This is a genomic window from Spirillospora sp. NPDC052269, assembly GCF_040679435.1.
GTDB lineage: Bacteria > Actinomycetota > Actinomycetes > Streptosporangiales > Streptosporangiaceae > Spirillospora.
Map to the genome: position 1 here is coordinate 1 of NZ_JBFAUU010000031.1, position 57,036 is coordinate 57,036.

General features: G+C 72.9%; 49 protein-coding genes and 1 pseudogene (1 of these 50 only partly in view). 22 read left to right on the forward strand and 28 right to left on the reverse strand.

Features of this window, described 5'->3' with window-relative positions; all coding sequences use genetic code 11:
• Positions 1-699 precede the first annotated feature (699 nt).
• The 5 genes and pseudogenes from AB0L06_RS40990 to AB0L06_RS41010 all read right to left on the reverse strand — a co-directional run bounded on the left by AB0L06_RS40990 (position 700) and on the right by AB0L06_RS41010 (position 3,813).
• Positions 700-1,221 (reverse strand): GNAT family N-acetyltransferase, encoded by a 522-nt coding sequence (locus AB0L06_RS40990; RefSeq protein WP_500236887.1) that lies wholly within the window; start codon positions 1,219-1,221, stop codon positions 700-702.
• A 71-nt stretch (positions 1,222-1,292) separates the two neighbouring features.
• Entirely contained in the window at positions 1,293-1,544 is a 252-nt protein-coding gene (locus AB0L06_RS40995) for a hypothetical protein (RefSeq protein ID WP_500237007.1), read from the reverse strand.
• Positions 1,545-1,662: 118 nt separating this feature from the next.
• Positions 1,663-2,082, reverse strand: a pseudogene (locus AB0L06_RS41000) (RraA family protein); the annotation flags it as partial.
• 28 nt (positions 2,083-2,110) lie between these two features.
• Entirely contained in the window at positions 2,111-2,773 is a 663-nt protein-coding gene (locus AB0L06_RS41005; protein WP_500236889.1) for a response regulator transcription factor, read from the reverse strand.
• A complete protein-coding gene (locus tag AB0L06_RS41010) occupies positions 2,770-3,813 on the reverse strand; it encodes a sensor histidine kinase (protein ID WP_500236891.1) in 1,044 nt (347 codons plus the stop codon). Before AB0L06_RS41010 ends, AB0L06_RS41005 begins: the two co-directional genes overlap by 4 nt.
• 101 nt (positions 3,814-3,914) lie before the next feature.
• Here AB0L06_RS41010 and AB0L06_RS41015 point away from each other — a divergent pair, with 101 nt between their 5' ends.
• Positions 3,915-4,433 (forward strand): hypothetical protein, encoded by a 519-nt coding sequence (locus tag AB0L06_RS41015; protein WP_500236893.1) that lies wholly within the window; start codon positions 3,915-3,917, stop codon positions 4,431-4,433.
• A gap of 123 nt (positions 4,434-4,556) precedes the next feature.
• Here AB0L06_RS41015 and AB0L06_RS41020 read toward each other — a convergent pair whose 3' ends face one another.
• Entirely contained in the window at positions 4,557-5,942 is a 1,386-nt protein-coding gene (locus tag AB0L06_RS41020; RefSeq protein WP_500236895.1) for an outer membrane protein assembly factor BamB family protein, read from the reverse strand.
• A gap of 40 nt (positions 5,943-5,982) precedes the next feature.
• Positions 5,983-7,374, reverse strand: a complete 1,392-nt coding sequence (locus tag AB0L06_RS41025; RefSeq protein WP_500236896.1) for an outer membrane protein assembly factor BamB family protein — start codon at positions 7,372-7,374, stop codon at positions 5,983-5,985.
• 176 nt (positions 7,375-7,550) lie between these two features.
• Between AB0L06_RS41025 and AB0L06_RS41030 the strand changes: the two genes are divergently transcribed.
• Entirely contained in the window at positions 7,551-8,567 is a 1,017-nt protein-coding gene (locus AB0L06_RS41030; RefSeq protein WP_500236897.1) for a hypothetical protein, read from the forward strand.
• A 62-nt stretch (positions 8,568-8,629) separates the two neighbouring features.
• Positions 8,630-10,177: an FAD-dependent oxidoreductase gene (locus AB0L06_RS41035; protein WP_500236898.1), complete on the forward strand. Its 1,548-nt coding sequence runs from the start codon at positions 8,630-8,632 to the stop codon at positions 10,175-10,177.
• A gap of 30 nt (positions 10,178-10,207) precedes the next feature.
• Here the strand turns inward: AB0L06_RS41035 and AB0L06_RS41040 are convergent, their stop codons facing one another.
• The gene (locus tag AB0L06_RS41040; RefSeq protein ID WP_500236899.1) at positions 10,208-10,534 is read right to left on the reverse strand and encodes a hypothetical protein; all 327 of its coding nucleotides are present in this window, start codon (positions 10,532-10,534) and stop codon (positions 10,208-10,210) included.
• Entirely contained in the window at positions 10,494-13,859 is a 3,366-nt protein-coding gene (locus tag AB0L06_RS41045; protein ID WP_500236901.1) for an ATP-binding protein, read from the reverse strand. The genes AB0L06_RS41040 and AB0L06_RS41045 overlap by 41 nt, the downstream gene beginning before the upstream one ends.
• 120 nt (positions 13,860-13,979) lie before the next feature.
• Between AB0L06_RS41045 and AB0L06_RS41050 the strand changes: the two genes are divergently transcribed.
• From AB0L06_RS41050 to AB0L06_RS41060, 3 genes are all read left to right on the forward strand, one after another.
• Positions 13,980-14,621 carry a hemerythrin domain-containing protein gene (locus AB0L06_RS41050; RefSeq protein ID WP_500236903.1) on the forward strand — a complete coding sequence of 214 codons (642 nt, stop codon included), beginning with the start codon at positions 13,980-13,982 and terminating at the stop codon, positions 14,619-14,621.
• Between the two features lie 66 nt (positions 14,622-14,687).
• A complete protein-coding gene (locus tag AB0L06_RS41055) occupies positions 14,688-15,065 on the forward strand; it encodes a DUF4267 domain-containing protein (protein WP_500236904.1) in 378 nt (125 codons plus the stop codon).
• A gap of 65 nt (positions 15,066-15,130) precedes the next feature.
• Positions 15,131-15,373 (forward strand): hypothetical protein, encoded by a 243-nt coding sequence (locus AB0L06_RS41060; protein ID WP_500236906.1) that lies wholly within the window; start codon positions 15,131-15,133, stop codon positions 15,371-15,373.
• A gap of 18 nt (positions 15,374-15,391) precedes the next feature.
• Here AB0L06_RS41060 and AB0L06_RS41065 read toward each other — a convergent pair whose 3' ends face one another.
• From AB0L06_RS41065 to AB0L06_RS41080, 4 genes are read right to left on the reverse strand one after another with little or no spacing between them, the layout of a single operon-like run.
• Complete coding sequence (locus AB0L06_RS41065) at positions 15,392-16,042, reverse strand: class I SAM-dependent methyltransferase (RefSeq protein ID WP_500236908.1); 651 nt, start codon at positions 16,040-16,042, stop codon at positions 15,392-15,394.
• Positions 16,039-16,524 carry a hypothetical protein gene (locus AB0L06_RS41070; protein WP_500236910.1) on the reverse strand — a complete coding sequence of 162 codons (486 nt, stop codon included), beginning with the start codon at positions 16,522-16,524 and terminating at the stop codon, positions 16,039-16,041. The genes AB0L06_RS41065 and AB0L06_RS41070 overlap by 4 nt, the downstream gene beginning before the upstream one ends.
• Positions 16,521-16,937: a hypothetical protein gene (locus AB0L06_RS41075; protein ID WP_500236912.1), complete on the reverse strand. Its 417-nt coding sequence runs from the start codon at positions 16,935-16,937 to the stop codon at positions 16,521-16,523. The genes AB0L06_RS41070 and AB0L06_RS41075 overlap by 4 nt, the downstream gene beginning before the upstream one ends.
• The gene (locus tag AB0L06_RS41080; protein WP_500237003.1) at positions 16,934-17,215 is read right to left on the reverse strand and encodes an ATP-binding cassette domain-containing protein; all 282 of its coding nucleotides are present in this window, start codon (positions 17,213-17,215) and stop codon (positions 16,934-16,936) included. The genes AB0L06_RS41075 and AB0L06_RS41080 overlap by 4 nt, the downstream gene beginning before the upstream one ends.
• A gap of 591 nt (positions 17,216-17,806) precedes the next feature.
• On the opposite strand from AB0L06_RS41080, the gene lon reads away from it, so the two are divergent.
• Positions 17,807-20,200: an endopeptidase La gene (gene lon / locus AB0L06_RS41085; RefSeq protein ID WP_500236913.1), complete on the forward strand. Its 2,394-nt coding sequence runs from the start codon at positions 17,807-17,809 to the stop codon at positions 20,198-20,200.
• Between the two features lie 60 nt (positions 20,201-20,260).
• Here lon and AB0L06_RS41090 read toward each other — a convergent pair whose 3' ends face one another.
• Positions 20,261-21,541: a hypothetical protein gene (locus tag AB0L06_RS41090; protein ID WP_500236914.1), complete on the reverse strand. Its 1,281-nt coding sequence runs from the start codon at positions 21,539-21,541 to the stop codon at positions 20,261-20,263.
• Between the two features lie 192 nt (positions 21,542-21,733).
• Complete coding sequence (locus tag AB0L06_RS41095) at positions 21,734-22,483, reverse strand: alpha/beta fold hydrolase (protein ID WP_500236917.1); 750 nt, start codon at positions 22,481-22,483, stop codon at positions 21,734-21,736.
• A 55-nt stretch (positions 22,484-22,538) separates the two neighbouring features.
• On the opposite strand from AB0L06_RS41095, the gene AB0L06_RS41100 reads away from it, so the two are divergent.
• Positions 22,539-23,423 carry a phosphotransferase family protein gene (locus AB0L06_RS41100; protein WP_500236919.1) on the forward strand — a complete coding sequence of 295 codons (885 nt, stop codon included), beginning with the start codon at positions 22,539-22,541 and terminating at the stop codon, positions 23,421-23,423.
• On the opposite strand, the gene AB0L06_RS41105 is transcribed toward AB0L06_RS41100, so the two are convergent.
• Positions 23,420-23,803, reverse strand: coding sequence for an ATP-binding protein (locus AB0L06_RS41105; RefSeq protein ID WP_500236920.1), 384 nt, complete (start codon positions 23,801-23,803; stop codon positions 23,420-23,422). The two genes, AB0L06_RS41100 and AB0L06_RS41105, sit on opposite strands and share 4 nt — an antisense overlap.
• Positions 23,804-24,360: 557 nt before the next feature.
• Here AB0L06_RS41105 and AB0L06_RS41110 point away from each other — a divergent pair.
• From AB0L06_RS41110 to AB0L06_RS41125, 4 genes are all read left to right on the forward strand, one after another.
• A complete protein-coding gene (locus AB0L06_RS41110; RefSeq protein WP_500236922.1) occupies positions 24,361-25,794 on the forward strand; it encodes a helix-turn-helix domain-containing protein in 1,434 nt (477 codons plus the stop codon).
• Positions 25,795-25,807: 13 nt separating this feature from the next.
• Complete coding sequence (locus AB0L06_RS41115) at positions 25,808-26,371, forward strand: GNAT family N-acetyltransferase (protein WP_500236924.1); 564 nt, start codon at positions 25,808-25,810, stop codon at positions 26,369-26,371.
• A 34-nt stretch (positions 26,372-26,405) separates the two neighbouring features.
• A complete protein-coding gene (locus AB0L06_RS41120) occupies positions 26,406-26,837 on the forward strand; it encodes an NUDIX hydrolase (RefSeq protein ID WP_500236925.1) in 432 nt (143 codons plus the stop codon).
• 122 nt (positions 26,838-26,959) lie between these two features.
• Positions 26,960-28,243 (forward strand): hypothetical protein, encoded by a 1,284-nt coding sequence (locus AB0L06_RS41125; protein WP_500236926.1) that lies wholly within the window; start codon positions 26,960-26,962, stop codon positions 28,241-28,243.
• Here AB0L06_RS41125 and AB0L06_RS41130 read toward each other — a convergent pair.
• The gene (locus tag AB0L06_RS41130) at positions 28,240-29,214 is read right to left on the reverse strand and encodes a helix-turn-helix domain-containing protein (RefSeq protein WP_500236927.1); all 975 of its coding nucleotides are present in this window, start codon (positions 29,212-29,214) and stop codon (positions 28,240-28,242) included. The two genes, AB0L06_RS41125 and AB0L06_RS41130, sit on opposite strands and share 4 nt — an antisense overlap.
• Before the next feature lie 52 nt (positions 29,215-29,266).
• Between AB0L06_RS41130 and AB0L06_RS41135 the strand changes: the two genes are divergently transcribed.
• Positions 29,267-29,677 carry a cupin domain-containing protein gene (locus AB0L06_RS41135; protein WP_500236929.1) on the forward strand — a complete coding sequence of 137 codons (411 nt, stop codon included), beginning with the start codon at positions 29,267-29,269 and terminating at the stop codon, positions 29,675-29,677.
• Here the strand turns inward: AB0L06_RS41135 and AB0L06_RS41140 are convergent.
• Positions 29,674-31,203, reverse strand: a complete 1,530-nt coding sequence (locus AB0L06_RS41140) for a nitroreductase family deazaflavin-dependent oxidoreductase (protein WP_500236930.1) — start codon at positions 31,201-31,203, stop codon at positions 29,674-29,676. The two genes, AB0L06_RS41135 and AB0L06_RS41140, sit on opposite strands and share 4 nt — an antisense overlap.
• 182 nt (positions 31,204-31,385) lie before the next feature.
• Here AB0L06_RS41140 and AB0L06_RS41145 point away from each other — a divergent pair, with 182 nt between their 5' ends.
• The 4 genes from AB0L06_RS41145 (at position 31,386) to AB0L06_RS41160 (ending at position 35,451) form a co-directional block, all read left to right on the forward strand.
• Positions 31,386-32,408: a Gfo/Idh/MocA family protein gene (locus AB0L06_RS41145; protein ID WP_500236931.1), complete on the forward strand. Its 1,023-nt coding sequence runs from the start codon at positions 31,386-31,388 to the stop codon at positions 32,406-32,408.
• Between the two features lie 159 nt (positions 32,409-32,567).
• Positions 32,568-33,566 carry a sugar ABC transporter substrate-binding protein gene (locus tag AB0L06_RS41150; RefSeq protein WP_500236932.1) on the forward strand — a complete coding sequence of 333 codons (999 nt, stop codon included), beginning with the start codon at positions 32,568-32,570 and terminating at the stop codon, positions 33,564-33,566.
• The gene (locus tag AB0L06_RS41155; protein ID WP_500236933.1) at positions 33,563-34,600 is read left to right on the forward strand and encodes an ABC transporter permease; all 1,038 of its coding nucleotides are present in this window, start codon (positions 33,563-33,565) and stop codon (positions 34,598-34,600) included. The genes AB0L06_RS41150 and AB0L06_RS41155 overlap by 4 nt, the downstream gene beginning before the upstream one ends.
• Positions 34,597-35,451 (forward strand): ATP-binding cassette domain-containing protein, encoded by an 855-nt coding sequence (locus tag AB0L06_RS41160; protein WP_500236936.1) that lies wholly within the window; start codon positions 34,597-34,599, stop codon positions 35,449-35,451. Before AB0L06_RS41155 ends, AB0L06_RS41160 begins: the two co-directional genes overlap by 4 nt.
• Positions 35,452-35,535: 84 nt before the next feature.
• Here the strand turns inward: AB0L06_RS41160 and AB0L06_RS41165 are convergent, their stop codons facing one another.
• From AB0L06_RS41165 to AB0L06_RS41195, 7 genes are all read right to left on the reverse strand, one after another.
• Positions 35,536-35,934 carry a hypothetical protein gene (locus AB0L06_RS41165; RefSeq protein WP_500236938.1) on the reverse strand — a complete coding sequence of 133 codons (399 nt, stop codon included), beginning with the start codon at positions 35,932-35,934 and terminating at the stop codon, positions 35,536-35,538.
• Between the two features lie 83 nt (positions 35,935-36,017).
• A complete protein-coding gene (locus AB0L06_RS41170; protein ID WP_500236940.1) occupies positions 36,018-37,610 on the reverse strand; it encodes a serine/threonine protein kinase in 1,593 nt (530 codons plus the stop codon).
• A gap of 10 nt (positions 37,611-37,620) precedes the next feature.
• A complete protein-coding gene (locus AB0L06_RS41175) occupies positions 37,621-39,111 on the reverse strand; it encodes a hypothetical protein (protein ID WP_500236941.1) in 1,491 nt (496 codons plus the stop codon).
• Positions 39,112-39,300: 189 nt separating this feature from the next.
• Positions 39,301-42,489, reverse strand: a complete 3,189-nt coding sequence (locus AB0L06_RS41180) for a coiled-coil domain-containing protein (protein ID WP_500236944.1) — start codon at positions 42,487-42,489, stop codon at positions 39,301-39,303.
• Positions 42,486-43,196: a hypothetical protein gene (locus tag AB0L06_RS41185; protein ID WP_500236945.1), complete on the reverse strand. Its 711-nt coding sequence runs from the start codon at positions 43,194-43,196 to the stop codon at positions 42,486-42,488. The genes AB0L06_RS41180 and AB0L06_RS41185 overlap by 4 nt, the downstream gene beginning before the upstream one ends.
• On the reverse strand, positions 43,189-43,731 hold the full coding sequence (locus AB0L06_RS41190) for a hypothetical protein (protein ID WP_500236946.1): 543 nt from the start codon (positions 43,729-43,731) through the stop codon (positions 43,189-43,191). Before AB0L06_RS41190 ends, AB0L06_RS41185 begins: the two co-directional genes overlap by 8 nt.
• Complete coding sequence (locus tag AB0L06_RS41195; protein ID WP_500236949.1) at positions 43,728-44,966, reverse strand: hypothetical protein; 1,239 nt, start codon at positions 44,964-44,966, stop codon at positions 43,728-43,730. Before AB0L06_RS41195 ends, AB0L06_RS41190 begins: the two co-directional genes overlap by 4 nt.
• A gap of 289 nt (positions 44,967-45,255) precedes the next feature.
• Between AB0L06_RS41195 and AB0L06_RS41200 the strand changes: the two genes are divergently transcribed.
• The 3 genes from AB0L06_RS41200 to AB0L06_RS41210 all read left to right on the forward strand — a co-directional run bounded on the left by AB0L06_RS41200 (position 45,256) and on the right by AB0L06_RS41210 (position 50,840).
• Positions 45,256-48,135, forward strand: a complete 2,880-nt coding sequence (locus AB0L06_RS41200; protein WP_500236952.1) for a LuxR C-terminal-related transcriptional regulator — start codon at positions 45,256-45,258, stop codon at positions 48,133-48,135.
• A gap of 66 nt (positions 48,136-48,201) precedes the next feature.
• Positions 48,202-49,734 carry a class I adenylate-forming enzyme family protein gene (locus tag AB0L06_RS41205; protein ID WP_500236954.1) on the forward strand — a complete coding sequence of 511 codons (1,533 nt, stop codon included), beginning with the start codon at positions 48,202-48,204 and terminating at the stop codon, positions 49,732-49,734.
• 68 nt (positions 49,735-49,802) lie between these two features.
• Positions 49,803-50,840 carry an AMP-binding protein gene (locus AB0L06_RS41210; RefSeq protein WP_500236955.1) on the forward strand — a complete coding sequence of 346 codons (1,038 nt, stop codon included), beginning with the start codon at positions 49,803-49,805 and terminating at the stop codon, positions 50,838-50,840.
• Positions 50,841-51,042: 202 nt separating this feature from the next.
• Here the strand turns inward: AB0L06_RS41210 and AB0L06_RS41215 are convergent, their stop codons facing one another.
• From AB0L06_RS41215 to AB0L06_RS41225, 3 genes are all read right to left on the reverse strand, one after another.
• On the reverse strand, positions 51,043-52,476 hold the full coding sequence (locus AB0L06_RS41215) for an aldehyde dehydrogenase (RefSeq protein WP_500236956.1): 1,434 nt from the start codon (positions 52,474-52,476) through the stop codon (positions 51,043-51,045).
• A gap of 101 nt (positions 52,477-52,577) precedes the next feature.
• Positions 52,578-53,087 carry a cytidine/deoxycytidylate deaminase family protein gene (locus AB0L06_RS41220; RefSeq protein WP_500236958.1) on the reverse strand — a complete coding sequence of 170 codons (510 nt, stop codon included), beginning with the start codon at positions 53,085-53,087 and terminating at the stop codon, positions 52,578-52,580.
• On the reverse strand, positions 53,080-53,766 hold the full coding sequence (locus tag AB0L06_RS41225) for a RibD family protein (protein ID WP_500236959.1): 687 nt from the start codon (positions 53,764-53,766) through the stop codon (positions 53,080-53,082). Before AB0L06_RS41225 ends, AB0L06_RS41220 begins: the two co-directional genes overlap by 8 nt.
• A gap of 141 nt (positions 53,767-53,907) precedes the next feature.
• Between AB0L06_RS41225 and AB0L06_RS41230 the strand changes: the two genes are divergently transcribed.
• Both AB0L06_RS41230 and AB0L06_RS41235 read left to right on the forward strand, forming a co-directional pair.
• A complete protein-coding gene (locus AB0L06_RS41230) occupies positions 53,908-55,044 on the forward strand; it encodes an exonuclease SbcCD subunit D (protein ID WP_500236960.1) in 1,137 nt (378 codons plus the stop codon).
• Positions 55,044-57,036, forward strand: the 5' portion of a protein-coding gene (locus AB0L06_RS41235; RefSeq protein WP_500236962.1) for an AAA family ATPase. The gene runs 1,052 nt beyond the window's last position; 1,993 of the gene's 3,045 nt are visible here — the first part of the coding sequence; it begins with the start codon at positions 55,044-55,046; its stop codon lies off the right edge, out of view. The genes AB0L06_RS41230 and AB0L06_RS41235 overlap by 1 nt, the downstream gene beginning before the upstream one ends.

The following is a 57,036-nucleotide window of genomic DNA, read 5'->3' on the forward strand; positions in this document are numbered from 1 at the left end:
CCGCGGCGGTCCTGGCCGGCCTGGCGGTCGTGTCGTGGCCCCCGGCCGCCGGAGGCGGGGCCGCCGAGGCCGCGCGTGACCGCGAGGCCCTCCGGACGGGGCGGTGTGCACGCCCGCGGACACCGTGGGGGAGGTCGGCGCCGCGGGCGAGTCGGGGCCTGCCGCCGCACCGCGCTCCCGCGACGGCAGGCCGTTGTTCCCCTGCTGGTCTCCGGCGGCTCGCGCCGTCCTTGAGACCGGTCCCGATCCGGTACGGCCGAGGACCCGAGGTGTGTCGCCGGAGGTCACCGGGACCGCGCGCGCCGTGCCCCTGGGGGGACGGCGCCGCGCGTGGACCGGCGCTTCGGGAACGCCCTCGGCCGTACCGACCGGGCCGTGCAGGGAGTCCTTCGCGAGTTCGGACGGCGTCCGGCCGGGGAGGCGCGGGAACGGCGGGACGGGGGTGGCCCTCCCCGTCCGCGTCGTGCCCCGCATCCTGGCCCCTCCCCGGTCGGCGGACGGGACGTCCGGCCTTGGCGGGCCGTTGACCTTCACCGTCACTCACTGTCACGAACTCGATGCGAGAGGTACCCCCCGATCATGCGGCCGTAAACCAAGGTCAAGAAACTTCCTCGCGCTGGCCTGCGGTTTTGACCGGCCACGCCCGAAACGGCGGGAAGGTTCGGCCGAAAGGGGCCTCCACGACCGCGCCGAGCCGCCCTAGTCGAGGCCGCCGAGTTCCTCGGCGAGGAGGTCCATGAGCAGGCTGTCGTGCCAGGTGCCGTCGCTGCCGCGTTCGGCCTTGCGCATGATCCCGACCGGCCGGAACCCGACCTTGGTGTAGGAGCGGATCGCGGCCGCGTTGTCCGCCGCCGGGTCGATCGTGATCCGGTGGTGGCCGTGGTCGCGGACGATATGCCGGGCGAGCGTGCGGACCGCGTCCGTTCCCAGGCCGCGTCCATGCAGGTCGGCGGCCAGGTAGAGGTCGATGGAGGCGTGCCGGTAGTCGGGGTCCTCCTCGGCCTGCCACTGGATCCACCCGGCGGTCCGGCCGTCGTGGACGATCACGTAGTGGTGCCCGCCGTCCTCCGCGAGGTCCTCGGCGACGGCCTTCTCCATGTCGTCGCCGCCCCGCCACCACCGGAACACCTCCGGTGCGCGCCGGATCGCCGCCAGCGCCGGAACGTCACCTTCGTTCGCCGGGCGCAGGACGATCCGCTCGCCGCGCAGAGTCTGGTCCATGGCCGAACGCTACGGCCGTCCGCCTCGGGAGGCGAAGCCATTTCGTCCGGTGGCGGCGCGGGCGGACATCGTCACTCCTCGATCGCGCCGCCGAGCCCGCGCAGGTGGCGGCGGAAGGTGAGGGCCGGGTCGTCCTGCCTGGCCTTGAGGAAGTCCGCGAAGGCGAGCTGGTCGCGCAGGGTCTCGCCCGTCCGGACGCGGTCGGCTTGGCCGCGTTCGGTGTCGCGGATGCCCCGGGCCAGCGCCGCCAGTTCGTCCACCCGGGCGGACGGCACGAACAGGACGCCGTCGTCGTCCGCGAACACGGTGTCGTCGCCGGTCACCGTCCAATCGCCGACGCGCGGACATCAGGGCCTCCGGCGGACGCTCCGTCGTGTCCAGCGGCCCCGTCGGGATCGAGCCGAGGCTGAACACCGGCAGCCCGATCGCGCGGATGTCGGCGGTGTCGCGATGCAGGCCCCAGATCACGACCCCGGCCAGCCCGGCGGCCCGCGCCTCCAGGACGACCAGGTCGCCCACGCACGCCTCGTCCAGCCGCCCGCCGTTGTCGACGACGAGGACGTCACCCGGCCGGGCCTGCTCGAACGCCTCCAGGAAGACGTCCACACTGCCCGCGTGCCGGGCCGGGAGGACGCGTCCGGCGACACGTCCGCCGGACGTCGCGGACCGGGTTCCGGCGGGGCCGCAGCGCACCGGGACGTCCGCTCTGACGCAGGCGTCGGCCACGTGCGCGGTCGTCAGCCCGGCGAAGGCGTCGTCGGGCGGGTGGGCCGTGAGTTCCATGCTGTTCCTCTCCGTTGAGGTGTCCGGTGCATCCGCCTCGTGCGCAGGCGTGTGACGGACACTACAGACAAACCGCATGGCCCCGGCCTGTTCCCGTCCGCCGAGGCTAGGGACGGTCCGGGAACAGGCCGTGCCGCCGGGCGTACGCGGCGGCCTCGTCCCGCCCGGACGCGCCGATCTTGGCGAAGACGCGGTTGACGTGCGTCTTCACCGTCGCGAGCTCGATGCCCAGCCGGGACGCGATGGCGCGGTTGCCCAGCCCGGCCGCGAGCAGCGCCAGGACCTCGGCCTCGCGCCGGGTCAGGCCGTCCGGCGGGACGGCCGGGACGACACCGACCCGCGCCGCGCTCACCAGCCGCGCCTGCACGGAGGTGTCGAGCGGCGCGAGCCCCGCGGCGGCTGCCGCGACCGCCTGCCCGATCTCCGCGCGGCCCGCGTTCTTGGTCAGGAAGCCGCGCGCGCCCGCGGCGAGCGCGTCCAGGACCGAGGCGTCGTCGGTGTGCCCGGTCAGGACGACCACCGCGAGGCCCGGACGGTCGGCCACCAGCCGCGCGGTCACCTCGATGCCGTCCATGCCGGGCATGCGCAGGTCGAGCAGCACGACGTCCGGCACGCTGCGCGCCACCTCCGCCAGCGCCGCCGGTCCGTCCGCCGCCTCGCCCACGACCTCGATCCCCGGCAGCAGCCCGAGCAATGCGACGAGGCCGTCCCGTACCGCGGTCTGGTCGTCGACGACGACCACGCGCACCGTGCCGCCCTCGTCCGTCATGACGGGATCTCGGCGTGGACGCGCCACAGGTCGGCGTGCGGGCCCGCCGTCAGCGTGCCGCCCACGCCCTCGATCCGCTCGCGCATGAGCCGCAGCCCCTGACCGCCACTCACGGCCTTGGCGTCCGCGCCGACCGGGCTGTCCATCGTCACCGTGAGCCTGCGCGGCAGGTACGCCAGGACGACCGACGCGTCCGCGCCGGGCGCGTGCTTGCCCGCGTTGGTCAGCGACTCCTGGAGCATCCGGTAGACGGCCATGCCCTTCGACGCGGTCAGCGGACGCGGCGTGCCCTCGACCGTCAGCGTCGCGGGCACCCCGGACGCGTCGATGAGCCCGCGCGCGAGGCTCTCGACCGCGAGCGCGCCGTCCCGCAGCGTCCGGACGGCGGCGATGGTCTCCTCCTGGCCCGCGTGCGCGAGCCGTCCGGCCCGTTCGAGGTGGGTCAACGCGAGGTTCCGGTCGCCGACCGTCTCGAGCGCCACCGTGGCCGTCTCGACCTGCAGGGTCAGCGCGGTCAACGAATGGCCGAGGATGTCGTGGAGCTCCGCCGCGATGCGCCCGCGCTCGGCCAGCGTCGCCGCCTGCGCGTGCCCGCGACGCTCACGTCCGATCACGTACGCGACGAACATGACCGCCGCGAGCGTCGCCAGGGAGCCGCCCCGGTGCGTCAGGTACCCGGCGAGCAGGATCCCGACGCACACCATGGTCAGCGGGAACCCGATCCGGGTCGGACGCGCCGCGCCCGCGAACACGCACGCCCACAGCGTGAACCAGCAGACCGCCGGCGCCGGATGGACGAACAGGAGCGCACTGCCCGCCACGGCCGTCCAGCACACCGACACCGTGACCGTTGCCGAGTCGCCGAGCGGGCCGAGCAGGATCCAGGCGAGCCATCCCGCCGACGCCGCCGTGAACGCGACCGCGGTCGCCAGGGGCGTCCCGCGCGTCCCGAGGATCCCCGGATGCGCCGTCTCACCCCACACCATGAAGGCCAGCCCCGCGAGCGCCGCGAGCCGCAGACGCCCTCGCACACCCAGCATCCGCACCATCCTGTGAATCGGGCGCTCATCGTCGCCTACAACCGAAGACCCGTCCAGCGGTTGGATGATCTCCACCCTCACGCAGTCCTAGCGTCCGGGGCATGTCCACCGCGCTCACCCTGGTCAATCTGGCCGTTGTCGGTCTCGTCCTGATGCGCGACTTCGGCCACCGCCGGGTGCCGAAGATCGTCACGCTGCTGCGGCCGCTCGTCCTGTTCGTCCTGATAGTGCCGTTCGTGATGCCCGGCTGGGACTTCACCGGCAACGGCCTGCTCCTCCAGCTCGCCGCGATCGTCGCCGGCGCCGGAATCGGCGTCCTGACCTGCGCGTTCATGAAGATCAGCCGGGACGACAAGGGGCAGGAGTGGTCGGACGCGGGCGTGGCCTACGCCGTGGTCTGGGCCGTGGTCGTCCTGCTCCGGCAGGGTCTCATCTACGGCAGCCAGCACTGGTTCACCCACGACCTCGGCGTCTTCCTCGTGGACAACCGGATCAGCGTGCACGCCTACGCCGGAACGATCATGTTCCTCAGCGTCACCACCGTCTTCGGCAACCGCCTCGCCCTGCTCCTCCGATCCCGCCGCCTCGCCACCACCCCCACCCCCAGCATCGCGACCTGAAGGTCGTCGCCCCACTCGGGAATCCGGTGCGGGCGGGGCGGCCGTCAGGGCTCGGGTCCGATCCGAGCCCTGACGGCCGCCGACTCGCCTACCCGCGTGAATCGGCCTGTCGCCAGGGCCGGGTCACGCGGCGAGGAGCTTGGTGTAGCTCCTTTCCCGCGTGCGGTAGTCGACGCTGACGACGCCGTCGGTCACGTCGCTCACCTCGTAGGCGATCTCCTGCGGGAGGTATGCCGCTCTCCTGCTGGGGAGCGGCATCCGGCCGAGCAGGCGGCCTGTGCGGAGCTCGAAGACTCCCACCTGCTGCTCATCCCGAATGTCGATCTTGTCGGCGGCGTCGGTGTGGGTGAGCACCGTGTAGAAACGCCCGCCGGAGACGGCGAACCTGTTGTTCGAACCGCGGAATCCTTCAGGCAGGTGGACGGTCCACAACGGCTTGTCGGTCTTCGAACTCTTCGCGCAGAGATAGGGGCCGGTGGCGTCCTCCGATCTCACGTGGGGCGCCGCGCATGAGTTGACGCTGATGGAGTCAGATCTTTCCTCGCGTTCGTCGTCCGGGATGCTCTCGAGCGAAGGAACTTTCTTGATCATGCGGCCCGCTACGACGTCGACCAAGGTATAGCCGCGCCCGTACCTGGTCAGCGCCAACAACCGATCAGAGACCCGTGTCGCGTCTATGCGATCCGGGTGCCCGTCAGTGCTGGGCATCAAGGTTTTGAGATCGAGCTGCCAGCGCCGGTGGCCGGTGGCATCGAATGCCGTCAGGCGGCCGGGGTCTTTCTCGCTGCGGCAATCCTCTCTTGCGACGAGGGTGTCAGCGATGTGAAGCACCCATTGGACGGTGCTCTGGATGCCGATCGAACAAGCGCCTTTCGAGAAGGTCCTGATCCGCCAGCGCTCACGGCCGGTTCCACGATCCAGGAAGATCAGCGCCCCCTCGTGGTCATAGTGTCGCCACATGGTGGTGCTGACGTTCACCGGGCCGTTGCCGGAGATGTCGAGGCTCAGGCTTCCGGTGAACCGCTGATGCCAAAGCCGCTTGCCCGAGCGGATCTCCACGCGCTCGACACGGCCGGAACTCCACGCGATGAACACGGAGCCGCTGCCGTCCGGCTTCCAATCCACGATCGCGTCGTTGTGCCGGCGGTCCTCCCAATAGACCTTGCCGGTGCGGAGGTTGATCGCACGCAGGCGGGAGTCGTCGTTGTCCTGCAGTGCCAGTCCGCCGGTGACCTTAACCTCCCCCTCCAGAGTGGCCAGCAGCCGAGCCGGGCCCACGGGGGGAGCGGTGGCGACCGGAGAGGGGAAGGCGCCGAACGGCCCGTGTATCCCGTCAGCGGACTTGATCGCCGCGTTGACCGTCGCATACACCGCGATCGTCGCGAACACGGCTGCCATGAGAACAAGCGCGATCATGCCGGGATGCCGTAAAAGCAGCCGGCGCTTCTTCTTGCCTTCTGATGGGGGACCAGGAACCTCGGCAGATGAGGAACGGTCGACTTCGGACATTGGTATTGCCTCTCGATCTGGTCGAACGGATAGGCGGGGGTCAGGCGGCGAAGAGCTTGACGTAGCGCTCTTCCCGCGAGTGGTAGGTGACGCTGACGACGCCGTCGGCCACGTCGCTCACCGCGTAGGCGACCTCCTGAGGAACGGGTGTCACGCCACCGTGCGAGAGCGGTATCCGGCCGAGCAGGCGGCCTGTGCGGAGCTCGAAGACACCCACTTGCTGCGCATCCTCGACGTCGATCTCGTTGGCGGCGTCGGTATGGGCGAGCACCGTGTAGAGACGGCCGTCGGAGACGGTGAATCTGTTGTCGGAATTGCGGAACCCCTCAGGCATCTGGACGGTCCACAGTTCCTTGTTCGTCCTCAGATCTTGCGCACATAGGTAGGGGTCGGTGAGATCGTGCGCTTTCGGATGGGGTGCCGAGCATGCGTTTACGCTGATCGGGGATGCCCATCTATGGTCGTCTGGGAACCTCGCGGGGTAAGGGAGCTTCCTGGCTGTGCGGCCCGCTATCGCGTCGACCAAGGTATAGCCGTCTCCGAAATCACTGTTGGACACGGCCAGCAGCCGATCACTGATCTGTGTCTCCTTCACGGTGTACGTGTGGTGGTCACCGCTGGAGAGCGAAGTTCTGAGATCGAGTTGCCATCGCCGGTGTCCAGTGGCGTCATAAGCCGCCAGGTGGCCGGGAGCCTCCTCGCCGCGGCAGTCCTCTGTCACGACAAGGGTGTCGGCGAAGGAGAACGCACGTTGGACGCTGTCCTCGGACACCGCGCAAGCGGTATCCGAGAAGGTCTTGATCCGCCAGCGTTCACGGCCGGTTCCACGATCCAGGAAGATCTGCCATCCCTCGTACTGGCCGTGTCGCCATTTGGCGGTGCCGACGCTCACCGGGCCGGTGCCGTCGATGCTTAGGCGCACGCCGTCTCTCAGGCCGCGCATGCTCCCGGCGAACCGCCGATGCCAACGCAGCTTGCCCGAACGGATGTCCACGCGCTCAACACGGCCGGACCGCCACGCGATGAACGCGGCCCCGGCACCGTCCAGGTCCCACTGCGCGATGTTGTCGCCGTGCCGGCGGAGTTCCCAGTAGACCTTGCCGGTGCGGATGTTGATGGCGCGTAGGCGGGAGGTGTCGTCGTCCTGCAGCGCCAGTCCGCCGGTGACCTTCACGTCCCCCTGCAGGGTGGCCAGTTGCCTGGCCGGCCCCAGGGGAGGGGCGGTGGCGACCGGCGAGGGGAAGGCGCCGAACGGCCCTCGAACCCCGTCCCCGGACATGACCGTCACGTAGAACACCGCGCCTGCCGCGAGTGCGGCCGCCACGAAGGCGGCCACGGTCAGCCTGGGGCGCTGTAAAAGCAGCGGGCGCTTCTTCTTGCCCTCTGTTGTGCCTTCGGCGGTGGCCGGAGAGGACCGCTTGGTCTCGGGCATGGGTGGCCTCGCAATCTCATCGATGCGCCGGAAAACGATCACGCTACCGGTGATGATCTTGGTCGCCGCGTCCGCCTGTATGTCGGTACTGCTCGTACCTTCTGGACGTTGTTGTCATCGGCCCTTGAAGCTGTCTAAGGTACGAGACGTACCGTAAGGCTTCGGGAGGAAAACCTGTGCGCGCCAAGGGGATCAGCTATGACACCGGCTTCGTCAGGGACGGGGCGACGTCTCGTGAGCGCTTCGATCCGGAGGTGGTCGGGAGGGAACTGCGGATCATCCGCGATGACCTGCACTGCAACGCGGTCCGCGTCATGGGCGGTGACCCCGAGCGGATCGAGCTGGCGGCGACTCATGCCGCTGACCTGGGGCTGGAGGTCTGGTTCTCGCCCTATCCGCTCGAGCTGGCCGCGGAGGAGATGCTGTCGCTGTTCGCGGACTGCGCCGAACGCGCGGAGCGGCTGAGGCGGCGGGGAGCCGAGGTGGTGTTCGTCGTCGGCGCCGAGCTGAGCCTGATGAACCCCGGGTTCCTGCCTGGCGACAGCGTCGACGAGCGGGTCGCGTCGCTGCGCGGGTCGGATCGCGTGCGCGAGCGGATCGGCGAGGTCGGCGTGCGCGTCAACGAGTTCCTGGGCAAGGCCGTGCCGCTCGTCCGGGAGCGCTTCGGCGGCAAGGTGACCTACGCCTCGGTGCCGCTGGAGCGCGTCGACTGGGCGCTCTTCGACTTCATGTCCGTGGATCTCTATCGATCGGCCGAGATCGCCGATCAATTCGCCGACGGCGTCCGTGGCCTGGTCGCGCAGGGGAAGCCGGTCGCGATCACCGAGTTCGGCGCCGCCGGCTACCAGGGTGCTGGCGACAGGGGCGCCCTCGGCCTGGAGATCGTCGAGTACGGCGAGGACGGCCCTGTGCGGCTGAACGGTGAGTACGTCCGGGACGAGGCCGGTCAGGCCGCATATGTGCGTGAACTGCTAGAGGCGTTCGAAGCCGGAGGCGTCGACAGCACGTTCGTGTTCACCTTCGCGCTGCACGACCACGTGCACCGCCCCGACGGACCCGTCCATGAGGACCTGGACCTGGCCAGCTACGGCGTCGTCAAGGTCTACGAGGACCGCCTCGGAGCCACCTACCCCGACATGCCCTGGGAACCCAAGGCCGCCTTCACCGCCCTCGCCGAGTTCTACGGCGGCTGACCGCGCCGCGATCGTGCGCTCGACCCGTCCTGCCCTGTTCCGCGTGAGAAGAGGAGAACTACGTGATCAACGATGTCGTCATCGTCGGCGGCGGCCCGAACGGGCTCATGCTGGCCTGCGAACTGAGCCTGGCGGGGGTCCGGCCAGTGGTGCTGGAGCGGCTGCCGGAGCCGAGCCGGGAGCCCAAGGCGAACGGACTGCTCGGCCAGGTCGTGCAAATGCTCGACCGCCGGGGGCTGCACGAACGACTCAGCGGCAGCCAGGAACCGCCGCAGCCGAACACGGCGTACTTCATGTTCGCTGCGATGGGTCTGGACCTGAGCCTGCTGGACGACAGCCCCGTCCATGCCCTGCCGGTGCCGCAGCGACGCATCGTGCAGGTCCTGGAGGAGCGCGCCGTCGAGTTGGGCGTGGAGATCCGGCGCGGTCACGAGGTCGCCGGGCTGTCGCAGGACGACGACGCGGTCGCCATCGACGTCACGAGCCCGAACGGGGCGTACCAGCTGCGGGCCCGGTACCTCGTCGGCGCGGACGGAGCGCACAGCATCACGCGCAAGCTCTCCGGCATCGGATTCCCCGGCGTCACCTACGACCGGATGACCGTCCGATCAGCGCACGTGACCGTCCCGGCGGACCGGATCGATTCCGCGACCGGTGCGCTGAACGTGCCAGGCCACGGCGCGGTTCTGCCATTCCTTCCCCACCGCACCGAGAGTGGCGGGTTCTCCTACGCGCCCATGCCCGGCCATCCGCCGCTGGTCAGCACCACGGAGTGGGACCAGCCCGAGACCGACGCCCCCATGAGCCTCGACGAGTTGCGGGCGAGCGTCCGTCGCGTGCTCGGCGTCGACGTGCCCCTCCCCCTCGGCCCGCCGGACGGAGAAGGGCCGCATGTGCTGCGCCGTCTGACCGGCGGCAACACCAGAGTCGCCGAACGGTTCCGCGACGGCCGGGTGTTCCTGATCGGTGACGCCGCCCACGTGTTCGCCGCCACCACGGGAGGCCCCGGCCTCAACCTCGGACTGCAGGACGCGGTCAACCTCGGCTGGAAACTCGCCGCCGCGATCCGCAGCGGTGCAACGTCCGGACTGCTGGACAGTTACGAGACGGAGCGGCGATCGGCCGCCGATCGCATGGTGATGAACGGGCAGGCGCAGTCGGCCCTGATCGCTCCTGGCGGGGACGTCACCGGGCTGCGCGAACTGTTCACCGAACTGCTCCGTGACCCCGGCACCGTCCAGCGCCTCGCCGGACTCGTCGCGGGCGCCGACGTCCGCTACGACATGGGTGGACCCGAGGCGCACCAGCTGGTCGGACGGTTCGCCCCGGACATGGAACTGCACACCCCGGACGGGCCGGTCCGGCTCGCCGAGCTGACCAGAACCGCCCGCCCTCTGCTGCTCGACATGACCGAGGGCGGGGAGTTGGCGGAGATGCTCGTCCAGCCGGACGGCCAGGTCGAGATCATCACGGCGCACCCTCATGCCTCGATGCCCACCGCCATGCTCCTCCGCCCGGACTGCTACGTGGCCTGGGCATCCGCGTCACCCCGCCCGGACCCTGCGGAAAAGGAGGAACTCCGGACGGCCTTGCAGCGGTGGGCCCTGTGATCGAACCCGCCCGCATGTGAGTGCGGGGCGTCAGGCGGCCGCCTCGCCGGCGCCCTCGCGGGCTCTCCGGGACAGGATCGAGGAGGTGAGCTCGTCAGTGGGGAGGAAGGCCTCGAGCTTCAGTTCGGCGAGGGTGATGTCGACGGCGGTGGCGAAGGTGGTGACGGTCGTGACGAGGTTCAGTTCGCCTTCCGCCGAGTGCAACCGCAGGGGAACCGCGAACCCGAGGTGGCCGGGGCCCAGGGGGTGGCCTGGCGCGTACTCCTTGAGTTCGGCATGGAGGTCGGCGAGGCGGTCGTCGGGGTTGCGCAGGTTCTCAGCGTTCCTGCGGGGGTGGAGCGTGGGTGCTGAGAGCAAGAGCGGTGTGGGTTTGGGCGTTGGTGGACCAGTGGGGGGCGTTCCACTGGTCGGCGATGGTGGCGGCTTGGGTGAAGTGGGCGGCGGCCTCGTCGTTCCGGCCGAGGAGGAGGGCGAGTTCGCCGAGGGTGTGCGCGACCGGACGCAGGGCCAGCGACAGGCTCTCGACGCCGGCCGGGGGACCGTCGCGGTGAGGGAGCAGGTCCGCGTAGATCTCCTCGGCGGCTTCGCGGTCGTCCAGCGCGACGATCGCCATCGCGCGCAGGCTCGTCAGGAAGGTGAAGAAGAAGTCGGGCCGGATCGGGCTCGGTGACCTGCGGACGCGGCGTGCCTCGTCGTCGCGTCCGGCCGCGTGGAGGGCGAGCGCGAGCAGGTCGGCGACCATCGGGCCGAACGCCTCGTGGAGGGCGCGCACGTCGTCCAGGTGGTCGCCGAGCGTGCCGTCGTTCAGCCGGATCGTCGCCAGCGCGAGGCGGAGGAAGCCCGCGTGCACCCATCCGCCGCGTTCCAGGCGTTCGGTGGCCTCGGCGTAGAGGCGTCCGGCGTCGGCGAACCGGCCCTCGATGAGCACCAGGGACGCCAGCGCGATCTCGGCGACGCCGATCGCCTCCGGCATCCGGTAGGCGCGGGCGAGGTCGAGCACCTCCCCGATCATGCGGCGCATGGTCGCCGGGTCGTTGGCCGCGGCGGCGTACGCGGCCTGGCCGAGCAGCCCGGTCACCTGGTAGACGGGCAGGTCGTGCTCGACGCCGATCTCCACCAGCTCGCGGGAGTGCTCCTCGTGCCCGGGCGCGCGGGCGAGGATCCGGAGCGCCGCGGCCCGGAGGCGGGGATCGGTGGCGAGGTCCAGCGCCTCCCGCGCCGCCGCCATGGCCGTCGGATCGTCCTCGCCCACCAGTTCGTCGGCGTACGAGGTGAGGAGGCGGGACCGCACGTCCGGGGCGAGGCCGGTCCGCCTGAGCAGGCGGCCGAGGCGGCCGACGACGGGACGGTCGACCGTCCCGTACGTGCGGGCCTGCCAGGACGTGGGCTCGGTCCAGGCGGTGAACGCGGCGATCATCAGGTCGTCGCGGCCGATCGACTCGGCGTACTCCACGGCCTGCGCGCGCGTGTCCCTGGCCGCGGCGCCGGCCCCGGCCCTGATCTGCGCGCGCAGCAGCCTGCCGAGCAGGTCGACGCGCTCGTCCGGGTCGCTGGAGTTGGCGACGGCGTCGGTGAGGAGCGCGGCCGCCAGGTCGTGGGCGTAGCGCGCCTCGGCCAGCTCGGCGGCCCGCACGCAGTAGCCGACGGCCTTCGGCGACCCCGCTCGCGCATGGTGGTGGGCGAGCGCCGCGATGTCGCCCGTGCCCTCCAGGGCGGCGGCGATCCGGGCGTGCATCCTGGCGGCCCGCAACCGGGTCACGTCCGCGACCAGCGTGTCCCTGACCAGCGCGTGGACGAACCGGACGCGTCCGGGCCCGGGTTCGTCGAGCAGTCCGGCGATGACGCCCGCGTCCAGCGCGTCCAGCACGCCGTCCTCGTCCGCGTCGGCGGCCCGCACGAGCACGTCCACCGAGCTCTCCCTGCCGGCCACCGCCGCCAGCCGCAGGACGGACACGCCGCTCTCGGGGAGCCGCGCCAGCCGGCGCCGCAGCACGTCCCGGACACCCTCGGGGACCTCGGAGAGGGCGACCAGCGCGCCCTCGCCGGACAGCAGCCGCGCGCTCTCCCGCACATAGAACGGGTTGCCGCCGGTCCGCTCGGCGATCCCGGCCACGGTCGCGTCGTCGGCCTCGCACTCGGCGCGCACGAGCTCCGCGACCGCGTCGCCCTTCAGTCCGGGTAGTTCCAGCCGGAGGGGCGCGGTGCGGGCGAGGGACCCGAGCGTTTCGGTGAGGCGCTCGCTCTCGTCCGCGCGGTACGCCACGACGACCAGGATCGGGGCGCGCGCGCCGACGCCGCCGAGGAGTTCCAGCGTGGCGGCGTCCGCCCAGTGGAGGTCGTCCAGGACGACGGCGACCGGCCGGTCGGCGGCGGCCGCCGCCAGCCGGGCCCACACGGCCTGCCGCAGTCGGAACCGCCCAGCTGTCGCGTCGCCGTTCACCGGCGCGGAGTCGGAGAGCAGCGGCGCCAGGTCGTCGGCGCCCTCTCCCGGAGGGACGCTCGCGACCACCTTCCGCAGCGCCTCGACCCACGCCCACGCGGGCGGCGCGCTGTCCATCTCGGGACAGCGCCCGGCGGCCACGAGCCACCCGTCCTGTTCGAGTCGCGCGCCGAGCTGCTCCAGCAGCGCCGACTTGCCGAGCCCTGCCTCGCCGGTGACGAGCGCGACGCGCGGCCCATCGGCGGCGGCCTCCTCGGCGGCCGCCACCAGCGCCGCAAGCTCGCCTTCCCGCCCCACGAACGCCGTCGCGCCGGGCCCGTTGCGCGGAGGCGGAAGCAGCGGAGGTGGTGTGGTCGTCCGGCGCAGGGGCGTGTCCGCAGCAGGTGGCGGCGTGGCCGCCGGGCGCTGGGGCGCGTCTGCGGGACGCGACGGTGAGGTTGGCGGGGGCTGGGGGCCGTCTGCGGGACGTGGCGGGACGAGCGCGTGGAGGACGTCCGTGCGCTGGGTGAGGATCGCCTCTTCCAAGGCCACCAGGTCCGGCCCGGGATCGAGGCCCAGCTCGTCGGCGAAGACGGCGCGGGCGCGGCGGAGCGCGGCCAGGGCGTCCGCCTGGCGGCCGCTGCTCCACAGCGCGAGGGCGTGCATGCGCCAGCCCTCCTCGCGCAGGGGAGCGTCACGGGTGAGGCCCTCCGCCTCGGGCACCACCGCCGCTGGGTCGCCGGACCGCAGTCCCGCCGCGATGCGCAGTTCACGGGCGACCAGGCGCAGCTCGTCCAGCCGGGCGGTCTCGGCAGCGGCCCACGGCTCGTCGGCGACCTCGGCGAACGCGGGTCCGCGCCACAGCGCCAGCGCCTCGTCCAGCCGGACGCGGGCGGCACGGGGATCGGCGAGCGTGCGGGCCTCGCCGAGCAGCTCCTCGAAGCGCCAGGCGTCCACCGACTCCGGCGGCAGCCGCAGCGCGTAGCCGGGCGACGCGCTCACCAGCAGCCGGGCCGGTGTCCGCGGCGGGCGGCCGGGTTCCAGCAGGCGGCGCAGGTTCGACACGTACGCCTGCAGTGACGCCATGGCGCGCGATGGCGGCTCGCCGCGCCACAGGTCCTCGACCAACCGGTCGACCGGCACGACCTGCCCGCGCGCCGCCACCAGCAGGGCCAGGACGCCGCGCTGCCGCGGTCCGCCGAGGGGGACGGGCTCGCCGCCGGCCTCGGCCGCGAACGAGCCCAGCACCCTGATCAAGACCATGACGCGACACATCGTACGTGCAGCGGCCGGACGCGTTCCAAGCCGGTTCCAAGTGCCCTCCAAACCCTTGGGAGCAGCCTTGGACACGTCGAACAGAGGACGGATGAGGGGCAGGAACAGATGAGCGTCAACACCCAGGACATGAAGATCGTCCACCGGGCCTTCCGCCGCGAGTCGCGACTGCTGATGGAGCTCGTCGCGGCGGTCGCCCCGGGCGACACCGCCCGCGCCAAGGTGATCGCCGACCACTTCCGCGACTACCGGCTGGGACTGAGGAACCACCACGAGGGCGAGGACGAGCTGCTCTGGCCGCCGCTGCTGTCCCGGGTCGACCTGGAGGCGGACGTCGTCCTGCGCATGGAGGCCCAGCATGAGCGCGTCGCGGCCACGCTGACCAGGCTGGACGCCGCGGTCCCGGCGTGGGAGGCCGCCGCCGGAGCCGATGAGCGCGACACCCTCGTGGCGGCCCTCGCCGAGCACCGCGCGGTCCTGCTGGAACACCTCGACGACGAGGAGGCCACGCTTCTTCCGCTCGCGGCCGAGCACATCACCGAGCAGGAGTGGGCCTCACAGGGCGACCACCTGGTGGCCAACACGCCCAAGCTCACCCTGCTCACGCTGTTCGGCCTCGTCCTGGAGGACGCGACCCCGGCCGAGCGCGCCACGCTCCTCTCCGTTCTCCCCGCACCGGTGCGCGGCGTCTGGCACGTCATCGGCCGCCCCCGCTACGCCCGCCACATCCGCCGCGTCCGCGCCGCCTGACCGGCCTCAAGCCGTCCGCGACCCGCAGAACACCTCCGTCTCAAACACTGACAAAGGGGACAAATCATGCTCGGCATCATCGCCACCGTGCTCGCCGGACTCATCGGCGCGGCCGTCATCTTCATGGGCACCGGCCCCTTCTGGGCGCCGCAGGGCGCGGCCGGTTTCGGGATCCCCGGCACGCCGGCCGAGGACCGGACCTTCCAGGCCTGGCTGACCGTCAAGGGCGTGCGCGACATGGCCTTGGGGCTTCTCCTCCTCATCGTGCTGGTCGGCGGAACAACCCACCTGCTGGGCTGGTTCCTGCTGGCTGCCAGCGCCATTCCCGTCGGCGACGCAATGATCGTGCGGCGCAGCAACGGCCCCAAGTCGGCCTACCTCGGCGTCCACGGCGCGACCGCGGCGGTAATGCTGGTGATCAGCGTGCTCCTGCTCGTCGCGTGACCCCTCATCGCGCCCTCCGGGCAGGGCGGGGTGCCCGATGTCCGTTCTGGCCGAAGGTAGCCAATGTGTGCCCGGCTGGCCTGTGGGGTGTGGTGTGGTACAGCACCGACGAGGGTGCCAACTGGACGGCGGCCCAGCTGAAGCGCGACAGCGACGGCCACTACACCGCGACCGCGACGTATCCGGCACTCGCCGCCACCACCGGAGCGGTGTCCCTGAAGGTCGAGGCCCATGCACATCCGCGCCAGGCCACACCCCCGGCAGGAACCGGCGTCCTGAGCCAGGCGCCGACGCCATCGGCCGCGTAGGCGACGGTTGCCGGCGCGCTACGGGGCCGACGGGACCGGTTCATTCCGGTGGCAGGGGTGGAAGCGGGCCAGGTAGGCCATGGTGGGGCCGTGTCGTGTCTCCAGGTGGAGGCCGGAGGCGTCGGCGAGGCGGTGGAGTCGGCTGAAGGGGATCCAGTGCCGGTCGAAGAACTCGCCCACCACGAGCCTGCCGGTCGGCGCGAGTACCCGGGCGGCCTCACTCAGGACCTGGTCGGGGTCGGGGATTTCGCCGAGTGCGGTGACGAGATAGACCGCGTCGAAGGTCCTCTCATCGAAGGGCAGGGTCCGTGCGTCGGACTCGGTGGCGGTGATGTTCGTGATGCCGCGCTCTTCGGCACGACGGGTCACGTGGTCGAGCATCTCCGACTGGATGTCGACGATGTCGAGCCGTCCCTCCGGGCCGAGCTGTGGCGCTATGTGGAGGGACTGCAGTCCGGTGCCGGGGCCGATCTCCAGGATCCGTTCCCCGGGCCGGGGGCGGAGTGTCTCGTCGAGACGCCCGCAGGTCAGGTAGGGCAGGGGGATGTCGAGCAGGCCTCGCTGGGCGTACGGGTAGGGCGCCTTGTCGCCGAACCACCAGGCTGCCGCCGCGGCGCCGCCGGCGGCGGCCAGTCCCCAGCGGGTACGGCGAGCGGTCAGAACAGTCATGATCTCTCCAGGGAACGAAATCGGTAAGAAGCACAGGTGCTGCGAGGTCGGCCGAGATCTGAGCGAGGGAGCGTTCGGATGGCCAGGACGGCGCAGACGACCGCCAGGGGCAGCTCGGGGAAGACCGCCATGGCCACCGCCACAGCCCGGTCCCCACCTGGTGCGGCCGTGACGACGTCGAACCAGGCGTCCACCACCGGCAGCGGCGCGGTCGCGGCCGCCGCCAGGCAGCCGCGGGGGTCACGTCGCCTGAGGAGCATGCCGGTGGTGATCAGGCCGAGCGCCTGCAAGCTGTCGAATCCCACCCACGCCGTCGACCAGTGCGCAGCCACCGCCGTGGCCGGCAGCCTGAACGCCAGCACGAACAGCCACGGGACCAGCGCCAGACCGGAACCGATCAGCACGAACGCCGGCCAACGCGGCCCGGGCCGCCGCGCCGGGCGGCCGGGACCGGCGCGCTGGAAGGACATGAGGGTGCTCATCGGCCGGCTTCCCGGAGAGCCCCGCGGTCCGTCGCACCGGCCCCCGCAGGACGGTACGGGCGGACCAGCCCGACGGCCGCCAACGCGGTGACGGTGAGGAGACAGAGCCAGGCGAAGGCGTCGCCGATCAGGTCGTACACGGTCGTGACGCCGCGCGTCGGCACGTACGCCACGGTCGTCTGCCGGTCGGTCGTGAAGTAGTCCGCGGTGGCGAGGACGTGCCCCCGGTCGTCGAAGGCGGCTGACGGACCGTCGGAGTCCTGGCGCACCAGCTCCAGCAACAGCCGGCGCACGTCCTCGGCCGAGCTCGAGTCCAGCGCGCCGGTGGGCTCGTCGGCCGGCAGCAGCGCCGGAACCATGACGTCGTCCAACACGGTCAGGTCGTCGAGCAGATTGACGAACTGGAAGATCATGCCGATCGAGGCCCGGCGGTACTTCGCCGAACCGGCCTCACCGAACCGGCCGCACCGAGCCGGTCGACGCGGGTGCCGTCGACGGTGACACTGCCGCTGGAGGGCCTGTCCAGGCCGGCGATCAGGTTCAGCAGCGTGGACTTCCCGCTGCCGGAACGGCCGAGGATCGCCACGCACTCACCGGACGCCACGGACAAGGTCACGCCGGCCGGCGCGGGCGGGCCGTCGTCGCTTCTTCTCGTCGTATCGCGAAGATCGATCAGCGGTGCATTCGTCATGTCCACGAACCTAGGAACAGAACGCCATCCGTCGCGTCGGCCGGTGGATGTCACCGTTCCCCAGGCCATCGGCCCGGCGGTGTACGGCCCGTACATCACCGGGGCGACGCGCAGAGCCGACGCCGCTGGACACGGTCTCCGTATGGAAGAGCTTCTCCAGCGACAGCGTGACCGTCCCCGGCCCATAGGTGTCCTCCAGAGACTTGACCACTCGACGGCTCAGCCGCGACCGCCTTCCGTTGCCGACCACCACCGGCCCGGGAAATGCCGCTGCCCCTTGTACGAGGGAAAACTCCTCACGGCGGTGCGAACTCCAGCCTCAGCGCCCACGCATCCGCCAGCGGAACCCGGGCCTGCGCCCCATCGGACGTCACATATCCCAGCTCGAAGCCATCGACCGGCGGATGACCCCCGCCGGACACCGAACGCAACACCGCCGTCACCCGGAGCATCCTGCCGTGACCGGGAGCACGAAAGTTTGTTTGCTGAGAGCGAACGTTGCTGAGGAAATTATTTCGTGCTCCGTTTTCTTGAGTGTGGATGACTCAACCCTGCGGGGTTCGGGTTCCCTAGAGACTTGGAGCTGAGAGCATGAGCGAGACCCTGACGCTGCCGGTGCTGCCCCTGGACGACGGGGCCGTTCTGCCGGGCATGGTCGTCCCCTTCGATCTGTCCGAGGGCGAGGTGCGCGCGGCGGTCGAGGCGGCGCGGGCGGCGGCCCAGGCCAAGGGACCCGGCATCCGCTCCGCGGTGAAGCCGCGCGTCCTGCTGGTCCCCAGGCTGAACGGGCAGTACGCGGCCGTCGGCACGCTCGGCGTGATCGAGCAGGAGGGGCGGCTGCCCGGCGGCGAGCCGGGCGCGGTCGTGCGCGGCGTGTCCCGCGTCCGCATCGGCACCGGGACGACCGGTCCGGGCGTGGCGCTGTGGGTCGAGGGGCAGGAGATCGAGGTCCCGCCCGCCAACGGGCACGCGCACGAGCTGGCCAAGGAGTACAAGGGCCTGGTCAGCGCCATCCTGCAGAACCGCGGCGCCTGGCAGGTCGTGGACGTCGTCCAGAAGATCGAGGACCCGTCCGAGCTCGCCGACAACGCCGGCTACGCGCCCTACCTGAGCGACGAGCAGAAGGTCGAGCTGCTCGAGACCGCCGACACGGTCGAGCGGCTGACCCTGGTCATCGGCTGGGCCCGCGACCACCTCGCCGAGCTGGACGTCGCGGAGACCATCCGCAAGGACGTCCAGGAGGGCATGGAGAAGACCCAGCGCGAGTTCCTGCTCCGGCAGCAGATGGACGCCATCCGCAAGGAGCTCAACGAGCTGAACGGCGACCCGGCGGGCGAGGAGGACGACTACCGCGCCCGCATCGAGGCCGCCGACCTCCCCGAGAAGGTCCGCGAGGCCGCGCTCAAGGAGGTCGACAAGCTGGAGCGGTCGTCCGACGCGTCCCCCGAGGGCGGCTGGATCCGCACCTGGCTCGACACCGTCCTCGACATCCCGTGGAACGAGCGCACCGAGGACGCCTACGACATCTCCGGCGCGCGCGAGGTGCTGGACGCCGACCACGCCGGGCTCGACGACGTCAAGGAGCGCGTCATCGAGTACCTGGCCGTCCGCAAGCGGCGGTCCGACCGCGGCCTCGGCGTCGTCGGCGGGCGGCGCAGCGGCGCGGTGCTGGCCCTGACCGGTCCTCCCGGAGTCGGCAAGACCTCGCTGGGCGAGTCCATCGCCAAGGCCATGGGACGCGACTTCGTGCGCGTCGCGCTCGGCGGCGTCCGCGACGAGGCGGAGATCCGCGGCCACCGGCGCACCTACGTCGGCGCCCTGCCCGGACGGATCGTCCGCGCGATCCGCGAGGCCGGCTCGATGAACCCGGTCGTCCTGCTGGACGAGATCGACAAGGTCGGCGCCGACTACCGGGGCGACCCGTCCGCGGCGCTGCTGGAGGTCCTCGACCCCGAGCAGAACCACACCTTCCGCGACCACTACCTGGAGGTCGAGCTCGACCTGTCGGACGTGCTGTTCCTGGCGACCGCGAACGTCGTGGAGGCCATCCCCGGGCCGCTGCTCGACCGGATGGAGCTCGTCCAGCTCGACGGGTACACCGAGCACGAGAAGGTGACGATCGCCCGCGACCACCTGCTGCCCAAGCAGCTGGAGAAGGCCGGGCTGGAGCCGTCCGAGGTCGCCTTCGACGACGAGGCGCTGCGGAAGCTGGCGTCGGAGTACACGCGTGAGGCGGGCGTCCGGTCGCTGGACCGCGCGATCGCCCGCGTCCTGCGCAAGGTCGCCGCGAACGTCGCGCTGGAGAAGAGCGAGCTGCCGATCACGGTCGGCGAGCCCGGGCTGAAGGACTACCTGGGCCGTCCGCGGTTCACCCCGGAGGCCGAGCTCAGCAAGTCCGAGCGGCGGACGGGCGTGCCCGGCGTCGCGACCGGCCTCGCCGTGACCGGCGCGGGCGGCGACGTCCTCTACATCGAGGCGTCCCTGGCCGACAAGGAGACCGGCGACACCGGCCTCACGCTCACCGGCCAGCTCGGCGACGTGATGAAGGAGTCCGCCCGGATCGCGCTGTCCTACCTGCGCTCGCGCGGCGCGGAGCTGGAACTGCCGGTCGGCGACCTGAAGGACCGCGGCGTGCACGTCCACGTGCCCGCCGGAGCCGTCCCGAAGGACGGGCCGAGCGCCGGGATCACCATGACCACGGCCCTCGCGTCCCTGCTGTCGGGCCGTCCGGTCCGCTCGGACGTCGCGATGACCGGCGAGGTCTCCCTCACCGGCCGGGTGCTGCCGATCGGCGGGCTCAAGCAGAAGCTGCTGGCCGCCCACCGGCTCGGCATCACCACCGCGATCGTCCCGAAGCGGAACGAGCCCGACCTCGAGGACGTCCCGGCCGAGGTGCTGGACGACATGACCGTCCACGCGGTCAGCGACGTCCGGGAGGTGCTGGAGCTGGCCCTCGAGCCCGCCAACACCCCGGTCACCGTCTGACCCGGACCATCCGGATCCGAAGGCCGCCTCGCCCCTGTGTGAGGCGGCCTTCCGCCGTTCTCAGAAGGGAAAACGGCCCCTGCGGGCGTCCTCGACCCACGGGATGACGCGGAGCGCCTCGTCGCCGACACCCATCAGCGCGACCCCGCCGCCGGGCGCCGCCTCGTGACCGCGGCCCGTCACGTCCGAGACCCAGTGGTACACCGGGACGCCGAGGGGGAGCTCCCGGTTCTCGGCGGCATGGGTCTCCACGATGACGATCCGGTCGTGCCCGGCGAACGCGCTGGTCAGCGCGTTCGCCGGGGCGACCGTCGACTGCCTGGCGGCCGTCCGGACGGCCCCGCCCGCGCTCGGCGCCGGGGGCCGGCGGTGCAGGTCGTGCAGCGGAGACTCGTCGCCGAGAAGCTCGAACGGGCGTCCGAAACGGTCGATGACATCGGCATGGGCGCACCGGCGGGCCAGCGACAGCCCGAACACGCGGGCCGTCGGATCGCCTCCGACCAGGACCAGCGTCCAGCCCGGGATCTCGGGAAAGCGGGCCAGGCTGCGGCCCGCCGCGTCCTCCAGCAGGGTGTTCCACCGGCTGGTGCCGACGGCCCGCCGCGCCGCCGCGAACGCGAGCGGCCCGAGCCCGCCCGCCGCCGCCTCCGCCGGATCGGCGATCCGCTCGGCGACCTCCATCGCGTCCTCGAACGGCGTGCCCGCGCGGTCGAGGCGGCGCAACGACGCGAGGACGTCCCGCAGCGGCGGCTCGCCCGCGTTCTCGCACTGGAAGCGCACCCCGTCCAGCGCGCGCCGGAACACCTCGGCCTGCCGCGCGTCCCGCGGCGCGGGATGGACGAGCCGGATGACGCCCCCGAACCGGAACGGCCACGGCGGCGGCAACCCGTCCCACGGCTCGCGCGCCCAGGCCGCCGCGGGAAGGTTCAAGTGCCGTCCACCGGTGTCGTACCGGGCGAGGGCGGTTTCGTCGTAGAGCCGGACGACCGCGTCCGCCAAGCCGCGTTTGACCGGCTTCGGGATGGCGTTCCCGTACATCTCCCGCCAGGCCGCGATCAGGTGCCCGGGGTCGTCCGCGCGGAGGAGAACGGACGAGACGACCCCCCGCGACGTTCCGTTCTGCCGCCGTTCCAACCGTTCCCGGACGAACGCGCAGGCCCCGACGATCGCCGGGATGCGCAGTGGCGTGGACGTGCGCAACCAGCGCAGGAACCGGGCCGTCCACTCGGGATCGTCCGCCGTGGCCCTGCGCACGAGCAGGAGGAACCGCTCGCGGTCGGCGCGCGGCCACAGGAAGAAGCCGTCGGCGAGCGCGACGCGGCTCAGCGCGAGCGTGAACACTTCCTCGATGACTGCCTCCCCAGGTTCGCGTTCACGGACGGGGGCCCGAGAAGTACCGGAGACGGGCGGGTATTCGTCGGAGTCTTCGGCCGTCCTGCCTCAAGGGCAGGGCACACCCGATCTCTCCCGGAGCGCGACCATCGCCTCGCACCGGACCGCCGTCCGCGAACGCGTGGGAAAGCTATCGGCGCCCTATGACAGAAAGCGCTCGACCATCGGAACCAGCTCCGGTCGCCTCGTGACCGTCTGATGCGTCGTCCCCGGCAGGACGGCCAGCCGTGCCCCCGGGATCAGCCCGCGCATCTCGATCGCGTGCTCCAGCGTCACGAAGTCGGCGTCCCCGACCACGACCATCGTCGGGACCGTGAGGCCCCGCAGCCGCTCTTCCGGCCAGCCCGGGAACTCCTGCACGGCCTCCGAGGTCCTGGCCATGAACGCCCCGAAACGCCCCGGATCGGGCGCGACCCTCAGGTAGGTGTCGCGCATCTCGCGGAAGTCCTCCTCGGTCGGCATCAGCTCGGACGTCTCCCACAGCTCGGGATCGGTGATCTCCCGGTGGTACCCGTCCGGACGGAACGGCGCGGACGCCGCCACCAGCGCCGTCACCCGCTCAGGATGTTCCATGGCGAGCTGCAGCCCGACGAACGCCCCCAGACTGAAGCCGAACACGGCGGCCCGCTCGATCCCGAGGTGGTCCAGCAGCCCGCGCACGTCCTCCGCCATCGCGTCCACCCTGATCGGACGGTCGATGTCGGCGGTGTGCCCGTGCCCCTGCAACTCGGGCGCGACGACCCGGAAATTCTTGGCCAGCTCGGGCAGCATCGCCGCGAACGACAACTCCACCGTGAGCACCCCGCCGTGCAGCAGGACGAGCGGTTCTCCTTGCCCGTGCTCCTCGTAGTACATGTTCAGCCCGTTGACCTGGGCGTACCCGGCGCTCATCCCATGCCTCCGAAAACTCATCGCGATGCCCGGAGAAACATGATCTCGTGCCGCCATGGAAGAGCTGATCCACGCCGTCCACCCCGGAGCCGAGATCCGCGAGGTGCTCCGGCGAACCGGCGGCGAGAACGCCCTCGTCGCCGAGGTCGTCTGCGCGAACCCCGACGTCCGCCTGATCGTGAAGTTCTACCCCGAGGACCAGGGCTGGAAGGTCGTCAAGGAGTGCCACGTCTACGGCCTCCTCCCCGACGGCGTCCCGGCCCCACGGGCCCTGCACGCCTCCCGGGACCCGCTGGCCGTGGTCATGACGTCCGTCCCGGGCAGGCCCTTGTCGGAGGTCTCCGAGTCCCTCCCGCCGGACGCGCTGCACTCCCTCTACACCCAGATGGGCCGAATCCTCGCGTCCCTGCACAGCCGCCACACGGACGCCTTCGGCTTCATCGTGAAAGGCGTCGCCGAGCCGGTGCAGACGAACGCCGAATACATGACGTCCCATTTCACCCGCCACCTCCGGACCTTCCGAGAGAAAGGCGGCGCCCCGGCCTTGGCCGCCCGAATCGAAGAACACATCACCACTCACGCCGCCCTATGGCAGGAATGCACGACCCCCGTCCTCTGCCACAACGACTTCCACGAGGGAAACGTCCTGGTCGACGAAACCCCCGAAGGATGGCAGGTGACCGCCATCATCGACATGGAGAACGCAGTAGCCGCCGACCCGCTCCTGGACATGGCCAAGACCGACTACTACGCCCCACCCCAAAGCCGTCCCCACCTCTCCGCTCTATGGGACGCCTACGGCACCCCAGCCACCCCGAACGCCTTCCCCCTCTACCGCCTCCACCACGCCCTGGAACTCTGGGCCTGGTACGCCACCATCGGCAATACCGAGCCCCTCGAATCCATAGCGAACGACATGACCGAGATGCTCGCCGACTAACCGTCCAAGGAGAACCAGACCCGCAGCCGACCGTCCTTGAGGACGTGGAATCCCCAGTCGTGGGAGAGGGCTTCGAGGATGGGGAGTCCGCGTCCGCCGAGCCCGCAGGGGTCGTCGATGTAGTGCGGGAGCGCCTCGCCGCCTTCGTCCAGGACGGCCACGGTCACCCCGCACCCGTCGATTTCCACGATGACCTCGACCTGCTCTCCGTCGCCGTGGATGACGGCGTTGGTGAAGGTTTCGGAGGTGAGCAGGACGCAGTCGTCCAGTGCGGGGTGGTCGTCCCCGAGGACGTTGGCGACCCATCGCCGTGCCGCCGCGACCTGTTCTGTGGCGGACGGGAAGACCTGTCGCTGTTTCACGTCCGGGGTTGCGGTCATCGGGTGGTCCGCGTGGGTGTCTGGGCGGCGACGCGGCAGGGTTCGAGCTGTGCGTCGATTCCGGCGACGGCCCGTTCGAGTTTGCGGACGTGTCCGAGGACGTGTCCGGTGCTGTCGAAGAAGAACAGTCGTCCCCGGTGTCTGCGTACGCGCACGGATTCCCCGATGTGGGGGACGAGCGGGTGGTAGACCCGCAGGATCCGGGGGGCGTTCCCAGGGGCGGGAGGAGGACATCCAGCCGTGTTCGGCGAGTGTCCAGGCGAGCCGTCCGAGGTGATGGTCCTCAACGTCCGCGCGCACCTGCTCTGTGAAGGCCCACCGTCGTGTCCTCATCCGAATCCTCCCGGGTTCCGTCGGCCTCTTGGCGAGGCCGGAACGTTGCGTGGAGAACACTTTGGAACCCCTTGGAGGAGGCTCAAATGGCAATGTGGAGAGACGTGAACGCGGTGAGATAATCCAAGCTGGATTACTTGCCTCTTGAACTGGGTTTACGCTGCGTGGAGCGAGAGCTTGCGCATGGTTCACAAGGCGGAAACCGGCCCATAAGGCGGATATGGATGGCTGCTTCGGCACAGGAACGCGTATGTCCGGCATGTCGTTACGTGCGTCTGAGTCGATACAATACCGACCCCCTGTGCGGCGCCTGCCTTCTCGCGGCGCGCTCACAACAGGGCGTGGTTCCGAGGTGGCTGTGGGATTCGGCGCCCCTTCGGTCGGCGCTCGCGCGGCAGGACATGGCGGCCGTGATGGCGATCCTCCGAGGAGGTTCGGGGCTTTCCCAGCTCGAGTTCGCCCACCTTCTCGGGTGCCAGCAGGCCCTGGTCAGCAAGATCGAACGCGGCCAGAGGCAGACTTTCTATGACATCCGAGAGATCCTGCGACTGTGGGACGTGTTGGAGCTGCCTCGCCAGGGGCTGCTCCCGCTGATCACGGGAGAGCAGGAGGCCATGGTGAACACCGACGACGAATCCGGCTTCTGGGGCGACCCTGAGTACACCCGCCGTGAGTTCAGTGCGCTCGTGGGCGCCGCTGCGGCCGGGGCGGCCCTGCCGCAGACGGGCCTGCCCATGCGCGTGGACAAGGGACATGTCCGCTTCTTGGAGTCCAGCCTGGAGCGGCTGGGTAGGCAGGATCGCGTGATCGGCGGGACTGGCCTGTTCCGCCAGGGAGAGCGCCTGCTCCGACGCGCCCGGGCGATGCTCGATGAATGCGATTACGACGACCAGGTGGGCGCCCGGCTGCTGGGAGTGACCGCCGACCTGGGCATCGAGACCGCCTGGCTGGCCTACGATGCGGGCAGGCAGGACCCGGCGCGCGCCCTGTACGCCGATGCCGCCATGCTGGCCCAAAGCTCGGGTGACCCGCAGCTTCAGGCTCACGTGAACCTGAACATGGCACAGCAGGCGACGTACCTCGCCCGCGCGACGGGACGCAGAGGACACGCGCGGGAGGCACTGCGGTTCGCGGAGCGGGCGGGGATGGCCGCACGCCACCTGCCGTCCCCGAGGCTGCGCGCCCTCATCGAGCTTCGGCGGGCACTGGCCCACGCCGAACTCGGTGATGAGATCGCCTTTCGGCGCGAGGTCGCCCTGGCGCGCGACGAGATCGAACGCGGCTCCCACGACTCGGACCAAAACTGGACGAGCTTCGTGCGGCCTTCCGAGATCAACGGCTACGAAGCCAGCGGGTATTGCAGCCTGGACAGGCGGGACAGAGCGACACCGCTGTTTCGCGTGGTCCTGGAGGACGACCGCTCCCCACGCGATCGGGCCTTCTACCGCGCACGGCTGGCCGGTTCCCTCGCCGAGCTCGGTGATGTTCCCGGCGCGGTGGAGGAGGGAATGGCCGTCCTGGCCGAGATCGTCGACGGCCACCTGACCTCCGGCCGGGTTCTGCGCGAACTACGGCCTGTCCGGCAGGCGGCCACCGGCGGATCGGACGAGTTCCGGGACCGGTTCGACCAAGCCGAGTCGATGCTGGCCGGCGCATAGGAGGAGTGAACAAGTGACGGTCACGTTCAGGCGCCACGACCCCGCTGAAGCGCGCGCGTTGAGGGAGGTGGTCGCCGATATCCAGCGGGACGCGTACGTCCGGGAGGTCCCTGCGGGCGACCGGTTCGCCACCGACGCGGCGTTCATGGAGCGGTTCGACGCCTACGTCCAGCGAGACGGCTTCGACCTGGTGATCGCCTATGCGGAAGGCCGCCCGATCGGGCAGGCATGGGGCTGGCCCCTGCACGCCGACACCGCCTGGTGGCGGGGGCTGAAGACACCGGTCGAGCCCGGCTACACCGACGAGAACGGCCGCCGGACGTTCGCACTCTCCGAACTCATGGTGCGCCAGGACGCCACCCGACGGGGCGTCGGCCGCCGACTCCATGACGAACTCCTCGGCTCCCGCCCCGAGTCACGTGCGACGCTCCTGGTCCGCCCCACCAATGACGCGTACCTCGCCTATCGCCGCTGGGGTTGGACGACGATCGGGCAGCTTCGTCCGGATCTGCCTGACGCGCCGACGTTCGACGTCCTGATGCACGGCCTCCCCTTGTCCAACGAGAACTCACGCTGACCACTAGAGGAACGCAGTGGCGAGTGTTCATTCGGTGAGTGTCGCCGGGGTCGTCCTGGATGACGGAGGAAGGGCCCTGCTCGTCCAGCGGAGGGACAACGGCCATTGGGAGCCGCCCGGCGGCGTCCTCGAGATCGAGGAGGGCGTGACGGACGGCGTCGAGCGTGAGGTTCACGAGGAGACCGGGCTGACGGTCGAGGCGGTGGCGCTCACCGGGGTCTACAAGAACATGTCGCGCGGAATCGTGGCCCTGGTCTTTCGATGCCGCGTCGTCGCCGGGGCTCTCTCGGCCAACGACGAGGTCAAGGCGTTCCACTGGGCCACGCGGCACGAGGTGACCTCGATGCTGGACGAGGCCTACGCCGTCCGCGTCCTGGACGCCATGGAAGCCGCCCTGGCGAGCGTCCCGATCAGGCACCACGACGGCGTCAAGCTTGTCGACCCCCATCCGAGGGAACCGGCCTGAGATCGTGCTGTTCGGAATCCGCGAGGGCCGGGGCGCTCTGGGGCTTGGTGGGCGGGGGGTTCAGGGCGGGGTGGATATGGGTAGGAGTGGGCGCAATCCCCCCGCCGGGTAGGGGTGCGCGCATGGGGAGTCCGGCTTTCATCGTCTTCGCCGACCAGGGGTGGCAGGACACGCGTGTGGGGCGTCCGAGTCCCGACTTGGCGCTGATGTCGCAGGCGAGCGGCACGTGGTGTTTCGACACCACCGCGCGGGACTGGGCGACCCGTGACGCCAACGGTCGCAAGTACGGCAACACGCGTTGGTACGGGCCCACCGCCCAGGACGACACCTCCTGCCGGTTTCACGGACTCGGCGCTCGGCGCGGGCAGCTCATCGGCAGGTGGGGCGAGGACGGACAGCCGTTCTTGATTGGTGACCACGCCTATCTGGGGTGGGTTGGACCCACTCCGTACGTTCCTCCGGACGCCGAGGCGCTTCGGGCTCGGATCGGCCTCGTCCGCCTGTTGGCCGACCCGGAATCGGGGATCACCGGCGACCGTCCCTTGCGGGACGTTGCGGTGATCGGGTTCAAGGGGGAGGTGAGACGTCTGAGGGAAGTCGTCGAGTCCGGGCGGGAGGAATGGCGGGAGCGGTTCGGGCCGCACATGCCCGTCCCCGAAGTCTGGCACCACGCCCAACGCGCGGTCAGAAGGGCGGTGTTCAGCGACCGGAAGCGGCGAGACCTGCCCGCCTCCTATGGAAAGCGGAAGGACCGGGAGCTGATCGACGATCTCCGCGGACTCGATGACGACTTTCTTTATGGCGCGCCCTTGCAGCTCGTCTCAGACCGGCCTTGCCGCCCGGCCCGCCGCCCGGTGGAGTATCTCTGCGGTCCGACGATCGGCCCAGCGCCCAGCCCGTACGGGCTGTTCCTCGATCGCCTTCCCGACCTCGACCCGGACCCTACGAGGGGGAGTGCCAAGTTCGACCTGCGTGGCGGTCTTCCCTGGCTGACGCAGAAGCGGATCGCCCGGCTCGAGGCCCGTCGCGACGCCGACGGCAGGCCGTACCGCGATCCGGAGCACGTGGCCTGGGGCAGACGCTTCATTGCCGACGTGCGGACCATCCTCGGCCCGTGGACGATGCTCGTCCGCGCCGCCCCTGAAACCCACGAGCGGTGGCAGCGAGGGGACGCGCCCCGCCCCGACCTCCGCGTCTCGGACGTGGTGCCCGACATGGTCGAGATCGCGGCCAAGCCGCCCGTCGAACGCCGGGAGGCGCTGGAGCGGATGATCGCGGACGGCGGCCATTCGCAAGCTCCGCCCGCGTCCGAGCACCGCGGCGTTCGAACGCTGTGGCTGGCCATGAACAACACCGCGGACGGCGCCGCTCGCGGTGACGGCCAGCTCCGGATCACCTTCGATTAGTCGCCGTGCTGCTCGGCGTGGAGGAAGCGGGAGCGGTAGGCGGTGGGGGTGAGGCCGGTTCGGCGGCGTAGGTGGGTGCGGAGGTTCGCGGGGGTGCCCAGGCCGGTGGCGCGGGCTATGGCGTCGAGGCGGAGTTCGCCCTGTTCGATGAGGCGGCAGGCGAGGGTGACGCGTTCGGCGGTCAGCCAGGCCAGGGGAGTGGTGCCGAGTTCGGACTGGAAGCGGCGGTGGAGGGTGGCGGGGCTGGTCGCGGCGTAGGTGGCGAGGTCGTGGACGGCCAGCGGACGGTCCAGACGACGTTGCGCCCAGGACAGGACGGGCGCCAGGGACGTGTCGGGGATGTCGGGCACCGGGCGTTCGATGAACTGGCGCTGGCCGCCGTCCCGGTGGACGGCGAAGACGAGGCGGCGGGCGACGGTGTTGGCGACCTCGGCGCCGTGGTCGCGGCGGATCAGGTGCAGGCCGAGGTCCAGGGCGGCGGCGCTGCCGGCGGCGGTCAGGACGTCGCCGTCGTCGACGAACAGGACGTCCGGTTCCAAACGGACGGACGGATACCGGGCACGGAAGGCGTCGGCCCAGCGCCAGTGGGTGGTCGCGCGGCGGCCGTCCAGGACACCCGCGGCGGCCAGGGAGAACGAGCCCGTGCAGAAGCTCACCAGGCGGGCCCCGCGAGTGGCGGCGGCCTTGATCGCGCTCAGGACGGGCCCGGACGGAGCCGTCTCGGGGTCGGGACGGTTCGGCACGATGACCGTGTCGGCGCGGTCGACGGCGGAAAGGCCCGGGACGTCAGACATCGTGAACAGGCCCGCGTGCATGGTCACGGGGCCGTCGGCGCAGAGCGTGAAGTCGTACCAGGGGACGTCCAGCTCGGGACGGCGCAGGCCGAACAGCTCGGTCGCGACGCCCAGCTCGAAGGGGTTCGAGCCGTCCTCCACGATCATCACGACGCGGTGCGAGGATCCTTGCGACATATGCGATTCCTAGCACTCACCGGGGGCGCGCGGCGAACGGCAGGCTGCGGGCATGAGCGATGAACCGATCGAACTGCAGGACGCCCTGGCCTCGTTCAGCGAGATCTGGAGCCCGCGCGTCGTCACGCGGGTCAACGACTACGACGTTCGTGTCGCCAAGGTGGCGGGCGAGCACCTGTGGCACGCGCACGACGACACCGACGAGTTCTTCCTCGTCCTCGACGGCCTGCTGAACATCGCGCTCAGGGACGAGCGCGGTGAGCGGACGGTCGTCCTTCCCAAGGGGGCGGTGTTCGTCGTGCCGAAGGGCGTCGAGCACAAGCCGTCCGCGCCGGACGGCGCCTCGCTCCTGCTGTTCGAGCCGTCCGGGACGCTCAGCGTCGGCGACCGGCACGAGGACGTTCCCGACCACGTGGACGCGACGGCCGGGCACCCCCTCACCCTGGACCAGGGCACCCGCTAACGCGGAGTCAGGCGGAAGATGCGCAGCTCGCGAGGGGCCCGCTCCACATAGCGGTCGTAGACGGGCCAGACCTGGATGAGGCGGGGCCACGCGTCGGCGCGTTCGGCGTCGGTCAGCAGATGGGCGGTGACCGGCGTCGTCCGGCCCCGGAAGGACACCTCGGCCTCGGTGTTCTTGAGGAGGTTCGCCGTCCAGGCCGGATGCTTCTCGCGACCGAAGTTGGAGCCGACGACCAGCCACGTGCCGTCCTCCTCCGGACGGCACGCCAGCGGCACCTGACGGCGCTGGCCGGTCTTCGCGCCCGTCGTCGTCAGCAGCAGGCTCGGGATGAGGGCCTGGGCGAGCAGGATCCGTCCGCCGCTGATCCGGTGCAGCGCCCGGTCCATCGGCGGGACGAGTCTGGGGCCGACCTTCGCGAACCACGGAGCGCCCGAGATGTACCGGAACACCGGGCCCAGGGTGCGCTGGACGAGCGTGGGCATCGGCTTCTCCTCGGTGGGACGGGGTGCGTCCGGGGCCAGGCGGCCCGCGCGGCGGGTCTTGAGGTGGCCGGACGCGGCCAGCCAGCGCAGGGCGTCCGCCACGGTCGACTCTACGGGGCGCAGCGTGAGGTCCAGGGCCGCCAGCGTGGGGGTGTCGTCGGTCGGGACGAGACTGACCATGATCTCCGCGGCGTCCCTGGTCAGCGGGTACTCGAAGGAGCGGACGCGCTTCGCGGCGTCCAGGACGCGGCCGAGCCCGATCATGACGGCGCCGGGGACGCGCATCCGGCGGCTCGGGACGCCGGTGAGGGTCTCGCACAGGTCGGCGACCTGCGGCCAGGTCAGGAAGGCGCCGCCGAGCGGCCAGCGTTCGCCGCCCCGGGCCGTCGTGACGGCGCGGGCCAGGGCCTCGGCCAGGTCACGGACGTCGATGACGCCGACGCCGCCGGGCGGGAGCGGGAAGGCCAGGTTCAGCGCGCCGGCCAGCCCCTCCGGCAGCGCGTCCAGGTGCGGCTGGTGCGGGCCGCAGACACCGCCGGGGTAGACGATCGCGACGGGCGCGCCGCCCGACTGCACCTCGCGCGCGTACCGCTCGGCCGCGACCTTGGACCGGCCGTAGTCGGTGTGCGGGCTGGCCAGCGGACTCTCGGGGGTGATGAGCGGGCCGTCCGGCGGGACGAACACCGCGACCGACGACACGTGCACGACGGGGGACAGGCCGCGCGCGACGGCCTCGCCGACGACGTTGCGCGTGCCGGTGACGTTGGCCGAGACCAGGTCGCCCGCCGGGCCGGTGACGCCGATCGCGGCGGCGGCGTGGATCGCGGCGTCGCAGCCGTCCAGCGCCCGGGACACCGCCTCGGCGTCCAGCATGTCGCCCCGGACGAACTCGACGCGGGACGGGTCCACGCCCAGCGTGGCGAGGGTGCGGGCGGCGCGGTCCGGATCGCGGACGAGGGCGCGCGGCTCGTGTCCGGCGGCCAGCAGGGCGGCGACGGTGTGCGAGCCGACGAAGCCCGAGGCACCGGTGAGGAACACGCGCATAGAGGCAACCTAGCGCTTGGTCGTGCCCCGTGGAAGGCCGGTGCGAGGGAGAGTGAAGGAAGGGGACGGGGCCGGCCGGATTCCGGTCGCCCCTAACGCCGCGCGCGCCCTGCCCGGGTCGTTGACGGGTATGGAACGCTCCAGCACACTCGGGGCTCACCCACCCCCGCCCGGGAGGGCACATGAGGATCGCACTCGCCGGCGCGGGCCGGATCGGCGCGCGGCACGCCGCCGCCCTGGCCCGCTCGTCCCACGTCACCGAACTCGTCATCGCCGACGCCGATCCGCGCCGGGCCGCCGCCCTGGCCGACCGCCTCCACCCCACCCCCACCTCTGAAGGCACCTCTGTCCGCGCGCTCCAGGACGTGGACGGGTTGTACGACGCCCGCCCGGACGCGTTCGTCGTGGCCGCCGCCACGGACGCGCACGCGGATCTCGTCGGGCGCGCCATCGCGCTCGGGACGCCGGTGTTCTGCGAGAAGCCGCTCGCCCCGGACGTGGATGGAACGCTCCACATCGTCCGGGAGGCGGAGTCCGCGCAGGTCCCCGTCCAGGTCGGGTTCCAGCGCAGGTTCGACGCCGGGTACCGGGCCGCGCGGGACGCCGTCGCGTCCGGACGGCTCGGCTGGCTGCACACCGTCCGGTCGTGCGGGTTCGACCCCGCGCCGCCGCCCGCCGACTACGTGCCGGTCTCGGGGGGCCTGTTCCGCGACTGCATGATCCACGACCTCGACTCCGTCCGGTACGTGACCGGACGCGAGATCGTCCGGGTCGTCGCCGCCGGGGCCAACCGGGGCGACGCGTTCTTCCGCGAGTGCGGCGACGTGGACACCGGCGCGGCCCTGCTCGTCCTGGACGACGGAACGCTCGGCCTCCTCGCCGCCACCAGGTACAACGCGGCCGGATACGACGTCCGGCTGGAGGTGTTCGGGTCCAAGGACAGCGTCACCGCGGGCCTCGACGAGCACACCCCGCTCACCCCGCTGCCCGACGAGGGACGGCGCGGCACCCCCTACAGCGGGTTCCTGGAGCGGTTCGCCGCCGCCTACGACGCCGAGCTCGAGGTGTTCCTCCAGGTCGCGGCGGGCGCCCGTGCCAATCCGTGCCCGCCCGGGGAGGCCCTCGAAGCGTTCTACCTGGCCGAAGCGTGCGACCTGTCCCGGCGCGAAGGACGCGCCGTGGACGTCGAGGAGGTGCGGCGGTGAAGGCGCCGTCCGCCACCGAGGTGGCGAAAACGATCTTCTGCGCATTCAGTCTCAATTACCCCTTCCATCCGCCGAGAAACAGCCGTGACCTGGAGGGGGAGGACCCGCCAATATAGGGCCCAGCCGATCGCCCACCCCCCAACGAACGGAGACCGGCCCGTGAGGACACCGACGACACGCGGACGACTGCTCACCCTGACGACGGCCGCGCTCGCACTGACCGCCGCGCTGGCCGGTTGCAGCAGCTCAGGGGGGAAGAAGGCCGAGGAGAGCTCGAGCCCGGTGGCCGGCGGCGGCCCCCGTCTGAAGATCGCCATGGTCACTCATTCTGGACAAGGTGACACGTTCTGGGACATCGTCCAGAAGGGGGCGAAGGCCGCCGCCGCCAAGGACAACGTCCAGTTCCTCTACTCGGCCAACCCCGAGGGCGGACAGCAGGCGCAGCTCGTCCAGACCGCGATCGACCAGAAGGTGGACGGCATCGTCGTCACCCTCGCCAAGCCGGACGCGATGAAGGACGTCCTCGCCCGCGCCGCCGCGGCGAAGATCCCGGTCGTGACGATCAACTCCGGCGCGGACGTCTCGGGCAAGCTCGGCGCGCTGGTCCACTTCGGCCAGGACGAGAGCGTCGCGGGTGAGGCGGCCGGGCAGCAGCTGGCGAAGATCGGCGCGAGGAAGGCGCTCTGCGTCGTCCACGAGCAGGGCAACGTCGGCCTCGAGGCGCGCTGCGCGGGCGCGAAGAAGACCTTCGGCGGCTCGATGCAGAACCTGTACGTGACCGGCACGAACATGCCGCAGGTCAAGTCGGCGATCACGGCGAAGCTGCAGGCCGACAAGAGCATCGACGGCGTGCTCACGCTCGGCGCTCCGTTCGCCGCGACGGCCGTCGATTCGGTGAAGGAGACGGGCAGCAAGGCGAAGATCGGCACGTTCGACATGAACAAGGACCTCATCGCCTCCATCCAGGACGGCTCGATCCAGTTCGCCGTCGACCAGCAGCCGTACCTCCAGGGCTACGAGGCCGTGGACGAGCTGTGGCTCTACAGGAACAACGGCAACGTCCTCGGCGGCGGACGGCCCGTCCTCACCGGCCCGGCGATCGTGACCAAGGACAACGCCGCCCAGATCGCCCCGTTCGCCGAGCGGGGCACCAGGTGACGCAGGCCCCCGCCGAGGGCGTCGCGGACGAGCGGCTGGCGCGGCGCGACCCGCTGCGCCGCCTGCTCGTCCGGCCCGAGTTCGGCGCGCTGATCGGCGCGGTCGCGCTGTTCGTCCTGTTCTCCGCGACGGCCGACGCGTTCCTGCAGACCTCGTCGTTCTCGAACGTCCTGTACGCCGCGTCCACGTTCGGGATCATGGCGGTCGGGGTGTCGCTGCTGATGATCGGCGGCGAGTTCGACCTGTCCGCGGGGGTGATGGTGATCAGCTCCGCGCTGGTCGCCTCGCTCGTGTCGTTCCAGCTCACGCTGAACGTGTGGGCGGGCGTGGCGGTCTCGCTGGTCGTCACGCTCGCGCTCGGCGTCCTGAACGGCCTGCTCTACGTCTGGACGAGGCTGCCGAGCTTCATCGTCACGCTCGCGACGTTCCTCATGCTGGCCGGGGCGAACCTGGGCGTGACGAAGGCGGTCACCGGGAACGTCGCGTCCGACTCGATCGCCGACATGGACGGCTTCCGGAGCGCCAAGGACGTGTTCGCCTCCGACATCGGCATCGGCGGCGTGAACGTGAAGATCACCGTGTTCTGGTGGATCGGGTTCACCGCCGTCGCGACCTGGATCCTGCTGCGCACCCGCGCCGGCAACTGGATCTTCGCGGTGGGCGGGAACGCGGCCAGCGCCCGCGCGGTCGGCGTCCCGGTCGCCCGGACCAAGATCGCGCTGTTCACCGGGGTCGCGTTCTGCGCCTGGTTCTCCGGCATGCACGTGCTGTTCGCGTTCCCGGCCATCCAGTCGGGCGAGGGGATCGGGAACGAGTTCTTCTACATCATCTGCGCGGTGATCGGCGGCTGCCTGCTGACCGGCGGCTACGGCTCGGCGATCGGCGCCGCGATCGGCGCGTTCATCTACGGGATGGTCAACCAGGGCATCGTCTACGCCGGCTGGAACCCCGACTGGTTCCGGTTCTTCCTCGGCGCCGCGCTGCTCGCCGCGACCGTCGTCAACCACCTCGTCCGCCGGAGGGCCGAACGATGACCGCCCTGGTGAAGCTGACCGGCGTCGGCAAGGACTACGGCAGCGTGATCGCGCTGCGGGACGTGTCGCTGGAGGTCGCCGCCGGGCAGGTGGTGTGCGTGCTCGGCGACAACGGCGCGGGCAAGTCCACCCTCATCAAGATCGTCGCCGGGCTGCACCGGCACGACTCCGGGGTCTACGAGGTGCAGGGCGAGCCCGTGTCGTTCGCCTCGCCCCGGGACGCGCTGAACCTCGGCATCGCGACCGTCTACCAGGACCTCGCCGTCGTCCCGCTCATGCCGGTCTGGCGCAACTTCTTCCTCGGCTCGGAGAAGCGCAGGGGCTTCGGACGCCTCGACGTCGACTTCATGCGCCGCACCACCCGGGACGAGCTGCTCGCCATGGGCATCGACCTGCGCGACGTCGACCAGCCGATCGGCACCCTCTCCGGCGGCGAGCGGCAGTGCGTCGCGATCGCCCGCGCCGTCCACTTCGGCGCGAAGGTCCTCGTCCTGGACGAGCCGACCGCCGCCCTCGGCGTGAAGCAGGCCGGGGTCGTCCTGCGCTACATCGTGCAGGCGCGCGAGCGCGGCCTCGGCGTCGTGTTCATCACCCACAACCCGCACCACGCCTACCCGGTCGGCGACCGCTTCCTGATCCTCAACCGGGGTCGTCCGATCGGCTACCACGACAAGGACGAGATCACCCGCGAGGACCTGACCGCGCTCATGGCGGGCGGCGCCGAACTGGAACAGCTCGCGCACGAGCTGGAGGCCACGGGCAGCACCGCGACCGCCCGCGCCCTCGACGAGGAGGTCCGCACCCTCGGCCTCGCCGACGATTCCGAGGGCTCAGCGGGCTCGGAGGACTGACGGATACGGCTCCGCCGGGCATCCGCGCCGCCCGGCGGACCGCGCCGTCCCCGGACCCGGACGGGTCCGTCCCGCGCGGAGCGGTCAGCGGTGCAGGTCGTCGTCGACGGCGTAGGCCAGGGTGAGGACGGCACGCGCCGCGTCCGTCCAGCGGGCGATCGCGGCGGGCGACATCGTCCCGCCCGTCCCGGGCAGCCGCGCGATCAGGCCGGCGACCGCAGGGTCCAGGTCGCGGCCGACCGGGGGCAGATCGTGGACGGGCGGCAGCAGGTCGCGGCCGGGCGGAGGCAGGTCGCGGCCGACGGAGTCCAGGTCGCGGCCCGGGTGCTCCAGGTCGCGGCCCGCGTGGTGCGGCTCGCGGGGGTCCGGCGCGGCGTGCGCGCCGGACTGCGGGGCGACGACGCCGGTCTCCGGCAGTCCGGTGAACCGGCCCGCCAGCCTGGCCTGCGCCTGGGCCATCTCATGAGCGCCACTGTTCGACATGCACGGCAACCTAGCCACGCGCGGCGCGTCCCGGGTATGCGATCTCCGGCCCCTTTGCCGAGGCCGAACCCAACCCATTCCCCCTACGGCCAGGTCGCGCGTTGGAGGAGGGCGTCCAGGTCAGGGGTGTTCCAGGCGTCCACGACGACGATCTGGGCGGACGGCGCGTACCAGATCCGCTCGGTGTAGACCGAGCCGGTGCCGTCGCCCTTCCGTTCGAAACAGGGGACGCGCCACTGATGGTACTCGGCCGTCCGCTTGCCCAGTTCGATGCCCTTGAACCCGCTCTGGGACGCGCCCTTGCCGGAGCCCCCGGCGACGAGGTCGGGGTGGCGCGGGCAGCTCATCGACACCTTCGACCCGAAGGTGTCCTTCGGGTCGTACGGGCCGCCGCCGTAGGCGCCGGACTCGGACTTGTCGAAGAAGCTCGGCCCCATGACGGCGAAACCGGGGCAGGACCCGAGGCTGGCCGCGGTGGGCTTCCAGTTCCCGCCGTCCTGGCAGCCTCCGGCGAGCGTCACGTAGAAGCTGTCGGCGGCCCGTCCGGGAACGCTGATCGGGAATGCCTCCCAGGACGACGGGACGCGCATCTGGAGCCGTCCGAGCGTCAGCGCCTTGCCCGCGACGGCGTCGTGTTCGGCCGCGGCCGTCCGCGACGGCCCGTCCCGCAGGACGGTCTCGTAGAGCCCGTAGCCTCCCGCCGCCAGGACGGCAGCGACCGCGAGGCCCACGGCCGTCAGCCTGCGCCCACGGGACCGGCGGCCGCCGGACGACTGTGCGCGGCGGCCGGACGCGGCGCGGCCCGGGGAGGGCTTGCGACGCCGCCGTCCGGACGCCGGGCGCGACGGCGTGGCCGGAGCGAAGCGGTCGGGGGAGGCGAGGCCGGCGAGCGTGCGGCGGCCGCGCGGCTCCCAGTCCGCGCCGAAGGCGATGAAGGCGACCTTCTCGACCTCGTCCGCGAACCGCCCCGCGTCGGACGGCCGGACGCGCGGGTCCTTGGCCATGCCGGACGCGACGAGCGGGCGCAGCGGCTCCGGGACGTCCTCCTGCGGGACGGGCGCGCCCAGGTGCCCCGCCTCCGGGTCGCCGTAGGGCCGGTGTCCGGCGACGGCCTCGAAGAAAACGCAGGTCACCGCGTAGACGTCGGACGCGGGCGACGGCTCGGCGCCGTGCCACAGCTCGGGCGCGCGGTACAGCGGCGAGGCGGTCCCGGCGTGGTCGGCGACCCCGAAGTCCACCAGGACGGCCCGTCCGCCGTCCCGGACCAGGATGTCGCCGGGTGTGCAGTCGCCGTGGACGACCCCGGCCGCGTGCGCGGACGCGAGCCCGAGCAGCGCGTCCCGCAGCAGGACCAGGCCGGCCTCCGGCGTCGTCCGGCGCTCCCGGCGCAGGATCTCGCGCAGCCCGACGCCGTCCACCCGCTCCATGATCACGGCGGTGCCGCGCGCGTTCTCGATGAGCTGGTAGGGCCGCGCGACGCGCGGGTCGCGCAACTGCCCGAGCGCGGAGGCCTTATGCCGGAACCGCTCCCGCGCGGCGCCGCTGGCCGCGGGTTCCAGATACCGGACGACCACGGCGGACCCGGACGTGCCGTGCCGGGCGAGGACCGTCCGTCCATGCCGTCCCCGGCCGAGCTCACGGACCTCGTCGAACCCCGCGACCCGCCACTGCGCCACCCCGACCCCCTTACGCCTCCCCGCGGACCGTCCCGGAGGCGACGGAGGGGGAGTTGATCTGTCCGGGATTATTGCGTGATGCGCAGCTCAACGCGAGTGCGAGGCACCCGAAGGGCACCGCCGTGAGGACGTACCGGTAGTCGAACTCGGCGGTGGCGGCGGGCAGGACGATCAGCCCGACCGTCGCGACCCACGGGCCGGCGGCGAGCCGTCCCGGCAGGCCGCGCCTGGCCACGGCCACGACCAGCCCGGCGAGCAGGATGATCCCGGCCATCGTCCCGCGCAGGAAGAAGATCTGCTGGTAGCCGTGCGCGAGCCCCGCCCACGGCTGGACGACCCGCGTCCGGACGGGCCCCAGCTCGTACCGCGCGGCGCGCCGGTACAGGCCGTCCGCGTACTTGCTGTGCGCCTTCTGGGCGAGTTCTGCCGGTTTCGTCCCGAACAGGTAGCGGTCGTAGGTGAGCTTGTCGGGGAAGATCGTCCGGTCCCAGGCGAAGGCGCGCAGGGTGTCGTGCGTGACGGCCCCCAGGTAGTCGAGCGGCTGGGCGGCGATCGCGCGCAGGGCGAACCGCTGGGCCATCCGGTTCTTGTACGGGCTGTACCGGTTGCCGTGCATGCGGTTCAGCGGCGACGACCCCCGCCAGATGTAGTTCTGCGAGATCATCCGCCGCTCCGGCGGCACCTTCGTGCAGAGCCGCGCCAGCTCCGGCGGCGGCCTCATCCTCGGGCAGTCGGCGAACGCCATGACCCGTCCGTACAGGAACACGCCCGTGCTGCGGCTGAGCCCGAACTCCCCGTACACCGACGAGAACCACAGCCCGTACGCGAGGATCGGCGCGGCGCAGCCCGCCAGTGCGAGCCCGGTAGCCCCGACTCGTCGCGCCCAGGGCAGCGACCTCGTCAGAGGCACCCGCAGCAGGACGGCCAGCACGACGCCCACCGCCACCGCGATCCCCGGGGGCCGGGTGATGATCGACAGGCCGGCGAGCAGCCCGCCGGCCGCGACCGCCCACAGCGGCGGAGGCGTCCGCCAGAGCACGACGACCAGCGAGGCCAGCCCGAGTAGCAGGAACAGCGTGTCCGACAGGACGAGCCGCTCCAGCTCGATCTCGTACGCGTCGAACAGCACCGGTGCCGCCGCGAGGAGGGCGCCCCAGCGCGGCACCCGGTACCGGCACGCGATCGCGTACAGCAGGACGCCCGACGCGAGCCCCATCATGTGCTGCGTGGCCATGACCAGCGTCAGGCTGTGGAACGGTTTCAGCAGCCACAGGTACAGGGAGTAGCCGCTCGGCCGGGGCAGGCCGGGCCGTCCGGTGACCGCCTCGTCGAGGTAGGTGATGCTGTCGGTGAACCAGATCGCGGGCTGGTACCCCAGCGCCGCGACCACGCGGAACAGCCCCGCGACCAGCAGGATCAGCAGGAACGCCCCGTGACCGCCGAGCCGTCCGCCGGACGAGGCGAGGGACATCCCGGCGCGGTCGAGCAGGCTTCCCGGCACGACGGGAACGGGCCGGTGGCCCCGGGAACCGGGTCGGTGCCGTCCCGAGAGCCGCCGGAGCCGGGGCCCGGCCTCCGCGGTGAACGGCCAGAGCTGCCGTAGCCGCGTCCAAACCACCGCCGATCACCCCCGACTGGAGATCTACCGGCATACCGGGAAAGTCGACCCTCGCGGCGGGCAATCACCTCCTCAAGAGTCGGTGTCGTCCGCCCCGTCCCGAGGCTCCGGAACGCCGTCCTCGGAGGACGCCGCGGGCCCGGTCCCGGCGGCTTCCGCGGGCTCCGGGGCCGATGCGGGGACGGGCGTGGCGCGGGCCGAGATCACGGCCGTGGCCAGGCGCCGGACGCGCGGCTCGTGCTCGTCGTACCCGACCACGACCGGCGGCTCGTTGTACGGCATCGTGTCGGACGAGCGGCGCAGCTTGATGTACTGGCCGCAGGCGTCGATCGCGTACGGCTCCATGTCGTCCTGGAGCGCGCCGATGACCGTGATGCCGTGCTGCTCGCCGATCTCGCGGAACAGCGCGACGGCCTCCTTGCGGTGCTCCTTGCCGAGGTTGCGGCCCAGCTCGTCCAGCACCAGGCAGAGCCGCCCGCCGCCGGACGAGGCCAGCGCCGCCGCGCACACCAGCTTGACGGCCTTCTCGTCCATGAGCGCGGTGTTCGCGCGCCGGTTGTACGGGACGTACCGCTGCCCGTCGCTGCGCCGCCACTTGGGCGTGACCTTCCAGCGCCACTCCTGCTCGGGGTCGCCGGGCGGCTCGGGCGTCGGGAACTCCAGCGTCGCGCCGTACCCGCCGTACTGGACGTCCAGCTTCTCGAACTCCTCGGAGACCCGCTGGAGGCGGCTGCGGATCGCGGCGGTCAGCGCCGCCCGGTGCGCCTCGGCGGCTCCCGCGGCCTCGTCCGCGCCGCGGCTCGCCTTGTCCAGGTCGGCGCGGCGTGCGGTCATCTGGACCTCGATCTGGCGGCGCTGGTGCCGCTCGTAGTCCTCCTGCTGCCGCAGGTACGACTCCAGCGACCGGACCAGGCGCGGGAACGTCGCCTGCTCCCGCCCGGTGCGGCGGCCCTCGCCCTCGGCGCGCTCGCGCAGCAGGAACCGGACCTCCTCCGGCATGTCCTCGTCGGCCACGCCGTCCGGGAAGACCCGGCGCAGCGCCTCCGACAGGTGCTTCTCGGCGGTGTGCCACCACTCGTCCGGCGTCCAGGTGCGCTCGTCGGCGCTCAGCCCGCCCAGCCACTCGGCGGCGGCGTCGCGCGACTCGCCCCACTCCCGTTCCAGGACGTCCAGGCCCAGCGCCGCCCGCCTCGCGGACAGCTCCTCGGCCTTCGCCCCGAGCTTCTCCCGTTCCCGGTCCAGCGCCTCGCGGCGTCCCCGCAGCCGGTCGACCTCCAGCGCGCGCGTGTCGGCCTTCGCCTGGAGCCGCCGCAGCGTCTGCTCCGCCGCGCCCAGACGCGGCCCCAGCTTCGCCTCACCGCCCGCCAGCTCCTCCAGCTCGGCGCGCAGAGACGTCATCGCCTCCCGGACGGCCTCCAGCTCGGCCCCCGCCTGCGCGCCCGCCAGCCGCCGGGTCGCGAGCGCGACGTCGCCCGCCGCGTCCGAGGTGGCCTGCCGGGCGTCCTCCAGGGCCTCCTGCGCGGACGCCAGCGCCGCCCGCGCCGCCCGGACGCGCGCGACCCGCCCGGTCACCGGCTCGGGGAACCCGCCGACGATCATCACGCCCGAGCCGTCCCCGGCCGAAAGGGCGGTGAAGAACCGGGACAGCGGCAGCCCGCAGCCCACGCCCTTCGGTAGGTCGGGCGGCGTGTCGGCCTCCGGGGCGAGCGCCCCGTCCGCCGGGACGATCATGGATCCGGGCAGCGCCCTCAGCGCCTCGGACGCGGCGGGCAGGTCGGCCGCGTCCAGCACGACCGCCTCCCGGTACGGCCACAGCGCGGCCTCCCAGCGGTCCCGGACGTCCTCGGCCAGCTCGACCGCGTCCAGCAGCCCGACGGCCGCGACGCCCGCCCCGGCCAGCGCCCGGATCTGCGCGGGCGCGCTCGACTCGCCCGCCTCCGCCTCGGTCAGCGCCCGCTCGGCCCGCGCGACCGCGCCGCGCGCCATGCCGAACTCCTGCTGCGCCTCGTCCCGGCGCGCCTCGGCCTCGGCCAGTTCGCGCCGCGCCGTGTCCCCGTCCCGGCCGTCCGCCTCGCGCCGCCGCTCCTCCAGCGCCGACACCCGGCGCCGCAGCTCCTCCATCCGGTTGCGCGCGACGGCCTTGTCCGCGCCGAGCTGGCCGGCGCGACCCTTCAGCTCGGCCAGCGCCGCCTGCGCCTCGCCGACCTGCGCGTCCAGCGCGCCGCCGGTGAGCTGCTCGGCCTCCTTCTCCGCCGCCCGCGCCGCCAACCGGACGGTCTCCGACTCGTCCTCCAGCGCGCCGAGCTGTGACGCCAGCGACGCGTCCGCCTCGGCCGCGTCCACCAGCAGCCGCGCCTGCCGCGTCCGCCAGTTCCGCAGCGCCGCCGCGACCTCGGCCCGCGCCTTGTCGCGCCGGTCGAACGTCTTCAGCAGCGACGCCGCCTCGCGCTCCCACTCGGCCAGCCGGGACGACGCCTCGGCGGCCTTCGCCCGCTCCCGGTGCTCCTCCGAGCGCGAGACCCGCTCGGCCTCCAGCTCCCGGTCCAGGCCGGTCAGCGCCGCGATCGCGGAGAAGATCCGCTCCGGGCTGATCTCGTTCAGCGGCTGCGACAGCAGGTTCGTCGCGACCTTCGACCGCACCGACGTCGACAGGAACGACACGCACCGCACCTGCCCGCCGTACAGGACGCGCGACAGGTCCTTGGCGACGAAGTCGCGGCGGCCCGCGCTGCGCGGCAGCGCCGCCCACAGCGCGTCGGCCATCGTCACCCGCTCGGCCTCCGACGCCGCCGACGCCAGGTGGACGCCGTGCCGCCAGCGCAGCTCCAGGTGCGGCGCGTCCGCGTTCACCCGCAGCCACACGGTCAGCGCGTCCGAGCCGTCCCCGTCGGCGTGGTCGAACACCCCGACGATGTAGCCGTGGTCGGCCGACGCCCACTGCTGGTCGCCCTGCGCGGCCAGCTCGGCGTTGAACAGCAGCTCCGCCACCGCCCGCGCGCCGGACGCGAACCGCCACTGCTCGTCCCCGAGCAGCGCGGTGATCGAGGCGATGAACGACGACTTGCCAGCGCCATTGGAGTCCTTGGGACCCTGCCCGGCGACGACGATCAGCGTTCCCGGCACCGTCGGCACCGGATGCGTCGACAGCCGCGAGATGTTCACCGCCTGGACGGCGACCAGCGTACGGCCCCCGACGACGTTCTCGGCGTCGGCTCCCGTCCGGGCCGGTCCCGGCACCAGCGGATCGAGGACGGCGGTCACGAATTCTCCCCCTGAACTGCGGCTTCCCGCGCGACGTGCGCTCTGGCTTCCTGCTGGACGCGTTCCCGGCTGCGGCGGCGGGCGCGGATCGTGGCGGCGAGCGGCGAGTCCGGCCCGGCCGCGAGGATCAGCTCCTCCTGGAGACGGCGGCGGGCGGCGGGCGTCAGCCGGTGGAACTGCGGGCCGGGCACGAACCCGCCCGCGTCCCCGTTGTCGCTCCTGCCGTCCGCGCGGACCTGCGAGACCAGTCCGGCCAGCCGCAGCCGCCGCAGCGCCGACTCCAGCTCGCCGATCGCCAGCTGCGAACGCCGCCGCAGCTCCTCCAGCGGCGTCGGGAACGGCGACAGCCACGTGTCGTCCGGGAGCCGGCCCGTCGAGCGCGGGATCGCCACCGAGTGGATCAGCACCAGCGTCAGGACGGCCCGGTCCCCGGCGAGCACCGCGCACGCCGGATCGCGGGCGAGCTCCTCGGCGACCTCGTCCTGGTAGCCGGACGTCCACTCCGTCCGCCCGGCCCGGATCAGCGTGCGGCCGGACAGGTTCAGCATCGCCTCGATCGTCCGGCGGGACGCGGGCTCGCGCAGCGCCGCCAGCCGCGCCTCCGGCACCGGCTCGGCGGCGTGCTCGACGGCCATGTACGCGGCCACCAGTTCCGACCGGCGCCGCTCGTCGTAGGACCGCAGCAGCGGCTCGAACAGCTCACTCACCCGCGATCACCCCCTGCGGCGGCTCGGGCAGGCGGCGCAGCAGGTCCCGGAGCGGGCCGAGGGTGTCGTCATGCCACAGCGCCACCCGCGGACCCGGCCGGACGACCCCGGTGGACTCGTCCAGCAGCAGCCAGCCGGTGTCCGACAGCCGCCGCAGCTCGCCGGTCGCCCAGCGCCGCGCCAGCTCGGCGTCGCCCCGCGACATCCCCGCGTACACCTCCAGGACGGCCGGGACCGGCACGGCCTCGCCCGGCCACGGAGCGTCGTCCAGCCGCGTCCAGCAGCAGCGCAGCGCCGCCGCCAGGACGCGCCGCGCCTGCCCCGACCGGTCCATCGGCATCGGCGCGGTGTCGTACTCGTCCAGCAGCGCGGGCGTCGCGCCGTCCGGCCAGACGGGCAGCAGCCACAGCCGCTCACCGTCGGACGCGGTGTTCAGCCCCGCCGGAGTCGGCTCGGACACCGGCTGCGACGCCGCCCCCAACACGCGCGCACGCGCACGAGCGAGCACCCCCGCGTCCACAGAAGACTCGGTCACGCGTTGCTCCTCTCAGCGTCGGTCTTCTCGAAGACACCGGGGGAGATCCACGTCGGCGACCCCTCCGGCCGGACGGCCAGACCGTCCGACCAGACGAGCCGGTAGGGCAGCTCGGGGTGCAGGTGCGCGGACGACAGGTCCGCCAGCAGCCGCCGCGCGGTCACCCAGCCCTCGGTCAGGACGTCCTCGACGGCGACCCGGTCGCGGCCCCGCAGCGCCTGCTCGGCCACGGCCCGCAGCCGCTCGGACGCCGTCGCGTCGCCTCCGGTGTCGTCCGACAGCCCCGGGTCCGGCACCGACGGACGCGGCGGCGCCGGACGCGGCGGGGTCGCGCGCGGCCCGTCCTCCACGGCCTGCACGACCGCGGACGGCTCGTGCCACGGCGCGGCCGCGTCGAACACGAAGCCCTCGAGGACGGCCGCCAGGTCGTCCCGGGACGCCGTCCGCGCGAACGTGCGCCACGTCTCCGGCGGCAGCAGCGTCAGGTTCCGGGTGGTGCCCGCCGAGTCCGACAGCCGCGCGGCGGCCCGCCGGGACGCGTCCCCGTAGGCGTAGATCGCGGTCCGCAGGTCGGTGCAGGCCCGGTCGAGCTGCGGCCAGCGGCGCAGGATCGCGCCGTGCAGCCTCTCGGCCCGCCGCAGGATCTCCTCGGTGCCCCACAGCTTCGGGGCCTGCTCGCGCAGCTCCTCGATCGTCCCGTTGGTGAGGGTCAGCAGCTCCACGCTCCACAGCCGGAACGCGCGGGCCAGGCCCGCCGCGCCGTCCCGCGCCTGTTCAGGCGTCATCCGGGGGTCGGCGACGTTCAGCTGCTCCAGCGCCAGCAACCGGTGCATTTCGGACTGGCCGCCGTCCAGCATCATCCGGCGCACGAACATCAGCCCGACGACGGAGGTGAACGACGCGCGGTAACGGAGCTGGTTCGGCTTCGGGAACACCTCGCGGACCGCGCCGAGCCCGCGCAGCACCCGCAGCCGGTTCTCGAACACCTCGGCCGGGTAGCGGCGGCACACGTACCGCATCTGCTCGCGGCTCAGCCCCTCCTCGCCCGCGTCGGCGAACGCGGCGAGCAGCGTCTCGGCGACGTCCACGAGTTCCGGATCGTCGACGACCGCGCCGCTGTCGCGGGCCAGCGCGGCGAACATCTGCCGGTACACGCCCAGCACGGCCTCGCCGACGAGCGCGTCGTCCAAGGTCGGCGGGCCGGAGGCGGCCGGTTCGGAGGGGTGGTGGGGCACGGCGGACTACGGTACGGCCACCGGGCCCCGAGGGTGGAATCGGAGCGCTCCGGGCGTGTGCCGCCCACGCCCGCCGATCACCGGGAGTGATCGGTGTTCGCGACCGCGTCGCGCTCTGGGCCGGTTACGGTCCGTGGGTAAAGCGGCGGGGGACAGATCTCCGTACCGAATCCGGGACGCGGCCCCCGGCCGGGTGAAACACTCGCGGAAGACGACCCGGGACCAGGGAACTCCCTCGCCGAGGGCACCCCCGATCCGGCACCGCCGGAGGTTGTGGAGGCCGCTGGGCATGACACCGCCGAACCCGCCTGCCGCCCCGCCCGGCAGGACCGACCCACCCGCCGACCCACCCGCCGACCCACCCGCCGGCTCGCCCGAGGCCCCGCCGGCCGGGACGAACCTCCCCGCCGAGCCCAACGTGTTCGTGGGCCGCGAGCGGGATGTCGCCGACCTGCGCGGGCTGCTGGAGACGACCCGCGCCGTGACGCTCTGCGGCGCGGGCGGCATCGGCAAGACCAGGCTCGCCGTCCACGTCGCGCACGGCGTCGTCGCCGCCCATCCCGGCGGCGTCTGGTTCGTCGAACTCGCCGACATCGCCCCCGGCGGTCCCGCCGACGTGGTCGCCCGGCGGGTCGCGGCCGTCCTCGGCGCGTCCGAGGAGGAGGGACGGCCGCTCGCCGTCACCCTCGCCGACGCGATCGGCGACCGGGCCGTCCTGATCGTCCTGGACAACTGCGAGCACGTCGTCACCGAGTGCGCCGAACTCGCCGGGACGCTGCTGCCGGGCTGCCCCCGGCTGCGGCTCGTCGCCACCAGCCGCGAGCCGCTGCGCACCGAGGGCGAGACGGTCTGGCGCGTCCCGCCGCTCGAGCACGACGAGGCGGTCCGGCTGTTCGCCGAGCGGGCCCGCGCCGTCCGGCCCGAGTTCGCGGTCACGCCCGAGAACAGCTCGGCGGTCGCCGAGGTCGGCCGTGCGCTGGACGGCGTCCCGCTCGCGCTGGAACTGGCCGCCGCCCGGCTGGGCGTCCTGACCGTCGAGCAGATCGCCGGACGGCTCGCCGACCGGTTCCGGCTGCTCGGCGCGAACGCCCGCACCGCCCCGCACCGCCAGCGCACGCTGCGCGCCGCGATCGACTGGTCGCACGAGCTGCTGGACGACCGCGAACGGACCCTCCTGCGCCGCCTGTCGGTGTTCACCGGCTGGACGCTCGGCGAGGCCGAACGCGTCTGCGCCGACCCGGCCGGGCTGGCCGCCGACCTCGCCGAGGACCTGCCTGATCTGCCCAACCTCCCGGATCTCCCCGACCTGCCCGACCTCCCCGAGGACCTGCCCGACCTCCCGGAACTGGACGAGGCGCCCGAGCCTTCCGCCGGCGGCCTGACCCGCCGGGGCGTCCTCGACGTCCTCACCGCGCTCGTCGACAAGTCCCTCGTGGTCGTGGTGGAGGAGATCGCGGGCGAGTCCCGGTTCCGCCTGCTGGACAGCATCCGGCAGTACGCCGCCGAGCGGCTCGCCGAGACCGGCGAGGAGGACCAGGTCCGGAACCGGCACCGCGACAGCGTCCTGGAGGCCGCCGAACGGGACGGGGAGCTGGCGCTCGCCGAGGCCGAGGGCGACTGGCAGGACCGGGTCCTGCTGTTCCGCCGCTGCGACGTCGAGCTGGGCAACATCCGCGCCGCGCTGTCCTGGTCGCTGGAACACGAGGACGTCGAGGACGGCCTGCGCATCTGCACCGCGCTGCGCTCCTACTGGATCGCGCGCGGACGCGTCGCCGAGTGGGCGCAGTGGACCGACCGGTTCCTCGCCCGCAGCCGCGGCCTGCCCGCCATCGTCCTCGGCCCCGCCCTCGCGGGCCGCGCGCAGCTCGCCCTGAGCGCCCGCGACTTCCCGCGCGCCGCCGGGTTCGCCGAGCGCGCCCTCGACCCCTGCCGGGACGCCGGGGACGGGTTCATGGCCGCCGCGTCCCTGATCACCCTCGCCGAGGCGCACACCCGCGCGGGCCGCTACGCCGAGGCCGCCGACCGCCTGGACGAGGCCGACGCCATCACCGGCATCCCCGGCCAGGAGTGGAACCGGGGCTACTCGATGATCGCGCGCGGCTACATGCTCGCCCGCTCCGGACGCGCCCGCGAGGCCGCCCAGGCGTACGAGTCCGGCCTGGCCGTGATGCGGGAGATCGGGCAGCTGTGGGGCGCCGCGCACGCCCTGATCGGCCTCGGCCGCATCGCCGAGCTGCGCGGGGACGCCGCCGGAGCGCGCGCCCTGTTCACCGAGGCCCTGCCGCCGCTCGTCGAGATCGAGGCCCGGCCCGAGCTGGCGCGCGCCCTCGCCGGGCTCGGACGCGTGGCCCTCGCCGCAGGGGACCTGCCCGCCGCCCGCGGCTCCCTCGTCCGGTCGCTCCGGCTGAGCCGCGCCTCCGGCGTCCGCCCCGAGATCGCGCGCGGCCTGGAGGCGTTCGCCGAGCTCGTCGCGGGCGAGGGCGACCAGCGCGGCGCGGTGATGCTCACCGGCGCCGCCGCCGGGCTGCGCGAGGACGCCGCCCGCCGCCACACCCCGCACCCGGACGGCCCCGCCCACGCGCCCGGCACGTCCGGCTCGCCGGTGACCCGGACTCCCGGGCACGGCGCCCGCGTCGAGCGCATGCTGGAGCCCATCCGCCGCGCCATGGGCGAACCCGCCGTCGCGCAGTGGTTCGGCGAGGGCCGCTCCCTCGGCCCGGACGAGGCCATAGCCCTCGCCCTCGGCGCCGACGACCAGACCCCCGACACCGCGCCCGGACCGTCCGCCCAGGCCACCCCCCTGAGTCCCACCGCCTCCTCGGCCCCCGCGGACGCGTCCGACACCGGCTCGCAGGCCGCGCCGACCGCGCCGAACCCCCTCCCGCCCCCGCCGGGCACGCCCCACTCATCGAGTGCGCCGCACTCATCGGGTACGCCCACCGCCCCCGTGACGCCGCCGAGCACGCTGACCGCGCGCGAACGGGAGATCGCGCAGCTCATCGCGCGCGGGCTGAGCAACAAGGGGATCGCGCGGGAACTGGTGATCAGCCCGGCGACGGCCGCGCGGCACGTCGCCAACATCCTCATCAAGCTCGGCTTCAACTCCCGGGCCCAGATCGCCGTCTGGGCCGTGGACCACAACCTCGCCGACCAGCCGCAGCTCCGCTGAGTTACATACGTACGTGCACAATCGTGCCCATGTGCCTTCGGGGTCGCCGCCCGTAGCGTCCTCCCCATGATCTGCATGCGTGTGGACGCGACCGCCGGGAACCCGGCGGTCACCGTGTCCCGGGCGGTGTTCGGCATGACACCCGCCGCGGACACGACGGCCGACGATCGCGTCGGCGGCCGCCTCGCCGTCGCGGACGCCATGGGCGACCGCGCGATGAGCCACGCCGACCTCGCCGCCGCCGTCGGGTCCCTCGCGGCCGGGCTCGCCCGGGAGGGCGTCGGCCCCGGCACCGTCGTGGCGCTGCACCTGCCCGACAGCCCCGAGTTCGTCGTCGCCCTGCACGCCGTCACGGCGGCCGGCGCGACCCCGATGCCGGTGCGGCCGGCGACGTCCGCCGCCGAGTTCGCCGCCCTGCTGGCCGAGGCGGACGCCGCCGTCGTCATCACCTGGCCGGTGCTGCTCGACATAGCGAAGGCCGCGGTCCAGGCCCGTCCCGTCCGCCGCCTGTTCTGCTTCGGCGACGAGCCCGACGTGGAGCCCATCGCCGCCCTGCGCACCGGCGCCCCCGCCCCGGACGTCCTCCTCGACCCCGCCCGGGACGCGGCGCTCATCGCCTGCACCCGCGGCGAAGGCGTCCCCGCCCGCGCCGTCCGGCTCACCCACGCCGAGGTCGTCGCCGGGATCACCCGGGTCGCCGACGCCGGGCTGGTCGGGCCGTCCGACACCGTCCTGTCGGCCCTGCCCCTCGCCGACCCGATCGCGCTGAACGGCCTGCTCAACCCCGCGCTGCGGCTCGGCGCGACGGTCGTCACGCTCGCCGGCGCCGGACGGCACGAACTGCTCCGCGCGATCCAGGACCACCGCGTCACCGTCCTGCTCGCGCCCCCGCGGCTGGTCGAGGTGCTCGCCTACGACCGGTCCGTCCCGCGGTACAACCTGCGCTCGCTGCGCGCCGTCGTCAGCGCCGGCGGACCGCTGTCCGCCGGGACCGCGCGCGCCTGCGCCAACCGGCTCGGCTGCCCCGTCCGCCAGGCGTACGGGACGGCCGAGGCCGCCGGGATCACCCACCTCAATCCGCGTGGGGTGGAGGAGGGCACGCTCGACTCGGTCGGTCGCGGCCTGCTCGGCGTCGCCTGGCGGGTCGTCGACCCGGCCACCGGCACCGACCAGCCCGCCTACCAGCCGGGCGAACTGTGCCTGCGGCTGCCGATGACGTCGGCGGCCGCGGTCCCGGTGCGCTGGCTCACCACGGGTGACCAGGCGTTCGCCGACGAGCACGGCCGGGTGTACATCCTCGGCCGCCTCGGCGCGCGGCGCCCGGACCCGCCCGCCGAACCCGACACCGTCCTCGCCGCGCACCCCGCCGTGTCCGACGCGGTCATCGTGCCCGTCCCGGACCTCGCGGTCGGGCTCGCGCCGCACGCCTTCGTCGTCGCGACCCGTCCGGTGGAGCGCGAGGAGCTGCTCGCCTACGTCAACGGCCACGTGCCGTCCTACCGGAGGGTGGTCGCCCTGCACGTCGTCGACCTGATCCCGCGGTCCCCCTCGGGCCGCGTCCGCCGCCGGGCGTTGCTGCAGCGTGCGGGGCTCTCCTGATGACCTACACACCCACCTACACAGTTCTGCGGATGTGGCCGCCCGGTCCAGGTCCGTACGTTCACCCCATGCCTGACGGAGAAGCTGGCCCGGGCACGGTGGCCGAGCCCACCGTGACCCGCGCCGTGCTGTCCTCCGCCCGTGAGCACGCGGCCCGTTTCGGCGGCCGCGCCGCGCTGGTGGACCCCGGCCGGCGGATCGGTTTCGGCGCCTTCGCGGCGCTGGTCCCGGCCGCCGCCGCGGGACTGCACCGGCACGGCGTGCGGCCCGGAGACGTCGCCGCCGTCCAGCTCTCGGGCGTGGGGGAGCTCACCCTCGCGGTCCATGCCCTGTGCGCGGCGGGCGCCGTCCCCGCGCCGCTCCCGCTGGACGCGACGGTGGGTGAACTGGCCCGCATGATGACCGAGTGCGGGGCCCGGTTCCTGGTGACCGGCGGCGAGGTCGCGGGCGCGGCCCTCGCCGCCACCGAACGGTCGTACGTCCGGCAGGCGTTCGCCTTCGGGGAGTACCCCGGGGCGACGTCGTTCGCCCGCCTCGTCGGGGCGGGCGCCGCCGGCGGCACGGCCGCGCGGTGGGGGGAGCAGGCGGCCGCGTGGGGAGACGCGGCCGCCGTCCCGGGGGAGACGGGCGGCGGGACGGCCGGAACCGGCGTGGGGAGCGCCGGCCCGGCCGCCTCGCCGCCGGATCCGGCCGACGCCGCCGCGCTGCGGCTGTTCGAGCCGCCCGTCGCGCTGACCCACGGCGACCGGTTCGCCGCGCTGCACCGGCTCGCCGCCGTCACCCGGATCCACTCCGGGGACGTGCTGGTCTGCGGGTTCCGCGACTGCCGCCCGGACGTCCTCATCGGCCTGTCCGACCTGTGCCTCGCGCACGGGGCGACCCTCGTCGGGGTCCCCGAGCCCGAGGTCGCGCCCCTGCTCCACGCCATCGGCGCGCACCGGGCGACCGCCGCGGTGGTCACCCCGGAGAAGCTGCGCGCCCTGACCTTCGACCACGCCCCCGTCCCGGTCCCGGACGTCCGCCTGCTGGTGACCGGGCCCGTCGACCCCGAGGTGGCGCGCGCCTGCCATCACCGGCATGGCTGGAGTCCCGTCCCCGTGACCTGACCCGGCCCGCGCACCACCCTTCCGAGGGCCCGCCGGCGATTCCGCCCCGCCGCCGGGCCACGGGGACGGCCCCGGCCGAACGGGGACCACCGACCAACGGGCGCCCGGTGGTCCTCGTCCGCCCGGGGCCGTCCTCGTACTTCTTCAAGCGACCGCCCGGTGCCGAGACGTTCGACGTCTCGGCACCGGGCGGTCGCTTTGTTCAGGAGGGGCGGGGGATGGACTTGTGCTCCAGGTAGGCGGTGAGGCCCTCGGGGCCCAGTTCCCGGCCGAGGCCGGAGTCCTTGTAGCCGCCGAACGGGGTGTTGGGGTCCAGGACGTAGAGGTTGACGCCGCAGGAGCCGGTGCGGATGCGGCGGGCGACCTCGACGCCGTGGGAGACGTCGGCGGTCCAGACGGATCCGCCCAGGCCGTAGTCGCTGTTGTTGGCGATGCGGACGGCGTCGTCCTCGGTGTCGTAGGGGAGGAGGGCGAGGACGGGGCCGAAGATCTCCTCGCGGGCGATCCGCATGTCGTTGGTGACGTCGCCGAAGACGGTGGGGGCGACGTACCAGCCGCGGTCGTGCGGGCGGTCCAGCCCACCGGCGATGATCTTGGCGCCCTCGTCCTGGCCGATCCGGATGTAGTTCTCGACCCGGTCCTGCTGGCGGCGGGCGACGAGGGGGCCGATCTCGGTGGCGTAGTCGGACGGGTCGCCGACGGTGAGCGCGGACACCATCTCGCCGAGGGCGTCGGCGATCTCGGCGTAGCGGCTGCGGGGCGCGAGGATGCGGGTCTGCGCGGCGCACGCCTCGCCGTTGTTCATCAGGGCGGCCATCTTGAAGCCCTCGATGGTGGTGCCGAGGTCGGCGTCCTCGAGGACGATGGCGGCGGACTTGCCGCCGAGTTCGAGGGTGGCGGGGCGCAGCAGGCGGCCGCACGCCTCGCCGATGCTGCGCCCGGCGGCGGTCGAGCCGGTGAAGGCGACCTTGTCGACGCCGGGGTGGGACACCAGGTACGCGCCGACCTCGCGTCCGGCCGGGACGATGTTGAGGACGCCGTCCGGCAGGCCCGCCTCGCGCGCCCATTCGGCCAGCAGGTAGGCGTCGAGCGGGGCCTCGGGGGACGGCTTGGCGACGACGGTGCAGCCCGCGACCAGGGCCGGGGCGAGCTTCAGCATCAGCGTGAACTGCGGGACGTTCCAGGGGTAGATCGCGGCGACGACGCCGACCGGCTCGCGGGTGACGGTCACCGGGCCGAGCATGCCGGGGCGCTCGTCCTCCCAGGTGAAGTCCACGGCGAGGTCGGCGTAGTACTGGAGCACCATCTGCGGCAGCGCGGCCTGGCCGAAGATGGAGAACAGGATCGGCGAGCCCATCTCCACGGTGATCAGGTCGGCCATCTCCTGCTGGCGCTCGGCGTAGATCGTGGAGAGGCGGCCGAGGACCTCCGCCCGCTCGGCGGGCGTCATCCGGGGCCAGGGGCCGTGGTCGAAGGCGAGGCGGGCGGCCTGGACGGCGCGGTCCATGTCGGCCTCGGTGCCGTCCGGGACGCGGCCGACGACCTCCTCGGTGTGCGGGGAGACCACGTCGATGACGCCGGTGCCCGCGGGCGCCGTCCACCCGCCGCCGATGAACAGCCGATCGTGTTCGCGCATGCCGCCTCCCGGCCTTGACCGAATGCTTGCTTGGGAGACAGCATCGCACGACCCACCGGGGCGTCCGCAAGAGGGACGAGACAGTGGTCTCGGCGCTCGTCTCAGGCGGGGCCGAGCAGGTGCGCGTTCGGCCGGCGCGCCGCGGCGGCGAGGGCCGGGAGTTCGACGACCTCGACGCCGTGCGCGCGCAGGTACTCGTCGCCGGTGCCCTCGACGAACAGGGACGGCTCGCGCCAGGCGAACACCACGCGCCGGATCCCGGCCGCGACGATCAGCTCGGCGCACGGCCTCGGCCGCGACCTGCGCGCCCCGCAGGGTTCGAGGGAGCTGTAGATGGTCGTCCCGGACGGGACGGCCTGGGCGTCCAGTTCGGCCTGGGTGCCCAGTTTGGCCAGGGCGGATTCCTCCGCGTGGTCGTGCGGGCTCGACTCGCGGGAGTGGCCGCGGGCGAGTTCCGTGCCGTCCGGGGCGACGAGGACCGCGCCGACCGAGAAGGCCGTGTCGGACGGCGGGCAGAGGGCGGCCAGGTCGCAGGCGAGGGCGAGCCAGGCGGCGTCGCCGGGCGGGGGGCCGTCGGGCTGAGGGGAGCCGGGGCCGATGTCGTCAGGCACGGGTCTCTCCCACCAGGTAGCGCAGCAGGACGAGGTTGCCGATCCGGGTGATCTCCTCCAGCCGCATCGGACGCTCCGGGGACTGCGGGAACACGCCCGAGCCGACGAAGCGCGGCGCGGCCGGGTCGCCGAGGAAGAACGGGGCGACGACCAGCTGGATCTCGTCCACCAGGCCCTGCTGGAGGAACGCGGTGTGGATGCCGCCGCCGCCCTCGACCATCAGCCGCCTCACCCCTCGTTCGGCGAGGTCGGCGAGCATCGCGGGGAAGTGGACGGGGTCGCCCGCGTCCATGACCTCGGCCCGGTCGCCGAGGCGGGCGGCGAGCTCCGGGGCGTTCCCGGACGAGGCGTACACCAGCTTCGGCGACTCGCCGGTGGTGAAGAAGCGCGCCCCTGGATCCAGGTCGCCGGTCCAGGTGACGGTGACCTTGGTGAGGTCGGGCGGGAGGCCCTGGGCGATCCGCCTCTCGCGGCGGGAGGGGCTCTTGATCAGCAGTTTCGGGTCGTCCGCCCGGACGGTTCCGGCGCCGATCAGGATCGCGTCGCAGGTGGCGCGGACCGCGTCCACCCGGTCGAAGTCGGCGGGGGTGGACAGGCGCAGCCGGTCCGGGCTCGCGTCGTCGATGTAGCCGTCGACGGACATCGCACAGCTCAGCAGCACGTGGGGACGATCGCTCACGCGCGCCACTCTAGGCGACCGAACGACCCTCCGCGCTGGGTGCGGACGATCTCACCGAGCGTGACCGAACGCCCGGGAATCGGGGCGGGACGGCGTTTCCGGGCCGGAAGTGTCGGAGGTGACGCCTAGGGTGTGGACGCGATGCGAATACTCCACACCTCCGACTGGCACCTCGGCCGCTCGTTCCACCGCGAGGACCTGCTGTCCGCGCAGGCCGGGTACGTCGACCACCTCGTCCAGACCGTCCGGGACGAGCGGGTCGACTGCGTCCTGGTGTCCGGCGACGTGTACGACCGCGCGCTGCCCGGCGTGGACGCGGTGAAGCTCGCCAACGAGACGCTCGAGCGGCTCGCCGAGCGCACCCGGGTGGTGCTGATCGCGGGCAACCACGACTCGGCGCGGCGGCTCGGCTTCGGGTCCGGGCTGATGGACGCGGCCGGGGTGCACCTGCGCACCGACCCCGCGCGCGTGGGCGAGCCGATCATGGTGGAGGACGTCGCCGTCTACGGCATCCCGTACCTGGAGCCGGAGATCGTCCGCTCGGACTGGGATCTGCCCGAGCGGGGGCACGCCGCGGCGCTCGGCGAGGCCATGCGGCGCGTCCGGGGCGACCTGGCGACGCGTCCGGGCACGCGGTCGGTGGTGCTCGCGCACGCGTTCGTCACCGGCGGCGAGCCGAGCGACAGCGAACGCGACATCTCGGTCGGCGGGGCGGCGAACGTCCCGGCGGCGGTGTTCGACGGCGTCGACTACGCCGCGCTGGGCCACCTGCACGGACGCCAGCGCATCACCGAGCGGGTCCGGTACTCGGGGTCCCCGCTCGCCTACTCGTTCTCCGAGGAGCACCACCTCAAGGGCTCCTGGCTCATCGACCTGCGCCCGGACGGCTCGCTCGCCGAGGAGTTCGTCGAGGCGCCGGTGCCGCGCCCGATCGCGCGCCTGCGCGGACGCCTCGAGGAGCTGCTCGAGGCGTCCCGGTACGACGACTTCACCGGGCACTGGCTCCAGTTCACCGTCACCGACCCGAACCGTCCGACCTCGGCGATGGAGCGGCTGCGGCGGCGGTTCCCGCACACGCTCGCGCTGTCCTTCGAGCCGGACGCGACGGACCGTCCCGCCGAGGACCGCACGTTCGCCGACCGGCTGCGCGAGCGGTCCCACCTCGACATCGCCGGCGACTTCGTCACCGAGGTCACCGGCACGCCCGCGTCCGAGGCCGAGAGCGTCCTGCTGCACGAGGCGTTCGAGGCGTTCCGCCGCAAGGAGGCGCTGCGGTAATGCGGCTGCACCGGCTCGTCGTCACCGCGTTCGGCCCGTTCAGCGACCGGCAGGAGATCGACTTCGGCGCCCTGTCGGACGCGGGCCTGTTCCTGATCCAGGGGCAGACCGGCGCGGGCAAGACCAGCGTGCTCGACGCGGTCTGCTTCGCCCTGTACGGGCAGGTCCCGGGCGTCCGCAACAGCGCGCGCGGGCTGCGCAGCGACCACGCCGCGCCCGAGCTCGGGCCGAGCGTGCAGCTGGAGACGACCGTCCGGGGGCGGCGGCTGCGCGTCACCCGGTCCCCGGAGTGGTACCGGCCGAAGAAGCGCGGCGAGGGCCTGACCAAGGAGAACGCGAAGGTCGTCCTGGAGGAGCTGGAGCGCGGCGAGTGGGTCGCGCTGTCCACCCGGGTGGGCGAGGCCGACGACGTGATCGGCTCGCTGCTCGGCATGACCGCCGCGCAGTTCTGCCAGGTCGCGATGCTGCCGCAGGGCGCGTTCGCCGGGTTCCTGCGCGCGGACGCGAAGGGCCGCCGCGAACTGCTGGAACGGCTGTTCTCCGCCGAGGTCTTCACGGCCGTCGAGAACTGGCTGGGCGAGCGCCGCCGTGACACGGGACGCGAGGCGGACGGGCTGCGCGCGGGCGCCGCGTCCATCGCGGGACGCATCGCCGAGGCCGCCGGGGAACCGAGCCCGCACGAGTCGGTTGCGCTGGTGCCCGCGCCCCGGTCGGGGGCCGGTTCCGCGGACGTGCCGTTCACGGCGCAGGAGACGCTGGAGACGGTCGAGGCGCTGCCCGCCTGGGCGCGCGCTCTCGGGGTCGAGCACACCGATCTGCTGGGCCTCCAGCAGGAGTTGCTGTCGGACGCCTCGGACGCGGCGGTCGTCGCGCGCCAGGCCCTGGACGAGGCCCGTGAGCTGGCCGAACGGCAGCGGCGGCACGCCGAGGCGGTGCGCCGCCGGGACGCGCTCGCCGAGCGGGCCGAGGAGCGCGCCGATCTCGCCGCCCGGCTCGACGCGGCGGCGCGCGCCGACCGGGTCGTCCGGCTCGTCCGGGAGGCGGGCGGGCGGCGGCGGCAGGCCGAGCGGGCGGGGGCGCACGCGTCCTCGGTCCGGGCGCGGGTCGGGTCGCTGGTTCCGCCGGACGCCGCCGAGGACGTCCTCGGCAAGGCCGAACGGGACCGCCGTGACGAGATCGCCGCGCTCGACGGGCGCCGTGCCGTCGCGGCCCGGCTGCGCGAGATCACGCGGGAGCGGGCCGGGCTCGCCGAGTCCCGGTCGCGGCTCGTCGCCGAGTCGGAGCGGCTCGCGGCCGTCCTCGCGGAGCTGCCCGGACGGGTCGAGAAGTACCGGTCGGCCGTCGAGGGCGCCCGGCTCGCGGACGCCGAGCTCGCCGGGGTGCGGGCGCGGGCCGACGAACTGGAACGGCGGCTCGCCGCGGCTCAGCGGCGCGACCACCTGGCCGTCCTGATCGACCAGGCCGAGGACGCGCGCAGCGCCGCCGTCGACACCGCGCAGCAGGCCCGTGACCTGTACCAGGATCTTCAGCAGGCGAGGTTGTCCGGCATGGCCGCGGTGCTCGCCGCCGAGCTGGAGCCGGGCGGGCCGTGCCGGGTGTGCGGTTCCACCGAGCATCCCGCGCCCGCGGCCTCCGACGCCGGCATTCCGGACGAGGACGCCGTCGAGCGCGCCCGAGAGGCGTTCGAGGGCGCGCAGTCGCGCCGCGAGGAGGCCGCGCGGAAGGTCGACGCGCTGCGCGTCGAGCGCGACGCGAGGCTGGAGGTCGCGGGCGAGGAGCCCGCCGCCGACATCGCCGCCGAGCGGGACGAGGCGCGCGTCCGGCTCACCGAGCTGGCCTCGGTGGCCGCCGAGGCCGACCGGCTGGAGGGTGAACTCCGCCGCGCCGAGGCCACGGTCGAGGAGAAGCGCGCCCGGAACGAGCAGGTCGCCGCCGCGATCCAGTCGTCCGGCGCGCGGGACGACGCGCTTGCGGGCGAGCACGCCCGGCACA

What these genes read in the sequence shown, in the direction of transcription:
- AB0L06_RS40990 (WP_500236887.1), bottom strand. Translation starts at nt 1,221, where the DNA reads ATGGACCAGACTCTGCGCGGCGAGCGGATCGTCCTGCGCCCGGCGAAC.
- AB0L06_RS41005 (WP_500236889.1), bottom strand. Translation starts at nt 2,773, where the DNA reads ATGACGGACGAGGGCGGCACGGTGCGCGTGGTCGTCGTCGACGACCAG.
- AB0L06_RS41010 (WP_500236891.1), bottom strand. Translation starts at nt 3,813, where the DNA reads ATGCTGGGTGTGCGAGGGCGTCTGCGGCTCGCGGCGCTCGCGGGGCTG.
- AB0L06_RS41015 (WP_500236893.1), top strand. Translation starts at nt 3,915, where the DNA reads ATGTCCACCGCGCTCACCCTGGTCAATCTGGCCGTTGTCGGTCTCGTC.
- AB0L06_RS41020 (WP_500236895.1), bottom strand. Translation starts at nt 5,942, where the DNA reads ATGTCCGAAGTCGACCGTTCCTCATCTGCCGAGGTTCCTGGTCCCCCA.
- AB0L06_RS41025 (WP_500236896.1), bottom strand. Translation starts at nt 7,374, where the DNA reads ATGCCCGAGACCAAGCGGTCCTCTCCGGCCACCGCCGAAGGCACAACA.
- AB0L06_RS41045 (WP_500236901.1), bottom strand. Translation starts at nt 13,859, where the DNA reads ATGGTCTTGATCAGGGTGCTGGGCTCGTTCGCGGCCGAGGCCGGCGGC.
- AB0L06_RS41050 (WP_500236903.1), top strand. Translation starts at nt 13,980, where the DNA reads ATGAGCGTCAACACCCAGGACATGAAGATCGTCCACCGGGCCTTCCGC.
- AB0L06_RS41055 (WP_500236904.1), top strand. Translation starts at nt 14,688, where the DNA reads ATGCTCGGCATCATCGCCACCGTGCTCGCCGGACTCATCGGCGCGGCC.
- AB0L06_RS41065 (WP_500236908.1), bottom strand. Translation starts at nt 16,042, where the DNA reads ATGACTGTTCTGACCGCTCGCCGTACCCGCTGGGGACTGGCCGCCGCC.
- AB0L06_RS41070 (WP_500236910.1), bottom strand. Translation starts at nt 16,524, where the DNA reads ATGAGCACCCTCATGTCCTTCCAGCGCGCCGGTCCCGGCCGCCCGGCG.
- AB0L06_RS41075 (WP_500236912.1), bottom strand. Translation starts at nt 16,937, where the DNA reads ATGATCTTCCAGTTCGTCAATCTGCTCGACGACCTGACCGTGTTGGAC.
- AB0L06_RS41080 (WP_500237003.1), bottom strand. Translation starts at nt 17,215, where the DNA reads ATGACGAATGCACCGCTGATCGATCTTCGCGATACGACGAGAAGAAGC.
- lon (WP_500236913.1), top strand. Translation starts at nt 17,807, where the DNA reads ATGAGCGAGACCCTGACGCTGCCGGTGCTGCCCCTGGACGACGGGGCC.
- AB0L06_RS41095 (WP_500236917.1), bottom strand. Translation starts at nt 22,483, where the DNA reads ATGAGCGCCGGGTACGCCCAGGTCAACGGGCTGAACATGTACTACGAG.
- AB0L06_RS41100 (WP_500236919.1), top strand. Translation starts at nt 22,539, where the DNA reads ATGGAAGAGCTGATCCACGCCGTCCACCCCGGAGCCGAGATCCGCGAG.
- AB0L06_RS41105 (WP_500236920.1), bottom strand. Translation starts at nt 23,803, where the DNA reads ATGACCGCAACCCCGGACGTGAAACAGCGACAGGTCTTCCCGTCCGCC.
- AB0L06_RS41110 (WP_500236922.1), top strand. Translation starts at nt 24,361, where the DNA reads ATGGCTGCTTCGGCACAGGAACGCGTATGTCCGGCATGTCGTTACGTG.
- AB0L06_RS41125 (WP_500236926.1), top strand. Translation starts at nt 26,960, where the DNA reads ATGGGGAGTCCGGCTTTCATCGTCTTCGCCGACCAGGGGTGGCAGGAC.
- AB0L06_RS41130 (WP_500236927.1), bottom strand. Translation starts at nt 29,214, where the DNA reads ATGTCGCAAGGATCCTCGCACCGCGTCGTGATGATCGTGGAGGACGGC.
- AB0L06_RS41135 (WP_500236929.1), top strand. Translation starts at nt 29,267, where the DNA reads ATGAGCGATGAACCGATCGAACTGCAGGACGCCCTGGCCTCGTTCAGC.
- AB0L06_RS41140 (WP_500236930.1), bottom strand. Translation starts at nt 31,203, where the DNA reads ATGCGCGTGTTCCTCACCGGTGCCTCGGGCTTCGTCGGCTCGCACACC.
- AB0L06_RS41145 (WP_500236931.1), top strand. Translation starts at nt 31,386, where the DNA reads ATGAGGATCGCACTCGCCGGCGCGGGCCGGATCGGCGCGCGGCACGCC.
- AB0L06_RS41160 (WP_500236936.1), top strand. Translation starts at nt 34,597, where the DNA reads ATGACCGCCCTGGTGAAGCTGACCGGCGTCGGCAAGGACTACGGCAGC.
- AB0L06_RS41165 (WP_500236938.1), bottom strand. Translation starts at nt 35,934, where the DNA reads ATGTCGAACAGTGGCGCTCATGAGATGGCCCAGGCGCAGGCCAGGCTG.
- AB0L06_RS41200 (WP_500236952.1), top strand. Translation starts at nt 45,256, where the DNA reads ATGACACCGCCGAACCCGCCTGCCGCCCCGCCCGGCAGGACCGACCCA.
- AB0L06_RS41205 (WP_500236954.1), top strand. Translation starts at nt 48,202, where the DNA reads ATGATCTGCATGCGTGTGGACGCGACCGCCGGGAACCCGGCGGTCACC.
- AB0L06_RS41210 (WP_500236955.1), top strand. Translation starts at nt 49,803, where the DNA reads ATGCCTGACGGAGAAGCTGGCCCGGGCACGGTGGCCGAGCCCACCGTG.
- AB0L06_RS41215 (WP_500236956.1), bottom strand. Translation starts at nt 52,476, where the DNA reads ATGCGCGAACACGATCGGCTGTTCATCGGCGGCGGGTGGACGGCGCCC.
- AB0L06_RS41230 (WP_500236960.1), top strand. Translation starts at nt 53,908, where the DNA reads ATGCGAATACTCCACACCTCCGACTGGCACCTCGGCCGCTCGTTCCAC.